Consider the following 57,671-nt stretch of genomic DNA (forward strand, 5'->3'; position numbering starts at 1 on the left):
CCTGTTGCTGATCATTATACAGGATCCGGTCGCTCAAATCAAGCAATACAATATAATTGTCTTTAGGCGGTGAAGAGCCGTCTTTTTTTGCATCCTTCACAGCCTCTTCGATTTCATTGCAACCTGCCAGAGCCCAGGCGCACATGATGGTGATTATGAGGTAACGTGCCATAACTCAAGGATAAAAGAAACCTATTAATAATAATTATTTGAAAAAGGATTCCTGGAACTCTTTCAGTTCTTTAATATAGGCGTCTGTTTTTTCATTGATGATCTTGATCTGCTCTTCTCCTTTTTCGCGCCCATATAAAGTTGCCAGGTAACCATTCCAGCCGTCTCTGAAATAATTGATGTTCTTTTCAATTGCATCAATCGGCAGAACCAGCCGGTCTTTTTCCTTGCTCAGGTCTTCCGCTCTTTGGGTGATCTGTTGTAATTCGGTTTCGTATAACATCCGTTTTTCTTCCAACTGCAGGATCTCATCCTGTAAACGGCTTATACGTTTGTACCGCAATTTCAACTGGTTGCGTTTGCTCCATTCCATCTGCATTAAATAATATACAGAGCTCCAGATTGCAAACACGCCAAAACCCAAAAAGAGCACCAGGTAAAATCGCGAATCCGCGAATACTGGTACTATCAGCGTTTTAAATTCATCCCGGTTCAGTTTAATCAAGATCTCATTCACTGCGGTATGAACCTGTAAAGCAAGTAAAATGTCGCCAATAAAAACCAGGCTTAGCAATCCCCATACAACTTTCTTGTATTTCATGCCTCTTTCCGAGAACAAGTGTATAGATGTTCCCAAGGCAAAGAAAATAGTGGGGAATACGATCAGGGGGGGGTAATTAATGATAAGATAGACCAGTCTTCGAAGGCTGGGTAACAATTGTATGTTTAGCCTTCCTTCCTGGAAAAGGGTCATTGGATCTACACCATTCAACGCAAAATCGGCAACACTCATGTAAAAGTATAACAAGTAAAACGAAAGTGCAACTAAAAGGAACAATAAAAATAAAAAAGTGCCCCAACTGAAGCTGTTATACTGGAATTGTTGCCCGGCAGAACGGTGAGAATTTATTTCATCTAATTGATTCTTAAGTAGATTGATCTCCGATTGCTTGGCCGGTACCAGTCCCTTCGTAATATCACGACTGTTGTGAATTTCGTCGGCTTTGCTCTTGGTTTCGTAATATTTTTCCAGCAAACCGTCAATTTGCTTCTGGATCCGGGTGCGGGTTTCTTCTGTTTTGGGCAGTAAATGCATGGAATCCTGCTCGGAGAGGATAGAACCGCTGCGTACCTTGTTCAACAGTCCTTTATACGCTTCAACGCCACCTTTATAAGTGCCTGCCTGCTCAACGCCGTATTCGCGCATGTCTTTTACGACAATATTCGACAGGTCTGGCATATGGTACCTGTTGCTATCGGATGATCTTGATTTTCCCGAGATTATCACAGTGAAGGTTCAGTTTAGAGGGTTAAAGTCACCAAATTTAACTTAATGCGTAAATACAAAATCGGCATGTGTACACCCTGTGGATAAAAGCCGGGCCGCATTTACAATAAATTTTATAATATAATGTGGGTCAGTGTTTTGACCGGTAGGCGCCTTTTTGTTAAATATAAAGCAGCTAAGTACCTTCGCAGCCTCAAAAACACATGCATTATGGAATTCGGCTATTTTCATTACCCACTGCCGGTAAACGAACCTGTATTATCGTATGCGCCGGGATCGCCCGAAAAGAAGCGGCTTAAAGAAGTACTGGCTCTTTTAAAACAGGAACAGGCCGATGTGCCTATGTATATTGGCGGGCTTGAAGTGCGTACCAACAAAAAAGAAACCATGCACCCGCCTCATGAAATAAAACATGTACTGGGGCATTATCATACCGGCGAAGAAAAACATGTAAAACAGGCTATTGAAGCTGCCCTCGCGGCTCGTGAAAGCTGGGCTGGCATGAGCTGGGAAAGCCGCGCTCATATATTTTTAAAAGCCGCCGACCTTATTGCTACAAAATATCGTGCGTACATGAACGGTACTACCATGCTGGGCCAAAGTAAGAATGCTTACCAGGCTGAAATTGATAGTGCATGCGAGTTGATCGATTTCTTACGTTTTAATGTACACTTTCTTAGTGAAATTTACCGTCAGCAACCAATAAGCGCTGCAGGTATTCATAACCGGATGGAGTACCGCCCGCTCGAGGGATTTGTGCTGGCTGTTACACCATTCAACTTTACTGCCATTGGCGGTAATCTGCCTACCTCAGCCGCTATGTGCGGTAACGTAGTAGTATGGAAACCGGCGCATACCCAAGTGTATTCAGCCCAGATGTTCATGCGCATTTTGAAAGAAGCTGGCCTGCCCGATGGCGTTATAAACCTGATATATGTTGATGGCCCTACTTTGGGTAAAGTATGTTTCAGTCACCCCGATTTTGCGGGCGTACATTTTACCGGTTCTACCGGCGTGTTCAATACCATGTGGGAAACCATTGGTAAGAATATGCATACCTATAAATCGTATCCGCGCATAGTAGGGGAAACGGGCGGAAAGGATTTTGTATTGGCGCATAAAACCGCTGATCCCGATTTATTGGTAACCGCTTTATTACGTGGTGCGTTTGAATTTCAGGGACAGAAATGTTCTGCCGCCTCACGCGCGTATATTCCATCGAACCTGGCCGAAGAAGTAAAAAAGAAACTGATTGCAGGCATAGAAAGTTTTTCGATGGGTTCAGTAGAGAACTTCACCAACTTTATTAATGCCGTGATCGATGAAAAGAGTTTCGATAAAATTGAATCGTATATCGAAAAAGCTAAGAACGATCCCAAGGCCGTAATATGGGCAGGAGGTAAATGCGATAAAACAGAAGGTTATTTTATTCAGCCTACGGTTATTGAAGCCAAAGACCCGCTGTATGTTACCATGTGCGAAGAGATCTTCGGGCCTGTATTAACGGTATATGTATACAATGCCGATAAGTTTGAAGATACTTTGGAGCTGGTGAATAAAACATCTCCGTATGCATTGACCGGATCTATCATTGCGCAGGATAGAACGGCTGTTGAACAGGCCACTGTGAAGCTGCGTCATGCGGCCGGTAATTTTTATATTAACGACAAACCTACCGGCGCTGTAGTAGGGCAACAGCCTTTCGGCGGGGCTCGCGCCAGTGGTACCAACGATAAAGCGGGTTCTATTTTGAACCTGTATCGCTGGTTGAGTGCAAGAACGATCAAGGAAACGTTTAATGCGCCGGTTGATTACCGCTATCCGTTTTTGGCAGAAGAATAAACCAATTGGCAATTAACAAGAATACCAGTTTACTGGTTATTTATTTGGGGAATTTGCTTTTTAAAGTTTCATAAAATAAAAGAGTCCCGATAGATATCGGGACTCTTTTATTTTATTGCCCATTGTCAATTGCCTGTTGCAGATTGATCATTGGGGATTGAAACTGTTTATTTTTTAGCAGAAGAAGCGCCGCCACCCAGGTGAACCTGGAAGCCGATGCTCAAGCCAAAATTGTTACTTCTGTCGCCAGCAACGTTTTCATATCTATCGCCACCATAAGAACTGTAATATAAAGCAAATTCCAGGGCGGTGTTAGGCGACAGGAACACTGCGGGACCAGCCATGATTGAAAAATGATTACCGCTTGCTTTGGCATCGCCTTGTTTAATTTTATCGAAGCCATATGAAGCATCAGCGAATACATTCACCTTTTGTGCGGCAGGTAAAAAATAATAGCGCACGAAGGGAGCAACGCCATACTGAACGGTAGCATCTTCGTCGCCTTTTACTTTTTCGCTTTCTAAACCAAGACGCAAACCACCAGCCAGGTTGTTGATAAAGAAATAACCAACATTCGGGTTTACAAAAATTGTAGTTGATTTGCTATCGCCCCGTTTCCAGGAATTGAAACCGGCATTACCACCGGCCAGCCACTGGCCTTGATTAACTTGGGCAAAAATTGCGTTGGAACTAACAAGTAAGAAAGCAGCAAATAAAACCTTTTTCATTGTTTTAGTTTTTACTCAGGTTTAATAGTGATTTTTAACGGGGCCAAAAGTAAAGGGTAAGAATTAAAAAATGAAAGGATTAGTGCATTAATTATTATTGTGTTATACTTGCACTAAATTTGTTGACTAAACGCAATAAATAATAATTGACAACCGTTTATTTGTGTCCATGGAACATTTTTGATGTTTTATTAAGAAACACAATTGTACCTTAGTGGCCTTGCTGAATGTATCATGAAGCAAGGCAAAAACGGAGATATTTTTAGAAGAATTTAGATGTTAAGCTACCCTCTTACAATAGCGGGTTTGGAATTATAAAAGAAGAATGATAGCCGATTCTTGCTATGTTTTGTTTTTAAAAAGATCGTACTACTTTTTAAGATAACGATTTCATTGCTGGAATCATTTAGATAGTCACATCCCTGGTATCTCCCCCGAATAGTTTTCTTGATTGAAAAAGAATTAACCCTATTTAACCCAACCAATTCTATTAGCCCATGTTCAACAACAGCTATACATTTAATTGTATTAATACTTCTGTTCATTCCTTTTATCATCATTTACATCTTGGCCAACAATAATTTCGTTTGATATTACTATATAATATTCATTTAACCCTTTTTTTATTTAACCAAAAACTCCCTTTTACATGAAAAAAGTTGTCCTTGTTTCAGCCCTTGTAGCCGCAATGTGTACTGCTAAAGCCCAGGATGGCGGATCAAATGCTGTTAAGATCAACCCTTTGTCTTTGTTCCTTGCTACCGGTAACGTTGCTTATGAAAGAGCAACCGGCGAAAGCCAGTCTTTTCAGTTGGGTTTGTTTTATTCAGGTGTGAAATTATCAAGTCTTAAATATTCAGGATTTGGTATTACACCGGAATATCGCTTTTATTTTGGTGGCCGTGCCGAAGCTATGAATGGCGTATACGCGGCTCCATTCCTCCGTTATCAGAATTTCAAGATCGAGGACACCGATACAAAAGATAAAGTGACCTTCAGCTCATTTGGTGGTGGCGCACTTATTGGCTGGGAAAAGAGCTGGGATAGCGGCTTTATGCTCGACCTTTTCGCTGGCCCCGCTTATAACTCTGGTACTGTTAAAGCCGAAGGTACTGCTGATGAAGATAACTTCAATATCTCTGGCGGTATCGACGGATTTGGCGTGCGTACCGGTATTACTTTAGGTTTCAGATTCTAATCTATTTACACAGTATTTTATTTGGTCAGTCTATTCTTAATTGAATAGACTGATTTTTTTTACCCACTTTGTTCCCGGCTTTCACCAGGGAAGTAGCTTAATTTCCTAATTTGCCGGTTTGCGTTTATTTTTATCAAAATTTTTCCTTGAAGACGATTTTAAATGAACAGCAACTGGCCATTATAATCCGGCGGCTAAGTCACCAGGTATTGGAAAATAATATCAATCTCGATAACACGGTTTTTATTGGCATACAGCCACGAGGCATTTTTGTGTCTGACCAAATGATACAGGTGATCCGCAAACTGGTTTCGCCAGAAAAAGTACAGTACGGCCGGCTGGATATTACCTTTTACCGCGACGATGTTCGCAACCAGATCCACGTACCCAATCATACCGATATTCCTTTCAGCATTGAAAATAAAAATGTGGTATTGATCGACGATGTACTGTACACGGGCCGCACCATCAGGGCCGCTTTGGATGCCCTGCTCGATTTTGGGCGCCCGGCCAAGGTAGAGCTGTGCGTGCTCATCGATCGCCGTTTCAGCCGGCAATTGCCAATTCAACCCGATTATACGGGCCGGTCAATCGATTCCATCGTGTCGCAAAAAGTAAAAGTTTTCTGGAAGGAACGCGATGGAAAAGAAGAAGTTGTGTTACTTTAAGGCTCAAGGCTCAAGGCACAAGGCTCAAGGCTTAAGGCACAAGGCTTAAGGCACAAGGTACAAGGCACAAGGCTCAAGGTACAAGGCTTAAGGTACAAGGCTCAAGGTACAAGGTACAAGGCTCAAGGTACAAGGTACAAGGCTCAAGGTACAAGGTACAAGGTACAAGGTACAAGGTATAAGGCTCCTGAGTTTGAAGCATAATTTTTAAAAAAAAATTATGTCAAAAGAATTGGAAGACCGTTTTTTCAACTATGCTAAGCATGTCCGTGATTTTTGCCAAAAATTAAAATGGAATACTATTAATTTGGTATACATCCGCCAATTAGTTAGATCCAGTAGTTCAATTGATGCCAATTATCTTGAGGCATCGGATGATATAGGGAAAAGTGATGAAAGGATGAAAATAAAGATTGCCCGCAGAGAGGCAAAAGAAACAAATTATTGGTTGCAATTATTAATAACTTATAATGACCCTGAATTGGAAAAGGAAAAATTAGTTTTAATAGAAGAAGGCAACCAGATCAGAAAGATCTTGTCTTCTATTGTTTCTAAATTAGTTGGATAATGGTACAAGGCTCAAGAAAGCAAGGCATAAGACTTGATAATCAGATATTGTTTTACTTTAGATATTTGATTTCAGACCATATATCTTGTTCTAAATCTTGTGCCTTGAACCTTGGTTCTTGTATCTTAAAGCCTTAATTTCGCTGCTTGAAATGCAACTTTCAGTTAAACATCTGCTCGGCATACGGGATCTCACCCGTCAGGACATTCAGATTATTTTAGATACTGCCACTCAATTCAAGGAAGTTTTACAACGGCCTATCAAGAAAGTTCCTTCTTTGCGGGATGTAACCATCGTGAATTTGTTTTTCGAAAATTCAACCCGTACAAGGATCTCGTTTGAACTGGCTGAAAAACGCCTGAGTGCAGACACTATTAATTTTACGGCCAGCGCTTCTTCCGTTTCAAAGGGCGAAACCCTGCTGGATACCGTGAATAATATTTTGTCGATGAAAGTAGATATGGTGGTAATGCGGCATAGTGCCAGCGGTGCCCCTCACTTTCTGGCACAACATATACCCGCCGCTATTGTAAACGCCGGTGATGGCATTAATGAACACCCCACACAGGGTTTGTTAGATGCTTTCTCCATGCGTGAAAAACTGGGCCGGCTCGAAGGCCTGAAAGTGGCGATCATAGGCGATATCATGCATTCGCGGGTAGCTATGAGCAATATTTACCTGCTTAAAAAAATGGGTGCAGAAGTAACCGTAGCAGGTCCGCCTACACTTATTCCCAAATACATACAGGAAGCTTTCGACATCCGGGTTGAGTATAACCTGAAGAAAGCGTTGGAGTGGTGCGATGTGGCGAATGTATTGCGTATTCAACTGGAACGCCAGAACCAGGTATTGTTCTCTTCGCTGCGCGAATACAGCCTGGCTTATGGCATCAATAAGCAAATACTCGATAGCCTGAATAAGAAAATAGTGATCATGCACCCCGGGCCCATCAACAGGGGCGTGGAGTTGGATAGTGATGCTGCCGATAGCAACCAGTCTATTATTTTACAACAGGTAGAAAATGGGGTAGCAGTGCGCATGGCAGTATTGTACTTGTTGTCGGGTGGAAGGGAGATGAGTTAGTCAAGCCACAAGGCCCAAGAGTCAAGGCATAAGGGCTTATACCCGGAATGCCTGAGTAAAATCAGCGACCTCAAAAATTAAAGCCTTGTGCCCTGTATCTTGTACCTTGTATCTTAAAACATAATCATGCAACGCATTGCTTTATTTCCCGGGACCTTTGACCCTATTACCATCGGTCACCTGGATATTATTCACCGCGCGCTTCCTTTGTTTGATAAACTCGTTATTGGTATCGGGCGAAATGCCAATAAATCGGCTATGTTCACTGAAGAACAGCGGATGAAATGGATAAAGGAGATCTTTGGGAATAATCCAAATGTAAACGTAGTGGTTTATGAGGGATTGACCATTGAATGTTGCAGGAAAGTAGGCGCCAACTTTATAGTGCGGGGCATTCGTTATGTGAACGATTTTGAATATGAAAAGGCTATTGCCGATATGAACCGCAGCCTTGATAATAATATAGAAACTGTTTTCCTCACCTGTCTTCCCCAATATACATCGGTAGCGTCAACGCTGGTAAGAGATGTATTACGCAATGGCGGCAATGCCCTGCAATTTTTACCCGAAGTGGTAGCAAATGATATTAGTAAAGCTGCAATCCCGGTGGGTAAGCAAAAAGCCTAATGTAGAACCTGCAGCATTAAAAACGGAAGCATGATCTGGTTTAAAAAAGACCTTCAATTACACGAAATCAATCGCCTTGGCAAGAATACCATGAGCGAGCATCTCGGGATTGCATTTACCGAACTGGGCGTTGATTTTATCAAAGGCACCATGCCGGTTGATACGCGCACCAATCAACCTTACGGGTTACTGCATGGCGGCGCTTCCTGCGTACTGGCCGAAACGCTGGGCAGCGTAGCTTCCGCACTGATAATAGATCCGGAAAAATTCATTTGCGTAGGGCTCGAGATCAATGCCAATCACATTCGGGGCGTTCGCGAAGGCATAGTAACCGGTATAGCTACACCACTTCACCTGGGTAATTCAACCCACGTTTGGGATATAAAGATCCATGACGGACGCGAAAAGCTGGTTTGTGTAAGCCGGTTAACAGTGGCGATTCTTAAGAAGTAAGGCTGCAAGGTACAAGCTTCACGCTACAAGCAAATACAAAACAGCTTAAAGCTATAAGTCGAAAGCTTAAAGCAAATACAATACGGCTGCACGCTTCACGCTGCAAGTAAATACTCAACTTCAACATTGGAAATTGGCTACCTGCCGGCAGGTAGTTTCTATATTCGATATTCAATATTCAAGATTCTTCTGCCTTCCCTTTCTCATTTCTTATTTCTCATTCTTAATTTTTCATTTCCTTTCTCCCCCTTTAGGGGGCCGGGGGGTACCCACCTGCTTTCAACACATCAATAATAGCTGGAAACGTATTGGAAATATATTGCTGTAAATTATCCGGCGCCACCCATTCCAACCGGGTGATCTGTTCATTTTCCTGCGGCGTTAATGGGTGGGCTTTTGAAGCCGACAATAAATACCAGTGTGTTTCTTTTAAAATATGATGGCCGCTTTCATCGTAAGTATGCCAGGTGGTGACCAGGTGTTTTTTCAGTAGCACTTCCTGTAAACCGGTTTCTTCCTGTATCTCCCGCACAGCACAGGTCTCCAGTGTTTCCCCCTCATCCAGTTTACCCTTTGGCAGGTCCCATTTACCGCGCCGGAAGATGAATAATAACTCATTGGCCTCGTTTACTACCAGTCCGCCCGCCGCTTTTACCAGTATGAACTTCTTCCAGAAAGCTTTTTTGAGCTCTTCTACATTATTATGAAGATAAATACCTGCGTGTACTTTGTCAAGCCGCATTTCGTGGATCATTGATTTAATACCGCCAGGGGAAAATTCATCAATTAACACGGCATCATCATGATGAACATATGGTTCAATTTCGGGGGTAATGGAATCTGTAAGGAAAAGTGGTTTGTCGTTAAAATATATCTTTGTGTGCATAACTTATTTTCAGTTTTCAGGTAGCAAAGGTCAATTTCGCCGCAAATAACTTAATCAACAATATGTCCTCTAACGAAAAGGCGGTAGCCGAAAAGTTATTACAAAGTAATGCTATTAAATTAAATCCCGCACAACCCTTTACCTGGGCGTCGGGTTGGAAGAGTCCTATTTATTGCGATAACCGGCGGGTATTATCGTTTCCTTTTATCCGTGATTTTATTAAATCAGAAATGTGCAATGTGGTGTTTCAGGAGTTCCCTGATGCCGAGTTGCTGGCCGGGGTAGCCACGGCAGGCATTGCCTGGGGCGCTATGGCCGCCGACCAGTTGAAATTGCCTTACATATATGTTCGTCCCAAGCCCAAAGAACACGGGCTGGGTAACCAGATTGAAGGATATTATACTGCAGGGCAAAAAGTAGTGGTCATTGAAGACCTGATCTCAACCGGTAAAAGCAGCCTGCAGGTGGTGGATGTAGTAAAGGCCGCCGGACTGGAAGTGATGGGAATGGTATCGATTTTTACCTATGGTTTTCCGGTTGCCGCCGAAGCTTTTGAGAAGGCAGGCGTTCCTTATATTTCTCTTACCAACTATGGAACGTTGATTGAACTGGCCGTTGAAAAGGGAATTGTTTCGCCCGATCAACAGCAAATTTTAATGGATTGGCGCAAAGATCCGTCAACCTGGACGGGGCAATAACCGGCCGTGTGTTCACATATAGGAATTATTAGAATGTAATATTCGGATATTAATAAAAAAACCATCCGCCGTAAAGGGGATGGTTTTTTTATATGTGATTTTATTTAATAACTACTACATGCCGCCGCCATCTTCAGGTTTTTTGCAGCATTTGGGAAGCTTTTTGTAAGCTTCGTCTTCTGCTTTTACATCGTCGGCATCATACCCCGCATTGGCTATGGCAGCCTTAATATTTTCTACATTGGTACGCTCGGAAACGAAGGTAACTTTGGTAACATGTTTCTTGAAATCCACGACTGATTTTTGAACCCCATCTTCGCGTTTCAGGTGATCTTCAATGCGTTTTTTGCAACTTTCGCATTGAACGGTGGGGGTTTGAATGGTAACTGTTTGAACCCCTTTTTTGGCCTGAGCGGAGGCGAAGGTGGTAATTCCCATAACGGCAATTGCCACTAAAAGTATTTTCTTCATACCACTTGTTTTCTCAAATGTAATTATTTCGGGGAATCATTTTCGTTAATTTTTTACCATCGGTTGGGGTGAAAAATCAGGGCCTTGGTCTGCGAAAAATACGATCAACTTATTTATGATTTTGTCTCAGCTGTACCCGGACGGGGAGTTGAATTCAGCCAGCTTTAACCACGGTTTTCATTTTTCTATGTGCTCATTTTGTCAGACAAACTGGCATGGAAGTGAGAAATTGTTGCGGCCGTTTTTTGTGCGACCGGGTGGTTGTTGAAGGTAGAAAAGGGGTGAGGTCCGTAAGGGTTAGTACCCGGATCTTTGAGCAATCAACCCAAATTGGCTTCGCGAAAAATGCCCAACGAATGAAATTTTTTAACCGGAAATGGATGATCGCTTTCTGTACAGCCCGGCCTGGTGCCGACCATTTTTTGGGAAAACCGGTTGGTGTGATCACTCAAAATTGAAAAGTTTCCGTCGCCGGATTTTTGATCTTCGGTTGTACTTTTTCCAAAAAAGGTCAATAAATGGGGTAGGATCCCAGTTGATTTTTTAATAGTAATCCCTCGATTTTTGAGGAGTCAGTGATGCCCGGTTTTCAATTTTGAAATGACCATTTTCACATCTTTTTATAAAATGGTTGCATCAGTCGAAAATTTTTTTGAAATTTTTTTTGACCGGTAACCCATTCCACAAACTGGAAAACGCATGTGTTGAAAATTTTAGTGAGAGCAAATTTTCCCAAAAAAGGAAAATTAATTTTTACCATTTTACGCGTTCCCGATTTTCATTAAAACCTGATTTTTTGCATGCCCTCGTACCGGATCGGGTAATTTATAAAAAGACCACCGCGACCAATTTTGGTGCTTCCATCCAATTTTATAAAGACGCTATCGGAGCCCGAAGAAAGGGTTTGCAACAACCCCATCGCCGTATTATTCATGTTAACTTTTAAAACCACGGGCAATAAAAAAGTGTCCTTTTGGGGAATTTCTATGGTGGAGTCGAGCGTCGTTTTTCCGAAAAAATTGTTGTTCACGTACACATCAACTGCTGCCCCTTTCATGGTAACCGGATACTTATTCGGGTTATAAAATTCTGCATCGGCCCCCACGGTCGACTCCTTCAATCCAAACTTCAGCACTTTAAAATTTTTCACGCCCAGGTAATTGAACCCGGTTGGCTTGGCGCACCCCACTGCTAAAAGGGGTAGGAGCATCCACCCGATCAGTTTTCGCATGTCGATGATTTTTAGGCCACAATGTAACGGATAAATTTTTCCGGCCAAAAAAGGGATCGTATTTTAGAATTTTCTTTGCTAATAAGTTTAGATTTAGGGACGTTTAAATTGTAAAATTGGTGGTAAAATGACTGCCATTATTTTTAGTATAGTTTATTTAAAGTAAAATTTTAATTATCAGTTATTTTATGAGTTTTTAATGAAATTAAAGTTTTGAATTCTTGACCCATAAAATGATTGATTTTCGAGCTTTTTGAGCCAATCTTAAACAAAAAACGGGAAAAGTTAGTTGTTATGAATTTATTAATTGAAAGTCAATATTTTCCACCTGTTACCTTATTTAAAAAGTCAATAGAATTTTCGAATATAAAATTTGACGTATATGAACCCTGGCGAAAAATGAGTTTTCGGAACCGGTGTGTAGTGGCTGGTTCAAATGGCATCATCAATTTGAGCATTCCGATCCTGGAAGGCCGGGAGCAGAAAAAGTTGTTGAGGGAGGTGGCGATCGATAATCGCAAACCCTGGCAATCGCAACATTGGAAAACCATCACCTCCTGTTATAAGCGGTCGCCCTGGTTTGATTTCTTTGAACCCGAGTTAGACAGGTTGTATCGCCAGCCGGTTGAGTTGTTGAGTGAGTGGAACCGGACCTGTTTTGAGTGGGTGGTTGGGAAATTAGGACTGGCTATTCATGCGGATAATTTGCAATATGTTTCGGGTGGGAAAACCGATCCCGGGATGGTGGATTGGCGGAACAAACTGACGCCAAAATCTATTCAAACCGACTTCCCAAACCCGGTTCGTTACCACCAGGTTTTTGAAGATCGCATAGGGTTTATTCCTCATTTATCGGTTTTGGACCTGTTGTTTTGTGAGGGCAAAAATGCGCGCCGGATACTATTAAGTGGTGAGTGAAATGAGCTTTTCAGGCGTATATTTCCCAATAATGGAAATGGGAAAATTTTCAATTTTCGGTTTTCAGGCTAACTTGCTATCGATCATTGGCTATCATTTCGGCGATTATTTTCACAATTTGTTTTACTCTTTTAAAAATTTGTTGCAGCTACTTCAGATGTTTCGCTGTCTAGCAAAATATTACCTTTTATACGAACTGTTACTGGTTGATTGATAAAGAGGAAATTGGGGAGGGAAATTGTACAATGAATATAGTTTTTACAGGAGCAGTCAATGGACAACCGGTTTAATTTGGTCAGTGTTTGAATGAATGAAGATTAAATAAACCCTTCCAAAAATGATCTCAGGAGGGGCTACTTATAAAAGTTTTTGAGGCTAAGACACCTCGATCTATTTTGGTAATGTCTGCGTAACCAATACCAACTGCGAACAACAAATCCCGCCAAAGGCGGGATTTTGTTTTTAATACCGGTATCCCAAAAAGCCGCTGATAAGCAGGTTATTCCCTTCACCAATGACAATTTTTATTCTGCCATCGAGTCAGAAAATTCCCTGAATTCACAGTTTCATTTTGCATTAGCATCGCTTTCCTGTTAGCGATATTTTTCGCATATGTTCCCGCGAAACTTTTTAAAAAATATGGATAAGTATTCGCGCATATGGCTTGCATAGTAATTTTCCGTTCGTAGCTTTAGCCGGTGATTTTGTTGTCATTAATCCGTTCCGATTGGAAACTGGAAGGTGATTTTCCAGCCAGTCACCTCCCAACCAACTTTATCCAATGCACATGACTCATTCCTACATATCCTGCCTTGTAAACGGGTTCGCAAAACGGACCCGTTGCAGGATGTTTTTGGGGTAGGGCGGTTTGCATTTTTTGCAAGACATGGCGCTTAAAATTTGCATGGTTCCGTAAAATTCAAATCGTTTTTTGAGGTCATTTCTTCCACGCTCACCCGTAATTCTTCTCCAATAATTTTCTTTAAACGACTCTATGCAGGTCTTAATAAAAGGGTAAAAAGGGCCCTTTAAATGTGCCCGATGTTTTAACGAAAGGGTTCTAAAAAACACCCGGTATCAAAATGAATTTGAGCAACTAAAATCGTGTATCTTATATTTTAATATATGAATAAAACCCTATGAAAGGGTAGGCAGGCTGGCTGGTGTTTACGCGTGTAAATTAAAAGTTTTGTTGTTTGATAGCTGAACCTGCCCCCAGCGGGCAGGTTGCCATATGGTTGATCGATGAATAATTTGCGTTATGAGTATTCGCAGTAAACCTGAATGAATATATGCACCAGTCATCTGGCTACAAACCATCTAACCATGAAAAGAGGAGGGATCGGATTTTTGGGTCGGCCCTGGTATCTTAGATTACAACGATCTTCTTTTTTCGGGTGGGTGTAGTGGTACACTCCTTTTTCTTTTCCCGTTCCAAATTCTTCAGCAGCTCGTGTTGTTGAATACGGTCCATCAGGATCTGTTGTTGGGCTTGTTTCAGTCTTTCCTGTTGCAGGGTGCGTTCTCTTTGGTGGGCGCCTAACCTAACCACAAAAGCTTGCTGCACCTGTTGTATTTGCTCCTGGGCTTCCTCCAGGGCATTTTCGGTTTCTTCATTCACCTTTTTCCAGTCAACCTGTTGCAAAGCCTTTTCTATTTCCTGCTGAATTTGTTCCATATTAATTTTCATTCCCTGCTGTTTTAACGATAATTCCAGCTTTTTCCAGTTCACCTTTTGCAATGCCTGCATCGACTTTTCCATGGCTTCTTTCGCCTTGATGTCGGTAATGGTCATCACATATTTCTTGGGCAGGGAAGTATCTTCTACCGCCTGAAAATAGAAGCTGGTGCCCGGTACATACGGGAATACCTGCTGCGGCATCGGAGGCTGGGAAGCCGGATTATTTTCAGGTAAGGAATAATCATCTGCCATTTCCACATTATTTACAAAACCCGCCAGTTGTTCAGGCAACGCTTCGAATTGATTGGAGAGCGCTGCCAGTTTTACGTCGGTGGTGAGCTCAATGAGCTGCTCCAGCTTTTCAAATGGATCTTTCTGTTCAGGACAAGGTGTGCAGGTCCCTTCTGCTGATTTTTCATCAGCCGTTACAGCGATAAAAGCAACCGGGGCTTTTTCCCTGTTATCGGGTATAGATGGCGTACTAAAGCTGGTTTGTACGGTTTCAATAGCCGCAGTGGGAGTGCTTACTGCGTCCAGCTTTTTTATGATCAAATTATCCCGCGTGCGCGCGGGATTGTACCAGCCAATAAAAGCAATGAGCAGGGCCGAAAGCAGGTAGGCAATCAGTTTTTGATTAAACGGATTGTATACCGGTTCCTTGCCCAAAATGCGCTTTACCCGGTTCAATAAAAAGTGTTTGTCTTTACCGGTTGCTGCCAGTGCCAGTGCGCTGGAATCAGTGCGGTTTTGCTCAAGCGTAAGCAATGCACGGGCATAACTGTGCGGTTCATAGCAAAACTGCAATACCAGGTCATCGCAACAATTTTCCCGCTCTTTGCGAATGATGCCGGTTAACAGGCGAACGAACGGGTTGAAGAACAAGATCACATCCACACAGGCAATGAGCAGGTTGATCAGGTAGTCGTTGCGGCGAATATGGTTCAGCTCATGCAGAATGATGGCCTCAGCCTGTTTAATGGAAAGGTGATTGACGGCCGCGATCGGTAATAAAATAACCGGTTTAAAAATGCCCAGGGTCACCGGGGTATCAACCAGGGATGACAGCCAGATCTGCACTTTCTTTTTTATACCTATGTGTTGTACGGCCTGTTGCAAGAAGATCCTCCATTCAGGATTTGCTTTTTGCAAACCGATGGTAAACAATTGTTGTGTATGGCGGTATTGAAAATAAAATCGAATAAAAAGGAACGCGGCTGCCAGCATATAAGCTATTGATAAGAAGGGCAGGGCCGGTTCAAACCAGTGTGTAATAATGCCCGGCCATGAGGTTGTGTAAACCGGGGTGTTGTCTGATACATATAAAGTTATTACCTGCTGACCATTGGCTGCTTTATACAGGTTAATGATCAGGGTGATCAAAAACCAAAGCGAACCGCCCGCCAGGGATAATAAGGCAATTGCGTGTCGTTGACGGGATAGCAACTTTTTTCCATTCATGGTAAGCGCCACATAAACCAACCACAACAATGCCATTTGCCATAAGCTGTTCAGTAATGCCCATCCCAATGCTTTTAGAAAAGCTGATTGGTACAACAGATTCATCTGAATTTTTTGTTTTTTTGCCTGAGGGCCGACTAAAAAGGCGAAAGGCCTCCATTTAGATGGTCGGATTGCCAGTTTGTTTGATTGTTATAGCCATAGTACTCCGGCAATCGAACCCTCTAACCATCAAACAATCAAAAATTTTTTAGTTAGCCCCGGAATCCTATTATTGTTTCTTCAGGTTGTCCAGCATTTTTTGAATTTCTTCCAGCTCCTCTGCCGATGCTTTGTGGTTGCCCAGGGCCTGCATTACCAACTCTCCCGGCGAACCGCCAAATACGGTATCGATCATCTTGTTCAAAAGATGCTTTTGGGTTTTTTCTTTACTTACTGCGGCCTGGTAAATGTGCGTTTTGATAGAATCATCGCGTTTTACCAGTCCTTTTTCGTGCATGATCTGCATGAGTTTAAGGGTAGTGGTGTACCCGGCTTCCTTTGTCACCAGCAATTCTTCATGTACTTCGCGTACACTGGCATTGCCTTTTTTCCATAAGATCTGCAGGATCTCCAACTCGCTTTCTGTGGGTTTTATAGTTTTAGTGGTAGCCATATTAGAACAACATTTGCCTTAAAAATACGACAAATTTCGTAAGGTATTGTTAATACAATTTAAATACACGAAAATTTTCGTGGAAGTTAATATCGATGGATGGTTGTGGGGGAGGATGATTGAATATTGAATATTGAATATTGAACCGAAGAATGCTGACGTGGAGAGAAACAAAAAATGAAAAATAAGGAACAGAGAAATGAAAAAGGCTAGCATGTTCGTTAATTCGATTGATTTGCAATGCTTTGTGAATAGGCGTAATTAAATCTCACCTTTTCCTTACCTTTCTATACCCCCTGTCTTACTTCTCCCTTATACCTCCTCTATACCTGACTTACCTATTGTTTACCGGTTAGGTAAGGAAAAGGTAAAGAAGAAGTAAGGCAGCTATAGGGAAAATATAAGCACCAGGTAAGCTTTAGGCAACCGAGAGGTAAGCTTTAGGTAACCGAGAGGTAAGCTTTAGGTAACCGAGAGGTAAGCTTTAGGTAAGCAACAGGGAACTTTCTTCCCTTCCACATTGAACATTCGTTATTCAATATTCTTCTGTTTCTCTTTCTCATTCCTCATTTCCCGCACGGTTTTCCCGCTTCCATCATGGCTCCAGCCGGGTGGGCGCAAGATGTAATTAATACCATTTCGTACCGACCCTGACCGCCAGGCCTGCCTGAACATATCGCCCCATTCTTTAAAGGCTATGCGTACGGGGTTGTAGGTGTCAATGTTTTTGGTTAATCCATACGTTGGACGTTCTTCTTCCGGCTGAAAAGTGCCAAACAGGCGGTCCCAGATGATCAATACGCCACCATGATTTTTATCGAGGTATTTCAGATTACTGCCATGGTGTACCCGGTGATGCGAGGGAGTGTTAAAGATAAATTCAATTGGCCGGGGCAGCATGTATATCGCCTCGGTATGGATCCAGAACTGGTAAATTAAACTGATCTGCTGCATCAGCATCACCACAACAGGATGAAAGCCCAGGAACGGCATCCACATCCAGAAAACAAAACCGCCGGTCAGGTTGCCCGTCCAGGTTTGCCGCAGGGCGGTAGACAGGTTATACCGTTGGGAGGAATGATGCACTACATGCGAAGCCCAGAACCAGCGCATGTTGTGAGAGGTATAATGAAACAGGTAATACGACAGGTCATCGGCAAAGAAGGCGAGCGCCCACATCCACCAGGTGAAGGGAAGGGTAAACAGCCGGAACTTATACACCAGCATAAAAGCGGCCAATACAACTAACTTTGCCAGTAAACCCGAGATAACGTTTCCAATTCCCATGGCCAGGCTGCTGAAGGTATCTTTCACCTCATAGTAATCCTTATGTTCCTTCCAGGAATACCATGCTTCCAGCACCAGCAATATAATAAAGCCGGGAATTGCGAAGTATAGGATTTCGGGGGCCATAGGCAAGCTGTTTAACGGAGCAATCAGTTACAAAAGTAGATTTTTTTCTACATCCGTTTTAGCAAACCGGTACGCAGGGCAATGCGTATGATGGTATAATTGATGTAATAGAACATTTGATAGTTATAAAGCGTTAATTGTCATTGCCCTTTTGAACCAATATGAATTATGCACGCATCACTCCGTTATATTATTTGTTGCTGTTGTTTTACAGGAAGCATTACTTTGGCTATCGGTCAGGACAGTACCAGGAAGAAAGTTAGAATTGGTTCCCTTGCAAAAGATATTTACCACAACTTTTTGGTAGTTGGTGAAAAAAGCCAGGACTCCACTTTCTTTCAACGAAGTGAAGATAGTTACCGCCCATACGCAGGCAAAGTGATCAGGCGGGTTGTTATTCGCAATTTATCTTTTGGCGAAAATGTGGATGATACTTCTACCAGCATCATCAGCGCATTAACCAGGGCTGCCGATAAATTGCAAACCAATACCAAGGACTATATCATCAGGGAATTGTTGTTTGTAAAAAAGGGACAATTGGTGGATCCCTACCGGTTGGCGGATAATGAACGTTTTTTGCGCGATCAGAATTTTATCAAAGACGCCCGCATCATTGTTCGTCTCGTGACGCCGGATTCCGTTGACCTGATTGTTCGGTTGCGCGATGTATTTAGCTGGGGCGCAGAATTGAAAACATCGGGCATTAAAGATTTTCAGGCTTCGGTATATGATGCCAATTTCCTGGGTATGGCGCAACGGTTACAATATACTATGTTATATGATCGTACCCGAAGTCCGGTAATAGGGTCAGAGATCATGTATCGCAAAACCAGTATTGCAGGCTCCTTTATCAATGTAGCGGCAGCGTACACCACCATTAATCAGGGCGCCTCATTGGGCAATGAAAATGAAACGGCGTATTACCTGAAACTCGATCGGCCTTTGTATACGCCCAATGCCCGCATTGCGGGCGGCTTGGAATTAAGCTGGAACCGGAGCACCAACGTGTTTCAAAAGCCGGCTATTTTGTTCAGCGATTATAAATACCAGTTAGGTGATGTATGGCTGGGTTATAACATCGGGATGTACAGGCAGGAGCGTACGGGTGAAGACAGCCGGCGTCGTCGTTTTGTGTCAATGCGTTATTTTGATCAGCACTTTATACTGCCGCCGAAGTTAGATTCATTCGATTTCCGTTATGCCAATAAGCGATACGTGTTAGGTCAGATCACCTGGTATAAAATAAACTTTTACCGTACCAATTATATTTATGGTTTTGGAAGAACGGAAGACCTTCCGGTTGGGATGATGCGTAAGGTAACGATTGGCTCGGCACAGGTAGATAGTTTGCGCCGGTTGTATGTAGGGTGGGAGTTTGATCATTGGTTAGTTGACAGGGGCAGTAACTATTGGAACTATACGCTGGCGCTGGGTACCAATTTATATAAAAAGCAATGGCAGGATAATAGCGCGTTGTTGAATATTTCCTGGTTCAGTCGTTTATATGATTTTCCTAAATACAAATTAAGACAGTTTGTTAATATCAGTTATGCAGGTATTTATAACAGGCGTGTGTATGAGCCGCTATTAATAAATAACGAATTTGGCCTTGAGCGTTTTAATACAGATAGCGTCAGGGCCACCCAACGTATTTCAGCCGGTACAGAAACCAGCTTGTATACGCGGTGGAGTATCCTGGGTTTCAAGATCGGTTTTTTTGCATTTGGAAAGGCAACGCTTATGTCGCCTGAACAAACCGGTATATGGCGCGGTGGTTTATTTCCTGCTGCCGGCGGTGGCATCCGCACCCGAAATGAGAACCTGATATTTGGTACAATCGAGTGTCGTTTTACCTGGTTCCCACACACGTTATACGATGTAAATAATATAACGGTTACAGTTCACAGTAACCTACGTGTAAAATTTACAGGTTCGTTTGTGCAGGCGCCTTGGTTTGCGTTGGTTAAGTAGAAAGCGAGCAGCTGGTAGGGAAGGAGAAGCAAGTTAATAAGTTGATTAGTTGATAGCGTTGATAAAATTAAGAGGGCAGGAAGTAATAGATAAGAAGAGAAGAATGAAGTGGGATGTGAGTAAGTGTAAACATCTATATTGAAAGGCTACCTATTATACACACCCCTTTAGGGGTAGGGGGTAAAAAAAAGGGTCCCCGATGTAGAAACATGGGGACGTTGGTATTTGGTATGATATAGTGCCTTAAGTTGTTACTAACAAAGATAATGTCGTTGTTTGAATATTTTAAGATTTTTTTTGGAATATTCAATTAATCTTTTTTTCTATTGTATAAGTATTTGTAATATCACGGTTATGGTCAGGTATTACAATTTTCTTATTTGCTTGTGCAGTATGCGTATCACCGTTACTATAGATCTGGGCCAGGGTAGGCGCAATAACCAGGGATACAATCGACATTAACTTGATCAGGATATTCATAGAAGGACCAGAGGTATCTTTAAACGGATCACCTACAGTATCACCGGTTACAGATGCTTTATGCGGCTCACTCTTTTTGTAGAAGGTTTCACCATTGATCTCAACACCCTTTTCAAAAGACTTCTTGGCATTATCCCAGGCGCCACCGGCGTTGTTCTGGAACATACCCATCAATACGCCGCTAACGGTAGCACCAGCCAGGAAACCACCTAATGCTTCAGGTCCTAATAGGAAACCTATGATCAGGGGAGAAACAATGGCAATGGCGCCGGGCAACATCATCTTTTTGATAGAAGCTTCTGTGGAGATGGCTACGCATTTATCATATTCAGGCTTGCCTTTTCCTTCCATAATACCAGGAATGGTACGGAACTGGCGGCGCACTTCTTCCACCATGGCCATAGCTGCTTGTCCAACAGCGCGTATAGCAAGTGAAGAGAAGATGAAGGGGATCATGCCACCTACAAACAAGGCTGCCAGTACATCGGCTTTATAAATATTGATCCCTGGAATTTTAGCAACACCTACGAATGCAGCAAACAGGGCCAGTGCGGTAAGGGCGGCTGAAGCGATCGCAAATCCTTTACCGGTAGCTGCAGTGGTGTTACCTACTGCATCCAGTACATCGGTCTTTTCGCGCACCTCTTTTGGCAGCTCACTCATTTCAGCGATACCACCGGCGTTATCGGCAATAGGTCCGAAAGCATCGATCGCCAATTGCATAGCCGTGGTGGCCATCATACCGGCAGCGGCAATGCCCACACCATATAAACCGGCACATTGGTAAGAACCCCAGATACCACCTGCCAATACGAGGATGGGTAATAAGGTAGATTCCATACCTACAGCCAAACCACCAATTACGTTTGTAGCATGACCGGTACCTGATTGACGTACGATGCTTAACACGGGGCGTTTACCCATGGCTGTATAATATTCGGTAATGATACTCATTAAAGTACCAACCACTAAACCAACCACTATAGCGCCGAGGATGCCTTCGCGGGTAAAGGTTTTGGCGTCCGCTGCCAGCGAACCATTTACAACATCACGTACCAGGTGAAAATCACCTTCGGGCAGGATCCAGAACACCAGACCAACAGAGGCAATGGCGGTAAGGATAATAGAACCCCAGTTACCCATGTTCAGCGCTTTTTGCACAGTGTTGGTGTTAACACCTGCAGATTCGCTGATGCGTACAAAGAAGGTCCCTACGATAGAAAATAAAATACCTACGCCGGCAATCAGCATAGGCAGTAATATGAGTGAATAACCACCGAATTGGTCTTGTACAACTGCTTCCCGGCCTAATACCATGGTAGCTAAAACGGTGGCTACATACGAACCAAACAGGTCGGCGCCCATACCGGCAACATCTCCTACGTTATCGCCCACGTTATCGGCAATGGTAGCCGGGTTGCGGGGATCGTCTTCCGGAATGCCGGCTTCTACTTTACCTACCAGGTCAGCACCTACGTCGGCAGCTTTGGTATAAATACCGCCGCCCACACGGGCAAACAGGGCAATTGATTCAGCGCCTAATGAAAAACCGGTAAGTACCTCTATGGTCCTAACCATTTCTGCTGAATTAACTCCTGCTTCGGCTGCGAAGATGACTTTCAGAATGATAAACAAACCACCCAGTCCCAACACGGCCAAACCAGCCACGCCCAAACCCATTACAGAGCCGCCGGTAAAGGAAACCTGCAGGGCTTTACTTAAACTGGTACGGGCTGCATGCGCAGTGCGTACATTGGCTTTAGTGGCAATGCGCATACCAATATAACCGGCCACGGCACTGAATACCGCACCAATTACAAAGGCTACGGCTATAGCCCAGTGAGATTCGGAATTAAAGCTGGCCATTACGCCAAGCAACAAGGCTACAATTACAACGAAATAACCCAGTATTTTCCATTCGGCCCGTAAAAAGGCCATTGCACCTTGTGCTATGTAGTTGCTGATTTCTTTCATGCGGTCGGAACCCGCTTCTTGTTTTGAAACCCAGTTAAATTTGATGAAAGTATACAGCAAGCCGATGATGCCCATGAGGGGCATTAGATAGAACAGATTGTCCATAGTTTTGATTCTTGTTCTCTTAATTTTACGAGAGGGGCAAAAATAGGGGAAAACGGCTTAAAATTAAAACCCTATTGCGTTTCAGCCGATCCCGGGGTTTCAACTTTGGTGGTGTTGTGCCGGGGTTGGGGAAAAGCTGTTACAAAAAAGGACTAAAAACCAAATTACAAGCTCCATATTACAGGCTATGTAATGAAAAGAGGCTGCAGTGGATGCAACCTCTTTTTAATATGTGGTGAAGAACCGCTGCAAGCCGCAAGCTGCACGCTTCAAGCAAATACAGCTTCCGCGCAGCGTCCCATCTCTGCCTTTTGCTTGTGGATTGAAGTGTAGCTGTATTTCATCAGCACAGTAGCTAGTTCTTCTTCTTTCTAAAACCATCCAGCAAGCCTTTAGCAGATTCTATAGCGCTTTTCTTCACATCTTTTTTGGCGCTGTCATTGGTAGCCGTGCTGTCCTTCTGCCCGAATAGTTGCCTGGCAATATGGTCTTTGGCTGCCTGTACGGCCTGGTTCTTGACCGATGCCAGCGTGTCTTTTGCTGCGCTTTTGGCGTGGGCCACAGCACTGTCAGCGGCGGCTTTTTTGGCGGCGATCAGCTCCTGGGCCTGGTTCTTCATGTCATCTGCCAGGCTGCTGCCTGCACCGGCCAGGTCGGTATTTACGGTGGGGTGGGTAATAGACCCGCCCATATGCACCTTAAAGCTGATAACGTCGCTTAACTTAACCGGAATGCCTTTGTTGCTGGCCTGCATTGCCAGGTTGTTGACCAGGGCATTGGCCTTGCTGCCCAGTTTATCCCGCGGCACTTTCATGTTGATCACGTAATCGATCGACTGGTCGAGCCCATGTTTGCCGCCAATTTCCATATTCACGTCCTGCACTTTTACATTGAAAGGTTTTACAAACACTTTTCCGTCGGCCACATCAAAATAGCTTTTTACGTCTTTCAGGGACATTTGTTTCAGGCTCGAAATATCCAGGGCGCTGGCCAGTTTGTCGAGCGGCGCGAATTTATTCAGCACGCCTTCCAGCAACAACAGCGAACCATTACCGGTAATAGTGCTCAGGTCGGGCATCATGGTTTCACCCAGTTGGCCGTTCATCGTAAGCTTCGATGTTAATTTACCGGCAATGAACTGGCCTATCGGCATCAGCTTTTGCATGGTATTATAAGCAAAGAAAGTTTTTTGTATATCCAGCCCCTGAACATCATAGGTAAGCGAAATGTCGGGTTTCTTTTTGCTTAGTTTGGTAGAGTAGGTGCCGCCCAGGGCAATGGTTCCATCCAATGCCTGCATTTTTACATCTTTCAACGCAACAGTTTCATCTTTTACCTGCAGGGTACCGGCAATATTTTTATAATCTACCTTATCGTATTTTACACTGCCTGCTTTGGCATTCAACGTAAGGTTGATGTTTTTAGGAACCGCAAATGGTTCACTGGCAGTAGCAGGTGGAGTAGTAGCTGTTGAATCTTTTGTAGTTGGTGCAGGCGCCGGGGTAGTGGTGGAGGTGCCCATCAATTTGTTGAGATCAACTTTGTCGGCCGACACACTTAATACACCAGCTAACGTTTCATCTTTTAACGCATAGCCGATCAGGTTATCGAAGCTGCCATTGGCGTTAAAATTGGTTCCCTGGAAATTACCGGTCACATCGTTCACCGTAACGTTCTTGGGGTTAAAGGTGAGCAGGGTGTTTTTCAGGTTAACACCGTCGGGGTAATCTTTCGACTTATAACTTACATTGGTCGCCTGCACGGTGCCGGCCGTTTGTATGGCCTCGTACTGGCTTTTATCGATAAATGATTTCTTGCCCTTCACCGATACATTGGCCTGCAGGTTGCCTGCCAGTGAGGTACCGGGTTCAAATGTATAGAACTGCGCCACGTTGCCCAGGTTAAAGGTGCCTTTGGCGGTTCCATCAAAATAAGGATCAGAAGCCAGGGTTTTAAGCAGCAGGGTAAGGTCAACCACGTCTTTTCCTATTTCAGCATGTGCTGCAGGAATTTGTATAACGGCGTGGTCTGCCAGGCCATCCGGACTTTCAAAATTTATTCTGGCGCTGGTGTTTTGTATCGGTTGCGGAAATTCTTTTGATGAGTAATACAGTTTGTTGATATCGATGTACCCTTTGGCGTAGAACTCTCCTGGCTTTTGTTGCTGTACAACTGCCAGGTTACCTTTTGCCTGTACATCGGCGTCAACGGTTCCGCCGAGTTTGGTGCCGGGATCGAGTTTAACGAACTGGGTAATACCCGCCAGGTCGAGCTTTCCTTTAACGGAAGCATCAATATACCGGTCGGTCATGGGTTTTTGCAGAAATACTTTGAAATCGAAAGGATCGGTTCCAAATTCAATATGACCTTTTGGAATATCAACTACCGTATGATCGGTTACCCCATCGGGATTGTTCACATTTACCAGAACATTGATGTTCTTGACCGGCTTGGGCAGATCAGGATACTGGAAGAAGCCCTCCCGTATATCGAGGCTGATCTTGTATGCAGGAATTTCCGTATTGCTGTAAATGCCTTTTACCAGGCCGCTTAAAATAGCTGTACCGCTTGTTTTTACTTTTTCAAATTCATGTTGGTATACGGAAGGAATTAAAGACAGTATGCTTTTAAAATCGTTTGAAGGCGTACTAAAGAGGATGTCCATATCGTAAGTGCTGTCGTTCACCAACTGGAAAGATCCTGTTGTTGCCAGCTTTAGATCGTTCAGCGCTATTTCGTCTGTCTTCCAGGAATATTTGTTGTCCTTATTATTCACCTTAATATCCAGGTCAATGCCGGTTTTGGTTTTGTTGAGATAAGGAATGCCGCCATAGATGAAGGTTATGGCATCGGCCTTTGTATTGGTTTCCAGGGTAAACAGGTCAGATGTAAAATCGCCGCTGCCTTCGTGCGTAAGATTTACCAGTTCCGTACTCATACCTGTACTTGCATCATCATATTTGATGTATGCATTTTTAATAGCATACTTATGCAGGTTCATTTGAAAAGGAGATGAAGCGGCCGTATCTGTTGAAGGGGTAGTGGCCGTATCGGGTTTGGCAATATCCCAGTTGGCTTTACCTTCTTTGGTAACAATGGCATGAATACGCGGTTCGTTTACATTAACCGAATAAATTTTCATATTCTTGCCGCCGATTACACTGAAGAGGTTAACCGCCACATCAATTTCTTTGGCGCTGATCAGGGTGTCTTTGGCGAAAATATCGGTGCCTACTACCTGTAGTTCTTCGAGCGCCACAGAAACTCTTGGGAAATGACGGAAGAAGGAGAGGCTGAGGTCTTTAAAATCTACTTTTGCGTTTATGTTATTGTTGATCTGTTCTTTGGCAATGGCTATGATCTTGCCTTTGAAAATGAACGGGGCTATAAACAGGATAACAATCAACGTGCCCAGGGTGATACCTGTGATTTTGGCGATTTTTTTGAGCATAGGTAATTGGTTTACTTACAATTATCTAAGTGTGAATATAGTTGAAAAAGAAGCAAGATACAATAGTTAACGGTTCCAGGTTACAGGTTTCAGGGAAAATACACTACCTGCAGCCACCCATGTAACCTGTAACCTGCCTGCCGGCAGGCAGGCTTGAAACCTGTAACAAATTATAATATGACTCCTGAAAGACGTGCCCGCCTGCTGGCTGTGTTAAATAAGCGGCAAAGTGATATTACGGTGGTTTTGGAAAATGTTTTTGATCCGCACAATATATCGGCTGTAATGCGTACCTGTGATGCTGTTGGTGTACAGGAGGTATATGTATTGAACACTAAAATTCCCCGTCATAAGAAATGGGGCGCAAAAAGCAGCAGTAGTGCGGCCAAATGGCTTTCGGTGCACCAGTTTACAGATGCTGAAGCCTGTTTCAGGGCCTTGCGGCAGAAATATGACAGGATTTTAACTACCCACCTTAGCAGTGATGCCGTTAATTTGTACGAAATTGATTTTACGGGTCGCATTGCCCTGGTATTTGGAAATGAACATTCGGGCGTAAGCGATGAAATACGCGCCATGGCCGACGGTAATTTCATTATTCCGCAGGTAGGCATTATTAAATCGCTGAACATTTCAGTAGCCTGTGCCGTTACGTTGTATGAGGCGCAGCGGCAAAAAAAGCTGGCCGGGCATTATGATTCGTGCCGGTTACCGGAGGGGCAGCTGAATGAGTTGTTGGAGAAATGGGGATTTGAGGAAGAAATGGGAAATGAGGAATTAAAAATTAAGAATGAAGAATGAGAAAGGGAAGAAGAAATAATGAATATTGAATATCCAATGTAGAATGTCGAAGTAGAAAGACATGGCTTACCTCGTTGCCTTTATGCCTCGTTACCTTGTTGCCTTTATTAATAAATCACAAATGAAAAAAATATTCATTACAGCCTGTTTAATATTACTAGCCACAGCGATCTTCTCCCAGACCATCAAAAAGGTAAAGATCACCGAAGTGGAAGAGTATATCAAGAACAGCGATCACCCAATAGTGGTGAATTGCTGGGCTACCTGGTGCGCGCCTTGTGTTGAGGAAATACCTTATTTCATGGAAACCGTTAAAAAGTATAGCGAGCAAAAGGTAGAATTATTGCTGGTGAGCCTTGACTTTGCCAACTCTTATCCCAATAAGATCCTGGAAGTAATAAAAAAGCATCATTTCGATGCCACCTTCTTCTGGTTAAATGAAACCAATGCCGATTATTTTTGTCCGAAGATCGATCCTAAATGGGATGGCACGTTACCATCTACTTTACTGGTGAATAATAAAACCGGCTTTCGTAAATTTTTTGGCCGCCCCATGACCGACAGGCAAATTGAACTGGAGGTGGGAAGAATGACAGGAAGTAAATAATATCGAATATCGAATATTGAATATCGAATGTCGAATATCGAATGTCGAAGTTGGAAGAAATGAAGAAATGAAGAATGAGGAATGAGAAATGAAAAAGTGAAAGCATCGCCTGATGCTTCTTACTATAAAAAGAACATTGAGCATTCAGCGGTAAGCGTTTCGCGTTCTGCGTTAGGCGTTTTCTGAATACTCAATGTTCGATCTAAAACTCCGCACTATAATCCTGGAATTATTTCAGGCTTTTATTAATGGCTTTTGCTGAATCAAGGTGCATTCTAAGCGTTGGTAATTTCTGCGATGCAAAAGTCTTCACATCGGGATCGGTACCGTTCTGTGCTGTTTTCTCAAATTCATCTACCACATCCTGATGATCATCGACCATCATTTTCATATAGGCTTTATCAAACGCTGCGCCATTCTTTTTGCTTAGATCCTCTAAGTGGTCCTTATGTTTTCCCAGGTCACTCGGTAACGTTACATTCTTTTTACTGGCTATTGTTTTCAAATCATCATTGGCTGCGCTATGATCCCGTACCATCATTTCTGCAAAATTCTTTACGCGTGGGTTCATTGCTCTATCGTTGGCCAGTTTACTGATCTCAACTTCTGCCATACCACCCAGCGCCGCATCATTTATAAACGTGCGGGTTTTGTCATCAACCGTACCCTGTGGGCTCGTGGCTGGATCAGTTGTCATATCACGATCGGAACGGGTATTGTCTGGCGCCTGATTGATAGCGCCTACTGAATCTGCGTTTGTATTATCAGTTGTTGTTGGACTTTGACAGGCAAACATCGAAACCAGAGCAAATACCGCAAACGAAGAAAAAATTGTTGTTTTCATCTGACTTTATTTTGGTGTTTTTGTAAGAAAGCGGTAAAGGTTTTAAGAGGTTGATATATAGCAGCATTTTTTATGCCCTGACCAGGATGGCCAACATATTGGGACATAATGTTAATGGTATATAAAACACATTGCCTGTTGTGGGGAGTAAAATCAACAGGGCAGAAGCTGGTTATTTAAAGGGGGTAACATTGAAACATGTTACAGTTGTAAGGCTATAAGCTGTAAGCCGTAAGCAAATACAGCTACACGCGGCACGCAAAAACAGCCGCAAGCTGAAAGCAGAAATACAGCTACAGGCAAAGACAAAGAGGCAGCGAGGCAACAAGGTCCGCTTTCGCCAAGGCTTCAAAAGCAACGTGAATGCGATAAGCAGCAAATAGACAATCTACAATTTACAATATGCAATGTGTTGCAATCTGCAATAAACAATCTACAATAAAAAACCCCGACGTATCGGGGTTGTACAGATTTTAAAAACGGGACTCTTATTGGTGTTATGAAATTCTCTTAATACTACAACCAACCGATTTAGATTGTTTAACCGATACTTCCTTTCCGGCGAGCGTTTCATTGATCGCTTCTTTTAAATGATTGCGTTTCACACTGGCTGCATCGGAAGGACTATCATCCATAGCGCCATGATATACCAGCTTTCCGGTTTTATCGAACAGAAAAACTTCTGGTGTACGTGTGGCTCCAAAGGCATCGGCCAACTCATTATTTTTATCTTCTGCATAATACCAGTTGTACCCTTGCCCTTTCGCATAGTCCTGCATGGCGTTTAATGACTCGGAACTTTTTCGGTTAGCTTCATTAGAATTCAATAAAACCACACCAATGCTTTTTTTAGCAGCAAACTGACAGATTTCCTTTGTACGGGCCTGATTGTTAATTACCACAGGGCAGGTATTACAACTAAACATTACCAGCAAACCGTTCTCTTTCATCGCGTCTTTCAATGTCACTTCCCTGCCGGAAATATCTTTTAACTTATTTTCTGTTTTCGGAATAGCGGAGCCCAATGGTAAAGGGTCTTCCATAGTAAATGATAAAACTACCATTGCGGGTAACAGCAATAAGCTGATCAAAATTTTTTTCATCTGACGTTTTTATTTGATGGTTAATACAAGGGCCGGAAGGAAATTTGCCTGTATAAGTTCTTTATAGTACGAAATGTCTATTAAAAATTTTTCGACGGAGCTTTCATAGCGTAGACCAGTATCGCAAACAGCTATGCAAAGTTTACTAAAAAATGACGGTTTTACCTACTACTTTCTGTTGAGCGGCTTTAAATTTTTATTAAAAAATAGTGAATATTTCTAATGTGAGAGAGGCATATTGCAAAATCACAAATCACAAGAACCAAATAAATTTCAAATCTCAAATAACAATGCTTTTGGAGTTTGGAACCTGGTTTTATTCTTTAGTTCCTGGTTTCTTGGTTCCTGGAATTTTTTCCTCATTAAACCCGATCATGAAAAATAAGATCATCACTCGTATTGTGTACTTGTTTCTGCCGTTCTTCCGACATGGCTTTTATAGAGTGAATACTTACATTAAGCTCATATCCAATGAGCAGCACCAACGAATTAATATAAATAATGATCATTAACACAATGATGGTACCTATTGATCCGTACAGCGCATTGTACTTTCCGAAATTGTTAACAAAGATGGAAAACCCAAGGGTGGTAAGGATGCTTAAAAAAGTAGCCAGGATAGATCCCGGAGATATCAGCTTCCATCGTTTTTGTATAGCCGGGGCGTATTTATAAATGAAAGCGATGGCATAAAATATGAGGCTTACGAGGAACAACCACCTGAAGATGCCGATAACGGTTAGTACAAATACACTTTTTATACCCAGCAGTTTCAATACCGTGCTTTGCAGTATCAGTAATAACACACAACCCAGTATCAACCCCATTATGATAATAGTGAGCTTGATGGCTATAAGTCGGGTATTCAGTCCCGTTCTTTTTTCAAAGCCTATGTAATTCTTGTTGAATGAACGCATGAGGCCCATCATTCCATTAGAAGCAAAAAAGATAAGCAACAAAAAGCCGAACGATAACAGGGCAATGTGATCATCCTTGAAGAAGCTGTCTACAAAACTGATAATTCCCTTATTGTAGGTATCTGCCGGTATAATATCGCGTATTATGGAATGCAACTGGCGTTTTACCTGTCCCCGGCGAATAAAAGGCAATTGCGGTATCAACGTGAACAGGAACAAACACGAGGGCGGAATAGACATGATAAAATTATAGGATATGGCCGAGGCTCTCTCGGTTAATCCCACCCGGCGTACCTGCTCTTTAAAAAACATGATCACATCGTACAGGGGTACGCCGTCAAATCCGGGCAATATTATTTTCTTACTTTTTTCTGAAAAAAAGCGGATAGGGGGTGAGTTTGATATGATGCGTTCTACGTTCATTTAGGCGTTTCTATATCGTCTTGTGCGGCTGCTCTTTTCTGTTGTTCTATGTCCTGTGCTTTCTGAAATTCCTTCGCTTTTACCAGGTGTTGCTCATATGTTTCACTAAACACGTGATGTCCTGAAAAATCACTTTTGGCTACAAAATAAAGATAATTTGTTTGCGGCGATTGTAAAACTGCATCGAGTGTTTGCAGGGAAGGCGTACAAATAGGACCGGGCGGCAACCCTGCATTCATATAGGTATTATAGGGCGATTCAACTGTAAGGTATTTCAGATAAATGCGCTTCAGCGTGAAATCGCGCATGGCGAATTTGATGGTAGGGTCGGCCTGCAATTTCATTCCCTTGCGAAAGCGGTTCAGGTATACACTGGCAATAGTGTCTTTTTCGTCAAGTGCAGTGGTTTCTTCTTCTACAATGGAAGCCAGCGTATAGGCCATAGCGGGTGTAAGCCCCAGGTTACGCGCCTGCTGGCGGCGTTCTTCCGTCCACACTTTTTTGTATTCGGTGTAAAACTTATCAAAGATGGTATTCAACGACGCATTCCAGAAATAGGTATACGTATTGGGATATATCATGGCCATTACCGTATTGGAATCGAACCCGAATGGCTGCAGGGAATCGGCGTTGGATAAATAATTTATAACGTCGGCTGAATCTATTTCCATTTTACGGCCCAGGAACCCGGCCAGGTTTTCTTTGGTGCGCAGCTTGGTGATGATGAGTTTTACCGGCGCCTGGGTGCCGTTACGTAAAAGGCGCGCAATATCCATCAGGCTCATGCCCTGCTTTAATTCGTACCGTCCGGCTTTGAGCTTTTCCGATACGTCCCACCTGGTGGCCAGTAGATCAAGGGCAGTGGGGTTCTTTACCAGGTTGCTGTCATGAAATGATTTTGAAACCTCGGGCCAGGTGGCATGACCGGTTCGAATGTAGAGGTATTTAGATTTCTCGGGAAATGCGGTATTGGCAGTAAAAAACTGCCAGCCGGCATAGGTACCTGCCAGCACTACTATAATCAGAACGCTTATGACCAGTTTTCTGAACATGGGATATAGATTAATTTATTTTCATCCATTGCTTCTTTTCCTGTTCGTATTGTGCAAGAACTATGCTAATTAAGCTACAAGCTTCAAGCCGCAAGCTCCAAGCCGAAAGCAAAAGGCAAAAAGCCAAAAGCAAATACACTGCAACTGCCGATACCGGCCTAAAATAAATAAAAAACCCTGTCTCTAAAAAGACAGGGTTCAGCTATTTTTTTACAATATAATTATTTCGCTGGAGGCGTTGATTGTAAAGGTGAGCCACTGGCAGGAGCGGGGGCTGATGTTGCCGGACGTGCATTTACCGGATCGCGACCGCTGCTTTTACCCTCTGGGATAAAAAACGCCGAAAACAAGCATAACAGGGCAATTGCAATCGCCATTACCCAGGTACCTTTTTCCAGTACATCGGTGGTTTGTTTTACGCCCATGAACTGGGTATTGAAACCGGCAATATTACCGGCCAATCCGCCGCCTTTGGGATTCTGGATCAAAATAAACAACCCGATGGCCACGCTAGCTATTATAATTAGTACCAGGAACAAAATCGTCATGTCACTGTGCTTTTAATTGTTCAATTCTGCCCGCAAAATAAGGGCTTTTGGCGGGATTAAGCAAACTTAATTTCTCGTATACCCGTATAGCTTTGTCGGCATTTCCCTGTTTGGCCCATACTTCGGCCATTGCCTCGGTCAGTATTTCTTTTTCCTCAACAGAATGTTCGGCTATACGTTGTATACTTTGGTTGGTAACCTCGTCTAACGAAGTATTGGATTCCAACGGACCAATGCGTTTCATACTGCGCAGCCAGTCGGTAAAGCTTTTCAATTGTTTACCCATCTTGTCCTTAAAGTCAGCCTGGCCCAGCTTAATGCCCTGGGAAGCAAAATAATCGATGGTGTGGTACGACTCAAAGATCGGTTCGCCCAGGTCAACGGCCGTTTTGTCGGGCCTTCCCCCGGCCCCCTCCAGTGGAAGGGGAGTTGGTTGTGCTGGCTGAGTTTGAACTACTTCGGGTTCGGCCTGAACCGGTGCTTCGGTAACAGTATCCGTTGATGGTCTGTCGGTTGTATTGTCAACCACTTCTTCAGTGGTAGCAGGCTGTTCAGTTTCTGCGGTAAACCGGGCCTGTTCTTCTGCAGCAACGGTTTCTGTAACCTGCACAACAGGTTCTTCTTCAGTTGCTTGCTCCGTGGTTGCTGTTACCTCGGTTTCAGCTACTTCAGTTATAACTTCAACTGGTGGCGCTTCTTCCACTGCCGGTACAATGTCATCGATCTCTTCATTGGCCAAAGCTATTTCCTGAGCAGTTACGTCCACTGCCGGAACAATTTCATCCGCTTCTTCTTTTACCACAACGGCTTCTGTGCCCCTGGTTTCCTGTTCGGGAACTTCCGCTACACTTGCTGCCGGCGTCAATACTTCTTCGGTAATACTTACCGCATTTACGGCCGCTTCTTTGGCTGCACTGTCTTCGGCCAACTGGCTGCTTTCTGCAATGGCTACTGCCGAAGCTGTTTCTGTTGCTGCGCTGGCTTCCTCCTGAACGGGGGCGGTATTGGCCTGTTCTGGTTCTGGTGTATGTTCAACCAGCGAGCCGTCTTCATTTACTTTCAGGCCGTTCTCCTGTTCTGCTGCAGCGGTTTCTTCGGATGCAGTTTGCACAGCTGCCGGTTGTATATTTTGTTCAGCCGGTTCTGCTACTGCAGCCGCACTGGTTTCTGTAACTGGTGTTTCCTGCTCTTTATTTTCTTCTGGTTGTACTGCTGGTTTGGTGCTGATGATGGCGGGCGCCGTTTTCGGCATTTGTACCACGATCCTGAATCCTGGTTGTTGGGCAGGTTCTTCTGCTTTTACCGGCAGGGCAGGAGCTTCCTCTTTATGATCTAGTTGCCAGCGTAGCCACAATGCATTGTGAAAGTACAGGGAAGCCTGTTCGCCCTGGTCGTAATGATTATAGGATCCGCTGTCTTTCAGCTTTTTGGCGTATAAGAATTGACCAACAGCTGCAAAAGGATAATCTTCAGTGAACTGTTTCAGTTCCTGTACTGTTACCTGCTCAAAAGAGTCTTTATCAAAAATATGTTTTACCAGCGTTTGAATGTGATATTGCATGTAACCAGCTTACCAGTTTGAAAAAATACGATTGAAAATTTCATCCACCACGTTTTTAATGATGGTTTCATTTAACTGGGCCTCCGCCTGCGAAATGGTCAGGTTGGCCGAATAATCGAAGTTACGGGAAACATCGGCTTCAAAGTTCTTTGTTTGGTCAAGGTTGTTTTTAAAATTGAGATGGACAGTCACCGTCAAACGTTGTGTGGCAGCCTGCTGGTTCGAAATACCTGCTGTGGTTACAGTATAACCCGTTATCTGGCCGTTGATATCATAATGCGCATCGTCGGTTTGCACACCGGTTAACCTGGTTTGCCCGGTTATTTTCTGTCTTAATTTATCTGTTATCTGCGGGCTCAGTTGTGGATTGATATACCGGGCCCGGTTCTCAATATAATTTACCCGAAATGTCTTTACTTCCTGGGGAATTGAACCTATGTCCTTGAATGAATAACAACCTGTGAACAGGAGAGCAATTGGCAGTAGGCAATAGGCAATAAGAAATCGTGAAACGGCAAACGGCAAACGGCCAACGGTAAAACGGGTTGCCAGTTTCAAACGGCGGGTTACCCCGACGTGTCGGGGCAGGTTACAAGTTGCAGGGCCTTTTGCTTTGAAATTAAGAACCTTGGACCGGAACCCCTGAAACCTGGAACTTGTAACCTGTAACTTGTATTCTTCATTCCTTGATATCATATTCTTTTAATTTACGGTACAACGTCCTTTCACTGATACCCAGATCAAGGGCTGCGTCCTTGCGTTTGCCTTTATGTTTTTTAAGCGCTTTTTCAATCAGCTCTTTTTCCTTGTCCATGATGTTCAGCGACTCATCTACTTCTTCGTGATGATGAATATCTTCATTATCATGGTGGATCATCACGGGTTGTGAAGGACCGGTTCCTACGGGTTGCATGTACGTTGCTGGTAACAGCTCTTTCGTCTTCAACTCGTTTATCAACGATTGGTTTTGCACGCTCGTACCCGGGTTTTGCAGAATATCCACAAACATCTTTTTCAGCTCGGTCACATCTTTCTTCATATCGAAAAAGAGCTTGTACAGGATCTCTCTTTCATTGGCAAATTCATGGCCGTTGGCCACCGGGTTGCCGCTTCCATGCGCCAGCACCGGCAGGCGGTTGAAATCGCGATTGGGTAAAAAGCGTTTCAGTTCCTGGGCCGAAACCAGCCTGTCGGTGGCCAGTACCGAGATCTGTTCTGCAATATTCTTCAATTCACGCACATTCCCGGGCCAGGGATAATTAATTAACACATCTTTTGCCTCATCGTCTAATTGCACCGGTGTGGTTTTATACCGTTCTGCAAAGTCAACACTAAATCTTCTGAACAGGAGGGGAATGTCTTCGGGCCGGTCGCGCAGGGCTGGTACCCTGATGGGCACCGTGCTCAACCGGTAATACAGGTCTTCCCTGAACTTACCATTTTGTGTAAAGGTGAGCAGGTCTTTATTGGTGGCGGCAATTACCCGTACATCGGTTTTTTGAACTTTAGAGGAACCAACGCGAATGAACTCACCGGTTTCCAGTACCCGCAACAGGCGGGCCTGTGTGCCGAGCGGCATTTCGCCAATTTCATCGAGGAAAATGGTACCGCCGTTCACGGTTTCAAAATAACCTTTACGGGCATCAACAGCACCGGTGAAAGAACCTTTTTCGTGCCCAAACAATTCTGAGTCGATCGTTCCTTCGGGAATGGCGCCACAGTTAACTGCAATAAAAGGATTGTGTTTGCGTGCCGATAAAGCATGGATGATAACCGAAAATGCTTCTTTACCTACGCCGCTTTCCCCGGCGATCAACACGGTAAGGTCGGTATTGCTTACCTGTGCAGCTACCTGCAGGGCAAAGTTCAATGCCGGCGCGTTACCGATAATGTTGAACCTGTTTTTAATACTTTGAATATCCACTTTATTACTAATTTTTTCAGATACCCCCTGCGGTTATCAGTGATAATTTTGCATGAAGGTGATCCGGATTATTTTAATCAGGGCTAAGCCCTGTATGTTTTATCTGTCTTTTTTATATTGCCCTTTTGAGGCTGGGCGGGTTTGACCTGTTGTCAAACATTGCGATAGTTTCAAGACTCTTTCAACTGGTTTTGAAAGATAACGCTTATTATGGAGCTGTTACCGGTTACCAGGTACCGGGAACCGGAGCCTGGTAACCGGCAACCATTATGGTTCAATTTTACCAATCAGTGTTGCGCCTGTGCAATCATACACTTTAACCATTACATAATTGCCTTTGTTCAACGCGTATTGTTCTTTTGGAAAAACAACTACTTTATTCTGGCTGTTACGTCCCATCCAATCCTGGTCGCTTTTCTTACTGTTCCCTTCTATCAAAACTTTAAATGTTTTACCAACGTCCTGCTGGTTACTTTCACGGCTCAGCGCATTTTGCAGTTTTACGATCTCATCCAACCGCTTTTTCTTAACTTCTTCAGGCACATCGTCTTTATACCGGCGGGCAGCCAGGGTTCCCGGGCGCTCACTGTAAAAGAACATATAGCTCATATCGTAACGGCTGTGTTTCATGATGCCGAGGGTATCGGCATGGTCTTCCTCTGTTTCGGTACAAAAACCGGCAATGATATCGGAGCTGATGCCGCAATCGGGCATTATTTCCCTGATGCGATCTACTTTGGCCATATACCATTCGCGGGTATACGTTCGGTTCATCAGTTGCAATACCCGGGTAGAACCGCTTTGTACCGGCAGGTGAATGTATTTACAGATGTTCTCATACTTCGCCATGGTGAACAATACATCGTCGGTAATGTCTTTGGGGTGCGAAGTTGAAAAACGAACGCGTAACGACGGATCGATCAGCGCCACCATTTCTAGCAGGTTGGCGAAAGTTACAGGTGCTCCGGTGGAGGGGGCGTTGGCTGCCTCTTGGTCTGGGACCCAGTGGTAACTATCTACATTCTGGCCCAGCAGGGTTACTTCTTTATACCCGTTATTGAACAGATCAGTGCATTCTTTTACAATGGAATGAGCGTCGCGGCTGCGTTCGCGGCCCCGGGTAAAGGGTACCACGCAGAACGAGCACATATTATTACAACCCCGCATGATGCTCACAAAACCCGACACGCCATTACTGTCTAACCGAACGGGGGAGATGTCGGCATAGGTTTCTTCCCGGCTCAACAACACATTCACTGCTTTCTGGCCGGTTTCGGCTTCCAGGATCAGGCCAGGCAAACTGCGGTAGGCATCGGGGCCCACCACCATGTCAACCAGCTTTTCTTCTTCCAGGAATTTCGCCTTTAACCGCTCGGCCATACAGCCCAATACCCCGATCAGGGCGCCGGGATTGTTCTTTTTAACAATGCGCAGGTCGCTCAGGCGTTTGCGCACGGTTTGTTCGGCTTTTTCGCGAATAGAACAGGTATTGATCAGGATAAGGTCGGCTTCCTCGAAGTTGCGGGTAGCGCCAAATCCGTTCTCGTTCAGAATTGAGGCTACGATCTCGCTGTCGGAGAAATTCATTTGACAGCCGTAGCTTTCGATATAGAATTTTTTATTATATGCAGTAGGGTCATTTACAAATGGGGCATAGGCTTCTCCCTGCCTGCTTTCCTCGTGCATCGTATGGTTCATCCGCTCTGGCATCAACAATTTCAGTTTTTGGGATGGCAAAGATAGCCAAAAATGGGTAAAAATGACAGGTTGACAGAAAGCCAAGGTACTAATTTGCTAATGTGATAATCCCTACATATCGGGACAAGTTGTGCTAATGGAATATAGGAATATGGCTGCACGCTGCACGCTACATGCAAAAACAGCTAGTGGTAAGTAGCCAGTGGCTAGTAGGGAATACAGTCTGAAAACTGGCAAGGTGAATAAGTAGCGAGTGATGCTAAGAAACCCTACTAGCCATTTACCACTAGCTACTAGCTTAAAAACAAAAACGGCTGCTGTTAAAAACAGCAACCGTTTAAAAGGGGGGGGACCTACTATTCCTTTATTTAGAAATGATAAAAGGATTAGCCGTTTTACTATTTCCCTGCTTAACTACCAGTACTGCCATTTTATTTTTCAGCAAACTGTTGTCGAGGTTAATAGTTCTTGTGTGTTTTCCTTTAGTTCCATCTACTTCCAGTGTTTTTAATACTGCGCCTTCAATGGTAACGATCTCTACGTACGTTTTTCCTTCTTTGCTTAATTCATAATCAACAGTAACAACATTAGAAGAAAGATTGGCTTTCACCAGCGCAGAAACGCCGTTGCTTACTTTACCATTTGCACCCAGTACATCAGGCGTAACTATTTTGCTCTCCTGAGTAGCGGTTCTTGCTGCTGCACCTGAGCAGAAATTCAATCCTAATCTGAGTTTAGGACGTTTTGCGGCAACAGAATAATCGCTGGAAGCAAAAATAATTGAACGGTAAATTGATTCAGTTTGCAACCTGATCAATAAACCATGACGGCTTGCTGGTGGCTGGTTGATAATGTCCTGAATTAAGGTTGTAATATTCAGATCAACTACATCATAGTTAAACGTAACACCATTTGAGCCGGGCAGCGACACCTGGTTAGCAGCTGTTGAAGTTGGTGAAGTATTCCATGTTACTGTGTTCTCATCCCAGGCGCTGGTAACACGTTGTACATAACAGTTATTATCGCCCTGATTTCCCTGAGGAGCAGATAATGAAGAAGGCTTGCCATATAATGAAAGGTAGGCATATGTTACTACAGTTCCCTGGGGGATCAATTGCAGATCAGCAAAATCAATCAATGCACGGGTGGCTCCATCAGAACCACCAGCAGAATACCATGTCCAGGCAACAGGCGCCATTTCTTCCAGTGTACCGAAATTACTATTAGCGGCAGAAGGTATACCGTTAATATATCCGATATGCGTGTCTTTACCACGGCAGGCATCAGGTTGTAACGTTATTTCAGTTTGTGTTTGACTGAATGCGCTGCTGGCAGCGAGAATAGCTAATGCTGATAGTAAGTTGATTTTTTTCATAAAATAAAGTGTTGTGTGGTTTGAAAAGTGTTCAAATGAAAAATTGATAATGTTTTGGTGGTTTCTGAACTGTTTTTCCTCAATAATAAAAGTTTAATGGTTATCAGGCATACGTTGCTCATGCAACACCAACAGGATGCCCATACTGCTGGTGTTGTTTTTTCCTGCAGAAAAAAAGAGTTTTATAATGTTGTAAATAGTGTCCTGCGCCGAAAGGGCGTTGAACAAGGTAGAAGGTGTTGCTTTAACAGATAGGAATCGTTTGGAAGTATAACGTAAATATTATCAATATGCGATAATTATATAACGTGTACCTGCAAATGATTTGTGAATTTACAATGCGGTGGTGATATCGGCGGATAATTTTAATAAACGTGTTGATTTCGACAATAAACGTGTAGATTTTGGCAATAAGCGTGTAACAGAAGGCTACTATTTCCCAAATAGAACGTATCCATAAGTCTTGTTTCCTATTTCACGCGCTTTTTTAGGAAAAAGTTTTATGATGAGGTTCATCGGAAATTTAAAGGGAGGCAGTGTGCGGCCGATGCGGTCGCCTTCGTCGAGCAGAAAAATATTTTCATGCACCTTCCAGCCATGACTGGTGAAAAATGCGATGGGATCGCTTACATTGAATTGCAGAGGTGCTTTGGTAAGTATTTTTTTCAGGTCGGTGGCCCGGCGATGACGGCGCAAGCCGCCATGATAATCCATTATCCAGTAATGAAAAGACTGTGTAGCAAAAATATCTGCCGATAATTGTGCGCCCTGTTCATTGGTAAGATAGCCCACAACACCCTCGGTAATAATAAGGGCTCGCTTGCATGTGCTTCCCAGTTGGGCAAAAAGCCTTTTTCGTTCCTGGTTATCGGAGAGGTCTGCCGCTATTCGTTGCAGGTGACAGGCTGGCTTTTCATTTTCGAGCTGTTTGTTTTTATAATCGATCATGTTAGGGAAATCTACTTCCACCCAACGCAAATTTACCGGAAGTGGCATTCGGTAAGGCCGGGTGTCGAGGCCCGCGCCTAAATTAATAACGGTGTCGATACCGCGTTCAATGGCTATATTGATCAGACGGTCGATACCGGTTGTACGCGTGACCATGGCAAAAGCCATATGCTCTTTAATAGGAGTGGCCTCAACCATTTTAAAACCCCGTTCTCCGGCCAGCTTCCTCGCCAGCGGATCTTTAAACACTGCATCAGCACGTTCCGATTCCAGTGCCCGGTATGCAGCTATCCAAAGCGCGGTATCAGAAACGTTATTGATCAGTTGTTCTTGCATAAACGGGAATCTCGATGGTGAATAAAAACGGTTACGCCTTGCTGTAACCTGCTCTATATAAATTTAATCAATTTTTGGCAGAGTAGGAGAGGCGCATGAGCAGGCTTTTTTAAGAAATAGCGTTTTATATTAATTTTTAATGCATTTTTGGATATTATCATTTAAATAATGCCATTTTTTTAATGGAAGAAGTACAGATTCAACTACCGGAAGAACTTAAACAGACTAAATTTCGGGCTTTGGATGGACTTAAGGGTGTGTCGATCTTACTTGTTATTATATCTCATATTTTAAAGGGGTATAGAATACCTGATTATTACACCGGTAGAATTGGGGTGTATATTTTTTTGTGATCAGAGGATTTTTAATCACTGCTTTATTATTGAAGAAAGACTTAAGTACGGCAAGGTGAGCCTTAAAAATTTTATATAAGAAGGTGTTTCAGGATTTTACCGGTTGTTTTTTGTATTTGATCGTCAATATTTTCTTAAACAGATATGTGTGGCAGCAACTGTTTACATTTCAACAACCCTGGTTTAAGGGAATGCCAGCATTTGGGCGCTGTTATAAAATATAATTGCGATGTTTGTAGTGGCTGTATTGTCCTATACGCTTTATGAAAGAAAATTTCTTGCCTACAAGGATCATTTTAAAAAAGTATAAAAGGCGGCCTGGGTTATCATTGAATTTGTTAACTTAGAGATAATACCAGCAGAAGTAGCTCAGTTGGTAGTCCGCCAACTGGCGGATCCCAAGCTGAAAGTCGCGAGTTCGCGGAAGTAGCTCACCTGGTAGAGCGAAAGCTTCCCAAGCTTTAGGTAGCGGGTTCGAGTCCCGTCTTCCGCTCTGAAAAGGCAATCGTTCAGGTTGCCTTTTCTTTTACACTCCCTTATTTTCATGTATCTCACCACAGCGGTTTTGCCTGGTAATAATCCAGGATCTTTGTACGCAGTACATAATTATAACGGGCAATAATGAGGTTTACATTAGCCCGATCGAGGTTGTTTTTGGCAATGAGATAGTCTACCGAAGTGGAAGCGCCGGCATTAAAGCGTACCTCTGCCGCCCGAAATGATTCTGCGTATGCAGCAACCTGTTCCACCAGGGCCTGGTACCTGTTCTTCGAGGCCCCCATATTAAAATAATCCTGTTCTATATTCTGTTTTAACTGTATTTGACGGGTTTGTTCGGTGTAGGTAGCATTTTTGAGGTCAATTTTGGCCAGGGCTACCTGGTTGCGATTTCGAAAGTTATTGAATATGGGAATGCTGATGCCAATGCCTACATACGTGCGGTAGTTATTACTTAACTGATCGTAATAACCAATTTTCTGTGCCGCCGAATCGCGTGCGGTACTGGAATAAGGGGTATAAAAACCGGTTCCCAGGCCAACCAGGGGAAATAGGTTGCCGCGTGCTGCCTGCACCGCTTTTTCTGCGCTTTTTGTACGCAGATCGGCGGCTTTTATAGTTGCCAGTTGTTGCAACGCAATATTGAAAATACTATCGGGGGTATTTGCATAATTCATTTCTACCTGGTCGGCGCGCAACCGCTCAACCTGTAATTCTTTGTTATAGGGAATATTCATCAACTGCGACAAGGCAAGGCGTGCGGCATCCAGGTCGTTCTGGCTGTTAATGATGCTTAATTTATTATCTGCTAATTGCCCTTTCATATCCGAAAGGTCGGATGGTTTTATTGCGCCTTCCTTGTTCATGAGTTCCAGCCGTTCAACCTGTTTTTGCGTAACCTCCGCCTGTTTTTGTGCCTGCTGCAACAAATCGGTATTGGTTAGAATTTGCAGATAGGCCAGCATTACATTCAGCATCAACTGATCTCTACTCTGCTGTAATTCCATTTTACTGGCTTCATAAGCATACTGACTGCTTTTCAAATTATTCAACAGCCGTAAACCGTTAAACAGGGTTATATTTCCTGATAGCGTATAACTGCCCGAGGTGTTTTGCTGGTTCACATAACTGTTGGTGCTAAGGTCAATGCTACGGCCCTGGTTAAGCGTATGGTCAATATTACCGCTGACACTGGGCAGCAGGTTTGCCTTTGATTGCCGCCAGTTAACTGCGGCCCGTTCCATACTAAGGCCGCTTTGCTTAACATCGAGGTTATTATTAATAGCCGTTTGCACACATTCCTGCAACGATAATGGACGGCCGGTAATACTTTGCGACCAGCCATCCATGTACGTGATCAGGGCTATACTGAATATTATGAATGTTTTGATAAATCCCATTTCTTCTTGTTTTTTATATGTAGGCTGCTAGCTCCACGCTACAAGCTGCAAGCCAATCCAGTTTTCATTATGTGTTTTTGTGTTTTGCTTGTAGCTTATGGCTTAAAGCTTGTGGCTGCCTTCCATTAGCACATCAGCTAATTGTTCTCAATCCGTCCATCCAGTAAATTGATGATATGCGTGCCATAGGCCGCATTCTTTTCTGAATGGGTAACCTGTATAATGGTTACGCCTTCTTTATTCAGTTGTTTGAACAGGTCCATGATCTCTTCCCCTTGTTTTGAATTAAGGTTACCGGTTGGTTCATCGGCCAGTAATAATTTTGGTTTGGCGATCAGGGCGCGGGCAATGCCAACCAGTTGTTGTTGTCCGCCCGACAGTTGGGTAGGGAAGAGGTCTTTTTTGCCTACAATATTGAACCGGTCGATCATATCGGCCACCATCGCTTTGCGTTCAGCAGTTTTGATGTTCTGATAAATAAGCGGGGTTTCAATATTCTCGTATACCGTTAATTCATCGATGAGGTGATAAGCCTGAAATACGAAGCCAATATGTTGTTTATATATTTGCGACCGTTGTTTTTCTTTCAGGGTATGCACGCTGTGGTTCATAAAAAAATATTCACCTTCAGAAGCATCGTCGAGCATGCCCAGGATGTGCAGCAAGGTTGATTTCCCTGAACCGGAGGGGCCCATTATGGAAATAAATTCTCCTTCCCTGATCGTTATATTAACGTCTTTTAAGATGAATGTTGGTTTACCGCCTACCTGGTACCATTTTGAAATGTGCTTCAGTTCGATCATTGTATTTATTTATAGTTTCTGGTTTATAGTTTATTGTTGCTGGTCATTTGTAAACAGTTACCGGTTACCGGTTTCCGCATTCAGCGTTAAGCTTTCCCAATGCATGCCAGTTTATAGATGCATGATTTGCAAGATACTATAAGGGAATTGCATATGATTGAGTTCGTTTCCGATACAAGCAGTGTACGGTTTTGATACAATCCGGCTAGTAGTTAGTAGTAAATGGCTAGTAGGGTTTCTATGCCTCACTCACTAAATTTATTTCACCTTGCCAATTTCCAGGATGTATCCCCACTAGCTACTCGCCACTAGCTACTCGCTTTATTCAGTACGCAAACTTTTTATCGGGTTCATGATGGCTGCTTTGATAGTTTGAAAGCTTACAGTAACAATGGCGATCAGGGCTGCCAGGCCACCAGCCATTAAAAACACCCACCAACTGATATTGGTGCGGTAGGCAAAGTCCTGCAGCCAACTGTGCATTGCCCACCAGGCAAGGGGGAATGCAATAACGGCCGCTACGATCACCAGTTTCAAAAAATCCTTCGATAACATAGCGGTGATATTACTAACGGTAGCGCCCAGTACTTTTCTTATTCCGATCTCCTTGGTGCGTTGTTCGGCGGCATAGGCTGCAAGCCCAAATAAACCAAGGCATGCGATCAAAATGGCCAGAGCTGAAAAGGAGATGGCAATTACACCCATGCGTTGTTCGGTGTGGTAAATACTATCGAAGTCTTCATCCATGAAGGTGTAGTTAAATGGCTCACCTGGCACTATCGCCTTGTATTTTTTTTCGATCTGCACTACCAGACTTTTGATATCGGTACTGTGTATCCGCATAGCGATATTGCCCGGGTTGTTGCCCAGCATCATCGACAGGGGCGTTACCTGTTGCCGCAAGCTGCTGAAATTAAAATCCTTTACAATGCCTACAATATGCAGGGTAGAGACATTTCTGGGATTGTTAAGATCGCGGATGTAATACAAGTTCTTACCGATAGGGTCGCTGAAACCATACATTTTCGCAGCGGCTTCGTTGATAATGATGCCGGAAGAATCTGTCGGGAACTTCGCAGAAAAATTCCGCCCCGCCACCAGTTCCATCCCCAACGTAGGGATGTATTGATCGTCTACATCCCAGGTCTGCATCGATACGGCCTTTTTCTGATCAAGCGTTGGGTCGGCAAACACCGGGTTATCGTTTCGCCAACCGTTGGTGGGTAAGTAGTCGGCTATCGTGGCATTTTCAATTCCGGGTAATTTTACTATTTCTTCCCTAAAAGTTTTTGCTTTGCCGCCAAGTGGATTGGTGTTATGGATCACCAGCACCTGCTCGCGGTTAAATCCCGGTTTGTGCGATTGAATATAATGCAATTGTTTATAAATAACGATAGTTCCAATTATAAGAATGATGGAAGTCGCAAACTGGAACACGACGAGTCCGCTACGTAACCAGCTTGTTTTTAAGCCAGCGGCCAGTTTGCCTTTAATGACCTGTATGGGCTTGAAGGATGACAGGTAAAAGGCAGGATAACTGCCGGCCAGCAAACCGGTAGCAATAACCAGCAATAGCAGCATGGGCAACAGCCAGGGATTGGCAAGGATATTTAATTTGATGTCTTTTGCCGCCAGTTGGTTGAAGTAAGGAAGCAGGGTCCACACCAGTACCAAAGCAAGCACCAGCGCCATACAACTGAGGAGAATGCTTTCGGTGAGAAATTGTTTTACCAGGTTGGCTTTTAAGGAACCTAATACTTTTCGAACACCAACCTCGCGTGCCCGGTTAGCTGAACGCGCGGTTGACAGGTTCATGAAATTCACGCAGGCAATTAGCAGAATGAAAAAGGCGATGGCCGAAAATATATATACATACTGGATGTTGCTGTTGGGAGCCAATTCGGCCTCTTTATCAGAATACAAATGGATACTGGTGAGCGGGGTTAAATAATGTTTTTCGTAGTTCCCGCTTTTTTTGAACTCGTCGAGATTGATAGACATAAATTGCATTACCTGCGGACCCACATATTTTTCCACCAGGGCATCAAATTGCGCTTCCAATAGTTTAGGATCGGCGCCTTTCTTTAATACGATATAGGTGTTGAAGTTGTTGCTTAACCAGTTGTTGTTCCGGCTTTCTGCCCGGGTCGACAATGAGACAAAGAAATCGAAATTAAAATGCGATTGGGCAGGAATATCTTTTATAACACCGGTGATGGTATAATGGTCGCGGTTATTAATGAGGATGCTCCGGCCCGCTGCCTGAGTGGTATTGAAATATTTACGCGCTGTTGTTTCCGTAACCACCAAACTGTTGGGTTCGCGTAAAGCTGTTTGGGGGTTACCGTCGAGCATGGGCAGGGTAAATACATCGAACAGGGTAGAATCGGCATAGACCACATTTTCTTCCTGAACATTTTCATTGCCTTTTTTTAAGAGCAACCCACCCGCTTTCCGGAACCGGACATACTGTTCTACCTGTGGAAAATCTTTTTTCAACGTTGGGCCCATTGGGTCAGTAGAGGTGGCCAGCAAAAAATGATTGCCGCCGAATTTTATATCTCCATCCACGCGGTAAATGCGATCGGCTTTTTTGTTATAACGGTCATAACTAAGCTCATCCAGCACAAACAGCATAATGAGCAAACAGGTGGCAAGGCCAATGGCCAGTCCGGTTATATTGATAGCCGAAAACCCTTTGCTTTTCCAAAGGTTGCGGAAGGCGATCTTTAAATAATTTTTCAGCATGGTATAAGTTTCTTAAGTTTTTGATATTTCACCTTGTCAATTTCCAGGATGTATCCCTACTAGCTACTCGCTACTTACTACTCGCTTTATTCGGTACGCAAACTTTTTACGGGGTTCGCAACCGCTGCCCTGAAGGCCTGAAAGCTGATGGTAATTATGGCAATCAGCAAAGCCATAATGCCGGCGGTAACAAATATCCACCAGCTGATAGGTGTCCTGTATGCAAAATCTGCTAACCACTTGTGCATAAAATACCAGGCAACCGGAACGGCAATAAAGAAGGAAATGATCACCAGTTTTAAAAATTCTTTCGATAATAAGTTGATGATGTTGGATACCGATGCGCCCATCACTTTGCGGATACCTATTTCCCGGGTACGTTGTATGGTGCTGTATGATGCCAGTCCCAGCAAACCCAAACAGGAAATAAAGATGGCCAGGATGGCAAAGTTCAGGAACAGTTTGCCAAAGCGTTCTTCAGCCCGGTATTGCCGGTCGAAGAACTCATCGAGGAAATAATAGCTGAAAGGTCGATTAGGTATGATCGTTTTGAATTGTTTTTCGATAGCAGCAATGGTGTTTTTTATATTCGACGGATTCACCTTTACCGATACCAAACCAAACCGGTCCCATTCCATGCGCATGGTCAGTGGTTTTATGGGCTGCTGCAACGAATGATAGTGAAAATCCTTCATTACACCGATGATCTTTCCTTCGCGGCCCCATTGTTTGAAACGTTTGCCGATAGCCTGTTCGGGTGAAGGATACCCCAGTATCTTCACAGCCGCTTCATTAAGGATTATGGCCTGGTTGCTGTCTGTTTTATATTCCCGGGAGAAAGGCCTGCCCGCAGCCATTTGTATGTTGTAGAGTGGAATGTAATCGAAATCCACAAAATACAAATCGAGGTTGGCGATCTGCAGGTCGCCTTTTATATTTTCTATTTCAGAATAGGCGCCCGCGTGACCACCGCCTGGTACGCTGGCTGATAAAGATGTTGCCTTAACGTTTGGTAAGCGGGATATCGCCTGTACAAATGCTCCGCTGTTTTTTTCACGTTCCGTATCCACTACCATTACCTGGTCTTTATTAAAACCCAGTTGCTGGTTACGCATATAGCGCATTTGCGAATACACGATAATTGTTCCGATAATTAATGCAGTAGAAATGGCAAATTGCGAAATAACAAGTGTCTTGCGTAAAAGCCCTCCCCGCGATCCGGTTGCAAAACGGCCTTTTAACACCTCAATCGGTTTAAAAGAGGATAAAACAAACGCCGGGTAAATGCCCGCCAGCAAACCAATAACAATAGCGGCCCCGAATACCGGTAAAAGTAATTGGCCATTTTCAAGTATTCCCTGACTAACGATTTTGCCGGCGAGTTCGTTAAAGGAGGGAAGTAGCAAAGCCGTTAGACCGATTGTAAGCAGGAATGCAATAAGGCAGATCACTAATGATTCGCCGATGAACTGCCGGGCCAGTTGTGCTTTTATTGCCCCTGCAACTTTCCGTATGCCTACTTCCTTGGCCCGTTCCGATGCTCTTGCGGTGGTGAGGTTTATAAAATTGATGCAGGCAATAACAAGAATAAATATAGCAATAATGGAAAAGATATATACATTCATCAGGTTGCCTTTTGAACTTTCCCGGTCTGATCGCAGGTAAACATCTTTCAGTTGTTCTAAAAACAACGTGGGGTACATCTGGATCTTATTCATTTCTTTACCATTCCACTTTTCCAGGAAGGCGGGAAACTTCTTTTGTAATGCAATGGCGTTGGTTCCGGGTTTAAGCAGTAGAAATGAATAAGGACCATAGTCACCCCATTGATCGTCAAGTCCCTGTGCCCATTTTAATGTGATGGTGCTCATCGATAGCACTACCTGGCTTTTTATCAGGGTATTTTCCGGCATGTCTTGCATAACACCGGTAACGGTTGCCGGCAACCCATCTGAGGTGATCAAAATGGTTTGACCCATGGGGTCGGCTTTGCCAAAGTATTTTTTGGCAGCAGTTTCCGATAATACTACGGTAAAGGGCTGCATTAATGCCGTGCGTGCATCGCCCTTGAGCAACCGGAAGCCAAAAATGTTAAAGAACGCGGAATCGGCCCATACAACGCCTTCTTCGTTGAATTTGATATCGCCTTTTCTAAACAACAAATTGTCAAAATGCACCCGCGTAAAGGCTTCTACCTCGGGAAAATCAAGCTGTACATGCGGCCCAACTGCCCAGGCCGGGCCATTGGATTTGAGCACTTCCGTAGGTGTTTTTATATCTGCCACCACCCTGTATATGCGATCTGCTTTGGGATGAAAGCTATCATAGCTCAATTCAAATCGTACATACAGGAAGATCAGGAAGCAAGCCGTCATACCTACGGTTAACCCCATAATATTGATAAAGGAGAAAACCCGGTGGCGCCAAAGATTTCTGAAAGCGATCTTGAAATAGTTCCTGAGCATATAGAAAGTTCTTTAGTTTTGAGTTCTTAGTTCTGATCGTGAATGGTCAATGGTCAATAAGCTAGTAGCTAGTGGTAATTGGCTAGTAGGGCTTCTTTGCATCACTCGCTATATTTATTTTGCCTTCCCAATTTTCAGGTTGTATTCCCTACTAGCTACTCGCTACTCGCTTTATTCAGTGCGCAAACTCTTCACCGGGTTCGCCAATGCGGCTTTTACCGCCTGTGCACTTACTGTAAACAGGGCGATCATTACGGCCAGCAAACCGGCAAAAGCAAATACCCAGCCGTTAATGGCTATACGATAATCATATTTCTGCAGCCAGTCTTGCATTAGCCACAGCGCCAGGGGCGAAGCGATCAATCCTGCTAACAGCACCAGCAGTACAAATTCTTTTGATAATAACATCCACAGGTTGGCAACCGATGCGCCCAATACCTTGCGGATGCCTATTTCTTTGATGCGGCGTTCGGCCATGAAAGCGGCTAATCCAAATAAACCCAGGCAGGAAATGAAAATGGCTAACCCGGCCAATATGCCCGCCAACTTGCCTACCTGGTTCTCAATCATAAATTTTTTACCAAACTCCTCATCAACAAAGTTGTATTCAAAAGGAAGGGATGGATTGTATTTTTCTGTTATCGGCTGAATGGCGGCCAGCGCTTTTGTAAGATCAGCAGATGAGGCCAGCCGCAGCAACATATTTGACGTTCGGCTAACATTAAAAAGAATGATGGTAGGGGATACCGGTTTAAATGGATCACGCATGACCACATTTTCCACTACGCCTATAACGGTTAGTGGCTCGGTACCTAAACTAACTACCTTTCCCAACGGGTCATTATAACCGATCAGCTTTTCGGCCGCTTCATTGATCAGGATCGCATTGCTATCGGTTTTGTATTCCCTGGAGAACGACCGGCCTTTTAATATTTTCAAGCCGGCGGTTTTGTCGTAATCCCAATCGGTCATCACTACATCAAAGGATGTAATAGCGTTGGGGTTCTTTCCCTGCCAGGTAAAATCGCTCCAACTGTTATTGATACGGGTCATAGGGCTCGATGCCTGGGCTATTGATTCCACATAACCGGTATTCAGCACTTCCTGCTTCCAGGGCTCATAATTTTTATTCAGGTCATTGCTCGATGGGATGGTGATGAGGTTGTTGGGGTTGTAACCCAGATGCCGGTCTTTGGCATGGTTGATCTGCTGAAATACGATCACTGTGCAAACTATCAATCCAATGGAAATGGTGAACTGTAAAACTACCAGCACCTTGCGGAAAGAAACGGCGGCTATTCCTTGCTTTATTGTTCCCTTCAACACTTTTATGGGTGTAAATGAGGAAAGATAGAAAGCGGGATAACTTCCTGCTATCAGTCCGGTGAGGATGCATACTCCCAATAGTGATGCCCATAATGAAACATCACCGAACCGGAAATGTACTTTTTCAAAGCCAATGTCCTTTAATAAAGGCAACAGCAACTGGATCAAAATTATGGAGCATAAAAAAGCCAGGAAGGCGGTTAACAGCGATTCGCTTAGGAATTGTACAATGAGCTGTATCCGTTGCGAACCTACCGATTTTCGAATGCCTACCTCTTTGGCGCGTTTTTCTGAACGTGCCGTAGATAAATTCATGAAATTAATGCAGGCGATCAGTAAAACAAAAATGCCAATGATCGAAAACAACCGTACATACTCTATTCTTCCTCCCGTATTTACCCAATCTTTATAGTCGTTATACAAATGCCATTGTTGCAGGGGTTGCAAAAACAACAACTGGGTAATTTTGTCTTTGCGTTTTTGCATTATCAATGGTTCTATCTTTTTGGAAAGCGCCTGCATGGAACTTCCTTCTTTCATCTCCACGAGATAGGTCAGAAAATTGTTTCCCCATTGTGCATTCCTTACTCTTTCAGAATTCCGGAGTTGAAATTCGAATGGGGCCAGGAACTCAAACTGAAGAGTAGAATTATCAGGCACATCTTTGGCTATGGCGGTAACCTGTACTGTATACAGATTGTCTAATTTTATGGATTTGCCAATAGGGTCTTCTTTTCCAAACAAGGTGTTCGCCAGCGATTCTGTTAGAACAATTGCATTAGGATCATTCAATGCAGTAGCTGCGTTCCCTTTTACTATTGGGAATGAAAGCATGGTCAGAAAGTCGGGATCAACATACGTACCTGATTTTTTGAATTTATTATTGCCCACTATCAGGCTGTATTCATCGTTATCAATACGGGACAATCTTTTTATTTCGGGATAGTTTCGTTTTAATTCATCATACAGCGGCAGCGGTTGGTTGTTGGAGGTACTTTTCTGGTTATTGAAAAGGGTGTGTTTACGAATAAGTCCAATGCGGTCTTTGTTTACATGAAATGTATCAAAGCTGGTTTCATATTGTATCCACAAACCGATGAGCAGCGCAAAGGCCATACCAATGGCCAGTCCAAAAATATTAATGAAGGCCAGTCCTTTATTCTGTAATAAACTTCTCCACGCTATTTTGAAATAATTTCTAAGCATAATAAAAAATCTTAGTATCGTGAATGGTCAATGGTGAATAACGCCCTGTATTCACTTCTTAATTTCTCTGTATTCCATTTTTTATTATTCATTTTTAAGTGACTTCACCGGGTTGGCCAATGCTGCTTTTACCGCCTGAAAACTCACCGTGGTAACGGCAACGAGCATGGTGAATAAACCGGTCAGGGCAAACACCCACCAGGTAATGTTAATTCGCCAGGCGTAAGCCTGCAACCAGTCGTTCATAAAATACCAGGCGAGGGGAGCGGCAATCACCAGGGCCACTGCAATGAGTTTTATAAAATCTTTTGACAACAGTGCGGCCATTTGGGTTACAGTAGCACCCATTACCTTTCGTATACCAAACTCTTTGGTGCGATTCACTGCGGCCAGCGCTGCCAGCCCAAATAAACCCAGACAGGCAAGGAAAATTGAAATGCCACCTGCCCAACCAACAATGGCGCTCCAGCGTTCTTCGCTTTTATAAAAATTGTCAAACTTTTCATCCATAAAACTGTATTCGAATGGTGCATCGGGCACCAGTTTTTTCCAGGTGTTGCTGAGCAGGGTCAGTTTAGTGGCGGGGTCACCGGCCTGCAAGAGTACAAACAAACGGGATGGTTCCAGATTTGACGGCCGGTAAAATAGCTGGGGCCTGACCTTATGCGTTAGGTCTTCGAAATTGAAATTGCGGGAAACGCCAATGATCGTTTTGGGATTGGACGAATCTTTTGCTCCGAACAGTTGCCTGCCCAACGCGTTCTGTATAGTTGTGCCCAGCACATCCTGTACCACTGCTTCGTTAACGATAACGGCGTTTATACTATCAGATGCCAGGGACGGATTAAAATTCCGTCCGGCTATCAACTGCATGCCCATGGTATTTAAAAAATTATAATCGCCGGGATATTCTATAATAGCTGTTTTTTCGCCCATATGATTCTTATACCCTCTGCCCATTTGTCCTTCGCCCGCACCCAATCCCATTTCACCCGCTGTTATGCTCAGGATGCCGGTATTTGATTCAATGACCTGTTTGTATAGCGGATATATTTTTTTTGAATCAACACGCCCGGTATTGATCATCACTATGTTTTCTTTATTGAAACCGATATTTTTTGAACGGATGAAAGCTATTTGCTGCAATATGATGATGGTGGAAACGATCAATCCTATAGAAAGCACAAACTGTAAAGTGACCAGTGAGCGGGTGAACAGGTTGGAACCGCCTACGCGGACCTTTCTTTTTAGTACTTCCACCGGTTTGAATGCCGACAATACCAGAGCTGGATAACTGCCGGCCAGTAACCCTACCAGTACGGTGAGGCCAGTTAACAACCAGATCAGCTCCGGAAAACGGCTGAATGAAAAACTAAGCTGCCGGTCGGCCAGTTGATTGAAAAGCGGTAGCAGGACATAGGTCAGCAGTAAACCAATAACGGCGGAGAGCACACTCAACACGAACGATTCTGCCAGGAACTGCCCGATCAATTGTTTGCGCTGGCTGCCCATTACTTTTCGTACGCCTATTTCTTTTGCCCGTCCGGCCGAACGACCAATGGCCAGGGTAGTGAAGTTGATACAGGCAATGATCAATACGGCGGCTGCTATGGTGATCAGGATCCAGCTATTTCCTGGGTTAGCGCCGCCTTCTATCTGCGGGTTCATATGAATATCCCGTATAGGTTGCAAGCGAAAGCTTGCCTGAACGTCATCCTGTTTTTCGTTGGGTAAATATTTTTGTCTGAATAATGCCAGGCGCTTATGTTCACTGGCCAGTCGGCTGCCTTGTTTCAATTGTACAAAAGCACCCAGGCCAATGGTCATATTCCAGTCATTGTTGCTTCCCTGAACCATGGGCGTATTGGCGATATGCTCAAAATTGCACAGGATATTAAAATTCACCGAAGAGTTGGCGGGGATGTTTTCTGCAACCCCGCTGATCGTAAAAGGTTCAAATGCCGAATCGGTTTTTAATTCAAGGGTTTTGCCTACTACATTGGTAGTGCCGAATAATTGCAATGCATTTTCTTTGGTAAGTACAATATGCCGCGGATCCTGCAACGCAGTTTGTGTGTTACCATATAACAGGGGAAATGAAAATATATCAAAGAAATCCTTATCGGCAAACGTAATGGAAGTATGGAAAATATTGTCTTTTATTCGTGCAAGGCAGCCGTTCCCTTTCATTCGCACTGCATATTCCACATCGGGGAAATCTTTTTTCAATGCCGGGCCAACGGGCGTACATACAGATCCGCTGCCACCGGGTGCACGGTCCTTGCCTTCCCACCATTCAACAACCCGGTATAGTCGGTCCGCGTTTTGATGGAACCGGTCGTAGCTGAACTCATGCACTGCATACAATAAAAACAAACTAAAGCAGGCAATGCCAATCGACAGGCCGGATATATTAATACCCGTCAACACTTTTTGTTGTGCCAGGTTACGGAAAGCAATTTTGATATAATGTTTGATCATGGTGTTGGTATTGAAATGCTACAAGTGAAAACAGTGAATATTCGTTTTCCATTATCACATTATTTTACTCGCTTCTTAATGCTTTTACAGGGTTGGATAATGCTGCTTTAATGGCCTGAAAACTGATGGTGCATAAGGCGATCAATGCGGCTAACAAGCCTGCCCCCACGAATAACCAGATACTAAGGTGTATGCGGTAAGCAAAATCCTGTAACCATTTATACATAGCCCAGCCGGCCACCGGAAAGGCCACCAGCGAGGCGATCAATACCAGCTTTAAAAAATCTTTCGACAGCAACATCACCACATGGCTTACGCTTGCGCCCAGTACTTTGCGGATGCCGATTTCCTTGGTGCGTTGCCGGGCTGCAAATGTTACCAGCCCGAACAGCCCTAAACAAGCTATTAATATGGTCATACAGGTAACAGAAAGAAAGATCACCTGGCGCTTTTGGTCTTCCCGGTAAAAGAGCTCCCATTGTTTATCCAGGAAATTGTATTCAAACAGGTGATCGGGATCTACCTGGTGCAATACGGTTTCCATTTGTTTAATGGTCTTGCGCATGTTGCCGGCAGCCACTTTTGCCGTGAAATAATCTATAGCATGAATCGGATTGTTCTTATATCCTATCACCATAGGCGCCAAGGGTTCGCGTAGCGATTGAAAATTGAAATCTTTTACAATGCCAACGATCCTTAATTGCATAGGTCGAACGAAGGCGGTGAATTCACCACTGAATTGAATACCGGAAACATCAACAGGTTGTTCGCCCGGTTCTTTAATGCCAAGCATATGAGCGGCTGCTTCATTTACCAGCAGGGCAGTGGAATCGCCTTCTGCCTGCATAAAATTTCTTCCATGTTGCAACCCTACGTTGTAGGTACGCAGGAACTGATCATCTGCCGCTATATAATACATGGTTTCATTTTCCGGCGCCTGGCTGCCGCTTTTTTGGAGTTTTACTTTCGGTAAGGTTTTCCATTCACCGGGCACCCGCGAGGTAACACATACACTTTTCACACCTGCCAACCGGGCATATTCCGTTTTTATCCGTTCCGCGCCGTTCCGAACAGCGCGGCTATTGATATCTACTACCACCAGTTGATCTTTTTTAAAGCCCAGGTCTTTTTTGCCGATGTATTTTAGTTGCAGGTAAACGACCAGTGTAACAATGATCATGATGATGGATAATGAGAATTGAACGATCACCAATACCCGCCGGAACGATAAATGTCCTTTGGCTACCTGAATTTTGTTTTTCAGTAACAAAAAAGGTTTTAATCGTGCCTGATAAAATGCGGGATAGATACCTGCCAGTAATCCAACCAGCAATGTGATAAGTAATATGCCCAGCCAGATTCGAATATTGGTAGAAGTACCCAGGCTTAATTGCTTTTCAGTAAAAGCATTAAAGGCGGGCAGCAACAGTTTAACACAGATCAATGCCAATACCTGGGCTATCAGGGTTAACAGCAATGCTTCGGTAATAAACTGGCTTACCAGGTTCTTTTGATCGGCACCGGAAACTTTTCTTACAGCAATTTCTTTTGACCGGGTACTGAACAGGGCTGTAGTGAGGTTTACATAATTGATGCAGGCGATGAGTAAAACAAAAATACCTACCAGTGCAAAAACATACATGTACATGATGTTGCTGCCGGGGCCGGGTGTGCGATCAATACCGGATGAGTAAAAATGAATGTCTTTTAATGGTTGTAAGGTAAAGCTGCTTTTGTCTGCATTGGCAAACCGGTTTGTTGCTACCAATTTATTGATGCCGGATGCGATGCCGGGAGCGGATTGCCCCGCTTTAATTTTTATATAGGTTGCAAATGTATTGCTCGACCAGTCGCTTGTAGTAAAGTTGCGAAAATCGTTAGAAGAGGTGATGCTGGTTGCTTCGGAAAACAACAGATTAAAATCAAGGTGTGAATTTTTGGGTATATGCATCACGCCGGTAATTGTATAGGGTGTGCCTTCCCGATTGGTACGGATCACTTTACCCACAATATTTTTGCTGCCAAATAATTTAAGCGCCATCTCATCGCTTACAACAACTGTATAAGGCGCCTTCAGGGCAGTAGTACGATCGCCCTGCACCATCGGAAAATCCAGGACGTTCAGAAAAGCAGCATCGGCTGCATAATAATCTTCATAAAAGGTGTTCCTGTTTTCATCATTTATAATAGGTGACCGCCCGAATACGGTCAATCGACAGGCATTGTCAACAGCGGGAAATTCTTTCTTTATGCGATCTGAAATATTCCAGGCTACGCCTGCTATTTTAGATTCTTTACCTGTTGCAGACGTTTTGTGCTCAATAATACGGTAAATGCGGCCGGCATCTTTATGAAAAGAATCAAAGGTAAGTTCGTCGAAAATATACAGACCGATCAGCCAAAAGCAGATCAGCCCGGTAGTTAAACCGAACAGGTTAATTAAAGAATAGGCCTTGTTATTAAACAGATTCCTAAATGCGATTTTCAAATAGTTGCGGAGCATGGTATTAAATCAGGTTTTTAATGGACTGTCATTCACTTCTTAATGATTTCACCGGGTTGGTCATTGCCGCTTTTATCGATTGCACACTTACGGTGCCTAACGCAATTATAATGGCTATGAGACCGGCGGCTATGAACATCCAGGCATTCAGGTTTACCCGGTAGGCGAAATCGAGCAGCCATTGGTGCATGATCCAGTATGATAATGGAAAGGCGATGATACAGGCAATGACCACCAGTTTTAAAAATTCTTTCGACAGCATGCTGGTAACCTGGGTTACGCTGGCGCCAAGCACTTTGCGAATCCCAATTTCTTTCGCCCGTTGTTCTGCTGTGTAGGTAGCCAATCCAAACAATCCCAGGCAGGCTACCAATATGGTCAATACGGTAAATATATTCAGGATGCGGCCGGTCTTTTGTTCAGCCGCATAGGTTTTGTTATACAACTCGTCAATGAACGACCAGGAGAATGGTTCCTCCGGTTTGAAGGCTGCCCATTGTTGTTTCATTGACGCCAACAGCCCCGGGATATCTTTTGTTTTTACCCTTACGATCAAACCGGTTTCGGGATGCAATACCATTAATAACGGTGTAATGGCTTCACGTAATGATTTGAAATGAAAATCTTTCACAACACCAATTACTGTATAGGCAACGTGGTTTCCGCGATTGGTATGTTCTCTGAATATTTTTTTCCCAATGGCACTATTACCCCAGCCGAAGGCCCGGGCGGCGGTTTCATTTATGATCATGGCCAGGGAATCGGTTTGCATAACCGGGGAAAAATTCCTGCCTGTTACCAGTTGCATGCCCAGGGTGGGGATGTATCGTTCATCTACTCTATATTCCAACGCATTCAGGAGCTGATTATCCCGGCCTTCCGGATAGGCCAATGCGTTATTATAAAAACTGGGGCCAACCGGTTTATAGCCTGAGATGGTCACGTTTTCAATGCGTGGGTCGTTCAGTAACTGGTCCCTGAATACGGGCTCGTTTTTCCCAAGCGCCCAGGAATTGTTCAGCACCAGCAACTGCTCTTTATTATAGCCTACTTTCGTTGTTTGAATAAATTTCATTTGCTGATACACCACAATGGTACCGGTGATCAAACAAATAGCAATGAAGAACTGGAATACGATGAGGCCGCTCCGCAAATTATACGTATTTGACTGTGTAATGAATTTGCCTTTGAGCGTGGCGATGGGTTTAAAGGAGGATAGAAAAAAAGCGGGATACAGGCCGGCCAGTATGCTTACCAATAAACCAAGTACTGTGAGGGCGGCCATTGGTTTTAGCTGAAAGCCAAAGGATAAATTTTTTCCTGCCAGGTCATTGAAGATTGGTAATGCCAATTGCACGAGCACCGCAGATATACATAAAGCAAAAGTTGTGATGAGGGCCGATTCTAATAAGAATTGTTTTATGAGGTCCTGTTTGCGGGAGCCCATTACTTTTCGTACCCCTACTTCTTTGGCGCGTTTGGCTGCGCCTGCCGTAGAAAGATTGATAAAGTTGATACAGGCGATCAGTAACATGAACAGGGCTACGGCACTGAAAATATAAATGTACCTGATATCGCCACCGGGTTCAAATTCAGTGTTGGAATTCCCAAACAGATGGATCTTTGTTAAAGGCTCCAGCGTAAAACCCAGTTCATTCCCTTTAGTACGGAACTGTGCCAGGGTCAGGCCCATGTTCTGTTGTATCTGTGGGCCCATGTATTTTTCTACCAT

At 43.8% G+C, this 57,671-nt stretch carries 42 protein-coding genes and 1 tRNA gene (2 of these 43 cut by a window edge); 13 read left to right on the forward strand and 30 right to left on the reverse strand.

Going from position 1 to position 57,671, the window contains the following annotated elements; translation table 11 throughout:
- Together FAM09_RS22700 and FAM09_RS22705 are read right to left on the reverse strand one after the other, a co-directional pair.
- Window positions 1–172: the beginning of a hypothetical protein gene (locus FAM09_RS22700; RefSeq protein ID WP_136579451.1), read on the reverse strand. 1,100 nt of this gene lie to the left of the window's left edge; the window shows 172 of its 1,272 coding nt (coding positions 1–172); it begins with the start codon at window positions 170–172; the stop codon falls past the left edge of the window.
- 33 nt (window positions 173–205) lie between these two features.
- Window positions 206–1,411: a hypothetical protein gene (locus tag FAM09_RS22705; RefSeq protein ID WP_136579452.1), complete on the reverse strand. Its 1,206-nt coding sequence runs from the start codon at window positions 1,409–1,411 to the stop codon at window positions 206–208.
- Window positions 1,412–1,669: 258 nt separating this feature from the next.
- Here FAM09_RS22705 and pruA point away from each other — a divergent pair, with 258 nt between their 5' ends.
- Window positions 1,670–3,301, forward strand: a complete 1,632-nt coding sequence (gene pruA, locus FAM09_RS22710; protein ID WP_136579453.1) for an L-glutamate gamma-semialdehyde dehydrogenase — start codon at window positions 1,670–1,672, stop codon at window positions 3,299–3,301.
- Between the two features lie 167 nt (window positions 3,302–3,468).
- On the opposite strand, the gene FAM09_RS22715 is transcribed toward pruA, so the two are convergent.
- Window positions 3,469–4,029, reverse strand: coding sequence for an outer membrane beta-barrel protein (locus tag FAM09_RS22715; RefSeq protein ID WP_136579454.1), 561 nt, complete (start codon window positions 4,027–4,029; stop codon window positions 3,469–3,471).
- 649 nt (window positions 4,030–4,678) lie between these two features.
- Between FAM09_RS22715 and FAM09_RS22720 the strand changes: the two genes are divergently transcribed.
- From FAM09_RS22720 to FAM09_RS22745, 6 genes are all read left to right on the forward strand, one after another.
- The gene (locus FAM09_RS22720; protein ID WP_136579455.1) at window positions 4,679–5,227 is read left to right on the forward strand and encodes a DUF3575 domain-containing protein; all 549 of its coding nucleotides are present in this window, start codon (window positions 4,679–4,681) and stop codon (window positions 5,225–5,227) included.
- Window positions 5,228–5,373: 146 nt separating this feature from the next.
- Window positions 5,374–5,895, forward strand: coding sequence for a bifunctional pyr operon transcriptional regulator/uracil phosphoribosyltransferase PyrR (gene pyrR, locus FAM09_RS22725; protein ID WP_136579456.1), 522 nt, complete (start codon window positions 5,374–5,376; stop codon window positions 5,893–5,895).
- Between the two features lie 220 nt (window positions 5,896–6,115).
- On the forward strand, window positions 6,116–6,463 hold the full coding sequence (locus FAM09_RS22730) for a four helix bundle protein (RefSeq protein WP_136579457.1): 348 nt from the start codon (window positions 6,116–6,118) through the stop codon (window positions 6,461–6,463).
- A 151-nt stretch (window positions 6,464–6,614) separates the two neighbouring features.
- Window positions 6,615–7,547, forward strand: a complete 933-nt coding sequence (locus FAM09_RS22735) for an aspartate carbamoyltransferase catalytic subunit (protein WP_136579458.1) — start codon at window positions 6,615–6,617, stop codon at window positions 7,545–7,547.
- Between the two features lie 126 nt (window positions 7,548–7,673).
- Window positions 7,674–8,174, forward strand: coding sequence for a pantetheine-phosphate adenylyltransferase (coaD, locus tag FAM09_RS22740; RefSeq protein WP_136579459.1), 501 nt, complete (start codon window positions 7,674–7,676; stop codon window positions 8,172–8,174).
- A 30-nt stretch (window positions 8,175–8,204) separates the two neighbouring features.
- Entirely contained in the window at window positions 8,205–8,627 is a 423-nt protein-coding gene (locus FAM09_RS22745) for a hotdog fold thioesterase (protein ID WP_136579460.1), read from the forward strand.
- 250 nt (window positions 8,628–8,877) lie between these two features.
- Here the strand turns inward: FAM09_RS22745 and FAM09_RS22750 are convergent, their stop codons facing one another.
- Window positions 8,878–9,513, reverse strand: a complete 636-nt coding sequence (locus FAM09_RS22750) for an NUDIX hydrolase (protein ID WP_136579461.1) — start codon at window positions 9,511–9,513, stop codon at window positions 8,878–8,880.
- 62 nt (window positions 9,514–9,575) lie between these two features.
- On the opposite strand from FAM09_RS22750, the gene pyrE reads away from it, so the two are divergent.
- Window positions 9,576–10,211 carry an orotate phosphoribosyltransferase gene (gene pyrE / locus FAM09_RS22755; RefSeq protein WP_136579462.1) on the forward strand — a complete coding sequence of 212 codons (636 nt, stop codon included), beginning with the start codon at window positions 9,576–9,578 and terminating at the stop codon, window positions 10,209–10,211.
- Window positions 10,212–10,325: 114 nt separating this feature from the next.
- On the opposite strand, the gene FAM09_RS22760 is transcribed toward pyrE, so the two are convergent.
- Together FAM09_RS22760 and FAM09_RS22765 are read right to left on the reverse strand one after the other, a co-directional pair.
- Window positions 10,326–10,682: a heavy-metal-associated domain-containing protein gene (locus tag FAM09_RS22760; protein ID WP_136579463.1), complete on the reverse strand. Its 357-nt coding sequence runs from the start codon at window positions 10,680–10,682 to the stop codon at window positions 10,326–10,328.
- A gap of 781 nt (window positions 10,683–11,463) precedes the next feature.
- The gene (locus FAM09_RS22765; protein ID WP_136579464.1) at window positions 11,464–11,913 is read right to left on the reverse strand and encodes an LEA type 2 family protein; all 450 of its coding nucleotides are present in this window, start codon (window positions 11,911–11,913) and stop codon (window positions 11,464–11,466) included.
- A gap of 294 nt (window positions 11,914–12,207) precedes the next feature.
- Between FAM09_RS22765 and FAM09_RS22770 the strand changes: the two genes are divergently transcribed.
- Window positions 12,208–12,831, forward strand: a complete 624-nt coding sequence (locus FAM09_RS22770; protein WP_136579465.1) for a WbqC family protein — start codon at window positions 12,208–12,210, stop codon at window positions 12,829–12,831.
- A gap of 1,369 nt (window positions 12,832–14,200) precedes the next feature.
- On the opposite strand, the gene FAM09_RS22775 is transcribed toward FAM09_RS22770, so the two are convergent.
- The 3 genes from FAM09_RS22775 to FAM09_RS22785 form a co-directional block, all read right to left on the reverse strand.
- A complete protein-coding gene (locus tag FAM09_RS22775) occupies window positions 14,201–16,075 on the reverse strand; it encodes a M56 family metallopeptidase (RefSeq protein ID WP_136579466.1) in 1,875 nt (624 codons plus the stop codon).
- A 166-nt stretch (window positions 16,076–16,241) separates the two neighbouring features.
- Window positions 16,242–16,625 (reverse strand): BlaI/MecI/CopY family transcriptional regulator, encoded by a 384-nt coding sequence (locus tag FAM09_RS22780; protein WP_136579467.1) that lies wholly within the window; start codon window positions 16,623–16,625, stop codon window positions 16,242–16,244.
- 531 nt (window positions 16,626–17,156) lie between these two features.
- Complete coding sequence (locus tag FAM09_RS22785; RefSeq protein ID WP_136579468.1) at window positions 17,157–18,038, reverse strand: sterol desaturase family protein; 882 nt, start codon at window positions 18,036–18,038, stop codon at window positions 17,157–17,159.
- 168 nt (window positions 18,039–18,206) lie between these two features.
- Between FAM09_RS22785 and FAM09_RS22790 the strand changes: the two genes are divergently transcribed.
- Complete coding sequence (locus tag FAM09_RS22790) at window positions 18,207–20,009, forward strand: BamA/TamA family outer membrane protein (RefSeq protein ID WP_136579469.1); 1,803 nt, start codon at window positions 18,207–18,209, stop codon at window positions 20,007–20,009.
- Window positions 20,010–20,315: 306 nt separating this feature from the next.
- Here the strand turns inward: FAM09_RS22790 and FAM09_RS22795 are convergent, their stop codons facing one another.
- Together FAM09_RS22795 and FAM09_RS22800 are read right to left on the reverse strand one after the other, a co-directional pair.
- A complete protein-coding gene (locus FAM09_RS22795) occupies window positions 20,316–22,568 on the reverse strand; it encodes a sodium-translocating pyrophosphatase (RefSeq protein ID WP_136579470.1) in 2,253 nt (750 codons plus the stop codon).
- A gap of 355 nt (window positions 22,569–22,923) precedes the next feature.
- The gene (locus FAM09_RS22800) at window positions 22,924–26,019 is read right to left on the reverse strand and encodes an AsmA-like C-terminal region-containing protein (protein WP_136579471.1); all 3,096 of its coding nucleotides are present in this window, start codon (window positions 26,017–26,019) and stop codon (window positions 22,924–22,926) included.
- 177 nt (window positions 26,020–26,196) lie between these two features.
- Between FAM09_RS22800 and FAM09_RS22805 the strand changes: the two genes are divergently transcribed.
- Both FAM09_RS22805 and FAM09_RS22810 read left to right on the forward strand, forming a co-directional pair.
- Complete coding sequence (locus FAM09_RS22805) at window positions 26,197–26,820, forward strand: TrmH family RNA methyltransferase (protein WP_136579472.1); 624 nt, start codon at window positions 26,197–26,199, stop codon at window positions 26,818–26,820.
- Between the two features lie 121 nt (window positions 26,821–26,941).
- On the forward strand, window positions 26,942–27,427 hold the full coding sequence (locus FAM09_RS22810) for a TlpA disulfide reductase family protein (RefSeq protein ID WP_166437248.1): 486 nt from the start codon (window positions 26,942–26,944) through the stop codon (window positions 27,425–27,427).
- Between the two features lie 229 nt (window positions 27,428–27,656).
- Here the strand turns inward: FAM09_RS22810 and FAM09_RS22815 are convergent, their stop codons facing one another.
- The 11 genes from FAM09_RS22815 to FAM09_RS22865 all read right to left on the reverse strand — a co-directional run bounded on the left by FAM09_RS22815 (window position 27,657) and on the right by FAM09_RS22865 (window position 40,156).
- Window positions 27,657–28,271 carry a DUF4142 domain-containing protein gene (locus FAM09_RS22815; protein WP_136579474.1) on the reverse strand — a complete coding sequence of 205 codons (615 nt, stop codon included), beginning with the start codon at window positions 28,269–28,271 and terminating at the stop codon, window positions 27,657–27,659.
- A 497-nt stretch (window positions 28,272–28,768) separates the two neighbouring features.
- On the reverse strand, window positions 28,769–29,374 hold the full coding sequence (locus FAM09_RS22820) for a thioredoxin family protein (protein WP_136579475.1): 606 nt from the start codon (window positions 29,372–29,374) through the stop codon (window positions 28,769–28,771).
- A gap of 362 nt (window positions 29,375–29,736) precedes the next feature.
- The gene (locus tag FAM09_RS22825) at window positions 29,737–30,714 is read right to left on the reverse strand and encodes a YihY/virulence factor BrkB family protein (RefSeq protein WP_136579476.1); all 978 of its coding nucleotides are present in this window, start codon (window positions 30,712–30,714) and stop codon (window positions 29,737–29,739) included.
- Window positions 30,711–31,766, reverse strand: coding sequence for an endolytic transglycosylase MltG (gene mltG, locus FAM09_RS22830; protein WP_136579477.1), 1,056 nt, complete (start codon window positions 31,764–31,766; stop codon window positions 30,711–30,713). The genes FAM09_RS22825 and mltG overlap by 4 nt, the downstream gene beginning before the upstream one ends.
- Before the next feature lie 221 nt (window positions 31,767–31,987).
- A complete protein-coding gene (secG, locus tag FAM09_RS22835) occupies window positions 31,988–32,314 on the reverse strand; it encodes a preprotein translocase subunit SecG (protein ID WP_136579478.1) in 327 nt (108 codons plus the stop codon).
- A 1-nt stretch (window position 32,315) separates the two neighbouring features.
- The gene (locus tag FAM09_RS22840) at window positions 32,316–33,875 is read right to left on the reverse strand and encodes a hypothetical protein (protein WP_136579479.1); all 1,560 of its coding nucleotides are present in this window, start codon (window positions 33,873–33,875) and stop codon (window positions 32,316–32,318) included.
- 9 nt (window positions 33,876–33,884) lie between these two features.
- A complete protein-coding gene (gene lptE, locus FAM09_RS22845; RefSeq protein WP_243751760.1) occupies window positions 33,885–34,433 on the reverse strand; it encodes an LPS assembly lipoprotein LptE in 549 nt (182 codons plus the stop codon).
- Between the two features lie 121 nt (window positions 34,434–34,554).
- On the reverse strand, window positions 34,555–35,799 hold the full coding sequence (locus FAM09_RS22850) for a sigma-54 interaction domain-containing protein (RefSeq protein WP_136579481.1): 1,245 nt from the start codon (window positions 35,797–35,799) through the stop codon (window positions 34,555–34,557).
- A 267-nt stretch (window positions 35,800–36,066) separates the two neighbouring features.
- Window positions 36,067–37,509: a tRNA (N6-isopentenyl adenosine(37)-C2)-methylthiotransferase MiaB gene (gene miaB / locus FAM09_RS22855; protein ID WP_136579482.1), complete on the reverse strand. Its 1,443-nt coding sequence runs from the start codon at window positions 37,507–37,509 to the stop codon at window positions 36,067–36,069.
- Window positions 37,510–37,861: 352 nt separating this feature from the next.
- Window positions 37,862–38,872 carry a DNRLRE domain-containing protein gene (locus FAM09_RS22860; RefSeq protein ID WP_136579483.1) on the reverse strand — a complete coding sequence of 337 codons (1,011 nt, stop codon included), beginning with the start codon at window positions 38,870–38,872 and terminating at the stop codon, window positions 37,862–37,864.
- A 432-nt stretch (window positions 38,873–39,304) separates the two neighbouring features.
- Window positions 39,305–40,156: a class I SAM-dependent methyltransferase gene (locus tag FAM09_RS22865; RefSeq protein ID WP_136579484.1), complete on the reverse strand. Its 852-nt coding sequence runs from the start codon at window positions 40,154–40,156 to the stop codon at window positions 39,305–39,307.
- Between the two features lie 773 nt (window positions 40,157–40,929).
- Here FAM09_RS22865 and FAM09_RS22870 point away from each other — a divergent pair.
- Window positions 40,930–41,002, forward strand: a tRNA-Gly gene (locus FAM09_RS22870).
- A 58-nt stretch (window positions 41,003–41,060) separates the two neighbouring features.
- Here FAM09_RS22870 and FAM09_RS22875 read toward each other — a convergent pair.
- From FAM09_RS22875 to FAM09_RS22910, 8 genes are all read right to left on the reverse strand, one after another.
- Entirely contained in the window at window positions 41,061–42,407 is a 1,347-nt protein-coding gene (locus tag FAM09_RS22875) for a TolC family protein (protein WP_136579485.1), read from the reverse strand.
- A 137-nt stretch (window positions 42,408–42,544) separates the two neighbouring features.
- A complete protein-coding gene (locus FAM09_RS22880; RefSeq protein ID WP_136579486.1) occupies window positions 42,545–43,210 on the reverse strand; it encodes an ABC transporter ATP-binding protein in 666 nt (221 codons plus the stop codon).
- Between the two features lie 321 nt (window positions 43,211–43,531).
- Entirely contained in the window at window positions 43,532–45,958 is a 2,427-nt protein-coding gene (locus FAM09_RS22885; RefSeq protein ID WP_136579487.1) for an ABC transporter permease, read from the reverse strand.
- A gap of 86 nt (window positions 45,959–46,044) precedes the next feature.
- Complete coding sequence (locus FAM09_RS22890; protein WP_136579488.1) at window positions 46,045–48,423, reverse strand: ABC transporter permease; 2,379 nt, start codon at window positions 48,421–48,423, stop codon at window positions 46,045–46,047.
- A gap of 171 nt (window positions 48,424–48,594) precedes the next feature.
- Window positions 48,595–50,955, reverse strand: coding sequence for an ABC transporter permease (locus FAM09_RS22895; RefSeq protein ID WP_136579489.1), 2,361 nt, complete (start codon window positions 50,953–50,955; stop codon window positions 48,595–48,597).
- A gap of 84 nt (window positions 50,956–51,039) precedes the next feature.
- On the reverse strand, window positions 51,040–53,436 hold the full coding sequence (locus tag FAM09_RS22900) for an ABC transporter permease (protein ID WP_136579490.1): 2,397 nt from the start codon (window positions 53,434–53,436) through the stop codon (window positions 51,040–51,042).
- A 64-nt stretch (window positions 53,437–53,500) separates the two neighbouring features.
- The gene (locus FAM09_RS22905) at window positions 53,501–55,924 is read right to left on the reverse strand and encodes an FtsX-like permease family protein (protein ID WP_166437249.1); all 2,424 of its coding nucleotides are present in this window, start codon (window positions 55,922–55,924) and stop codon (window positions 53,501–53,503) included.
- 43 nt (window positions 55,925–55,967) lie between these two features.
- On the reverse strand, window positions 55,968–57,671 hold the 3' portion of the coding sequence (locus FAM09_RS22910) for an ABC transporter permease (protein WP_136579492.1). The gene runs 717 nt beyond the window's last position; 1,704 of the gene's 2,421 nt are visible here — the last part of the coding sequence; the start codon falls outside the window, past its right edge — the gene reads right to left on this strand; the stop codon is at window positions 55,968–55,970.

It is taken from the genome of Niastella caeni (assembly GCF_004834005.1).
In the GTDB taxonomy this organism is placed as follows: Bacteria; Bacteroidota; Bacteroidia; order Chitinophagales; family Chitinophagaceae; genus Niastella; species Niastella caeni.

What these genes read in the sequence shown, in the direction of transcription:
- secG (WP_136579478.1), bottom strand. Translation starts at nt 32,314, where the DNA reads ATGACGATTTTGTTCCTGGTACTAATTATAATAGCTAGCGTGGCCATC.
- FAM09_RS22795 (WP_136579470.1), bottom strand. Translation starts at nt 22,568, where the DNA reads ATGGACAATCTGTTCTATCTAATGCCCCTCATGGGCATCATCGGCTTG.
- miaB (WP_136579482.1), bottom strand. Translation starts at nt 37,509, where the DNA reads ATGCCAGAGCGGATGAACCATACGATGCACGAGGAAAGCAGGCAGGGA.
- FAM09_RS22750 (WP_136579461.1), bottom strand. Translation starts at nt 9,513, where the DNA reads ATGCACACAAAGATATATTTTAACGACAAACCACTTTTCCTTACAGAT.
- FAM09_RS22815 (WP_136579474.1), bottom strand. Translation starts at nt 28,271, where the DNA reads ATGAAAACAACAATTTTTTCTTCGTTTGCGGTATTTGCTCTGGTTTCG.
- coaD (WP_136579459.1), top strand. Translation starts at nt 7,674, where the DNA reads ATGCAACGCATTGCTTTATTTCCCGGGACCTTTGACCCTATTACCATC.
- FAM09_RS22875 (WP_136579485.1), bottom strand. Translation starts at nt 42,407, where the DNA reads ATGGGATTTATCAAAACATTCATAATATTCAGTATAGCCCTGATCACG.
- FAM09_RS22805 (WP_136579472.1), top strand. Translation starts at nt 26,197, where the DNA reads ATGACTCCTGAAAGACGTGCCCGCCTGCTGGCTGTGTTAAATAAGCGG.
- FAM09_RS22745 (WP_136579460.1), top strand. Translation starts at nt 8,205, where the DNA reads ATGATCTGGTTTAAAAAAGACCTTCAATTACACGAAATCAATCGCCTT.
- FAM09_RS22810 (WP_166437248.1), top strand. Translation starts at nt 26,942, where the DNA reads ATGAAAAAAATATTCATTACAGCCTGTTTAATATTACTAGCCACAGCG.
- FAM09_RS22735 (WP_136579458.1), top strand. Translation starts at nt 6,615, where the DNA reads ATGCAACTTTCAGTTAAACATCTGCTCGGCATACGGGATCTCACCCGT.
- FAM09_RS22730 (WP_136579457.1), top strand. Translation starts at nt 6,116, where the DNA reads ATGTCAAAAGAATTGGAAGACCGTTTTTTCAACTATGCTAAGCATGTC.
- FAM09_RS22705 (WP_136579452.1), bottom strand. Translation starts at nt 1,411, where the DNA reads ATGCCAGACCTGTCGAATATTGTCGTAAAAGACATGCGCGAATACGGC.
- pruA (WP_136579453.1), top strand. Translation starts at nt 1,670, where the DNA reads ATGGAATTCGGCTATTTTCATTACCCACTGCCGGTAAACGAACCTGTA.
- FAM09_RS22800 (WP_136579471.1), bottom strand. Translation starts at nt 26,019, where the DNA reads ATGCTCAAAAAAATCGCCAAAATCACAGGTATCACCCTGGGCACGTTG.
- FAM09_RS22765 (WP_136579464.1), bottom strand. Translation starts at nt 11,913, where the DNA reads ATGCGAAAACTGATCGGGTGGATGCTCCTACCCCTTTTAGCAGTGGGG.
- FAM09_RS22895 (WP_136579489.1), bottom strand. Translation starts at nt 50,955, where the DNA reads ATGCTTAGAAATTATTTCAAAATAGCGTGGAGAAGTTTATTACAGAAT.
- FAM09_RS22860 (WP_136579483.1), bottom strand. Translation starts at nt 38,872, where the DNA reads ATGAAAAAAATCAACTTACTATCAGCATTAGCTATTCTCGCTGCCAGC.
- FAM09_RS22825 (WP_136579476.1), bottom strand. Translation starts at nt 30,714, where the DNA reads ATGAACGTAGAACGCATCATATCAAACTCACCCCCTATCCGCTTTTTT.
- FAM09_RS22890 (WP_136579488.1), bottom strand. Translation starts at nt 48,423, where the DNA reads ATGCTCAGGAACTATTTCAAGATCGCTTTCAGAAATCTTTGGCGCCAC.
- FAM09_RS22820 (WP_136579475.1), bottom strand. Translation starts at nt 29,374, where the DNA reads ATGAAAAAAATTTTGATCAGCTTATTGCTGTTACCCGCAATGGTAGTT.
- FAM09_RS22900 (WP_136579490.1), bottom strand. Translation starts at nt 53,436, where the DNA reads ATGATCAAACATTATATCAAAATTGCTTTCCGTAACCTGGCACAACAA.
- FAM09_RS22840 (WP_136579479.1), bottom strand. Translation starts at nt 33,875, where the DNA reads ATGCAATATCACATTCAAACGCTGGTAAAACATATTTTTGATAAAGAC.
- FAM09_RS22885 (WP_136579487.1), bottom strand. Translation starts at nt 45,958, where the DNA reads ATGCTGAAAAATTATTTAAAGATCGCCTTCCGCAACCTTTGGAAAAGC.
- pyrE (WP_136579462.1), top strand. Translation starts at nt 9,576, where the DNA reads ATGTCCTCTAACGAAAAGGCGGTAGCCGAAAAGTTATTACAAAGTAAT.
- FAM09_RS22775 (WP_136579466.1), bottom strand. Translation starts at nt 16,075, where the DNA reads ATGAATCTGTTGTACCAATCAGCTTTTCTAAAAGCATTGGGATGGGCA.
- FAM09_RS22865 (WP_136579484.1), bottom strand. Translation starts at nt 40,156, where the DNA reads ATGCAAGAACAACTGATCAATAACGTTTCTGATACCGCGCTTTGGATA.
- mltG (WP_136579477.1), bottom strand. Translation starts at nt 31,766, where the DNA reads ATGTTCAGAAAACTGGTCATAAGCGTTCTGATTATAGTAGTGCTGGCA.
- FAM09_RS22760 (WP_136579463.1), bottom strand. Translation starts at nt 10,682, where the DNA reads ATGAAGAAAATACTTTTAGTGGCAATTGCCGTTATGGGAATTACCACC.
- FAM09_RS22785 (WP_136579468.1), bottom strand. Translation starts at nt 18,038, where the DNA reads ATGGCCCCCGAAATCCTATACTTCGCAATTCCCGGCTTTATTATATTG.
- FAM09_RS22790 (WP_136579469.1), top strand. Translation starts at nt 18,207, where the DNA reads ATGCACGCATCACTCCGTTATATTATTTGTTGCTGTTGTTTTACAGGA.
- FAM09_RS22715 (WP_136579454.1), bottom strand. Translation starts at nt 4,029, where the DNA reads ATGAAAAAGGTTTTATTTGCTGCTTTCTTACTTGTTAGTTCCAACGCA.
- FAM09_RS22880 (WP_136579486.1), bottom strand. Translation starts at nt 43,210, where the DNA reads ATGATCGAACTGAAGCACATTTCAAAATGGTACCAGGTAGGCGGTAAA.
- FAM09_RS22770 (WP_136579465.1), top strand. Translation starts at nt 12,208, where the DNA reads ATGAATTTATTAATTGAAAGTCAATATTTTCCACCTGTTACCTTATTT.
- FAM09_RS22720 (WP_136579455.1), top strand. Translation starts at nt 4,679, where the DNA reads ATGAAAAAAGTTGTCCTTGTTTCAGCCCTTGTAGCCGCAATGTGTACT.
- FAM09_RS22780 (WP_136579467.1), bottom strand. Translation starts at nt 16,625, where the DNA reads ATGGCTACCACTAAAACTATAAAACCCACAGAAAGCGAGTTGGAGATC.